Source organism: Polyangium sp. y55x31 (assembly GCF_029946505.1).
Lineage (GTDB): Bacteria > Myxococcota_A > Polyangia > Polyangiales > Polyangiaceae > Polyangium.
The window spans coordinates 1-54,819 of record NZ_JARZHG010000027.1 but is presented as its reverse complement, the minus strand read 5'-3'; the positions used below and the strand labels follow the sequence as shown (position 1 = coordinate 54,819).

54 protein-coding genes, 2 tRNA genes and 1 pseudogene (1 of these 57 only partly in view) are annotated in these 54,819 nt (G+C 69.3%); 24 read left to right on the top strand and 33 right to left on the bottom strand.

The features are described from left to right. On the bottom strand, positions 1-679 hold the 5' portion of the coding sequence (locus tag QHF84_RS34580) for a DUF1343 domain-containing protein (protein ID WP_281317781.1). Its footprint begins 524 nt before the window's first position; only the first 679 of its 1,203 coding nucleotides appear in the window; it begins with the start codon at positions 677-679; the stop codon falls past the left edge of the window. 167 nt (positions 680-846) lie between these two features. On the opposite strand from QHF84_RS34580, the gene QHF84_RS34575 reads away from it, so the two are divergent. Next, on the top strand, positions 847-2,322 hold the full coding sequence (locus tag QHF84_RS34575; RefSeq protein ID WP_281317780.1) for a serine/threonine-protein kinase: 1,476 nt from the start codon (positions 847-849) through the stop codon (positions 2,320-2,322). Positions 2,323-2,463: 141 nt separating this feature from the next. Continuing rightward, entirely contained in the window at positions 2,464-4,059 is a 1,596-nt protein-coding gene (locus QHF84_RS34570; protein WP_281317779.1) for a serine/threonine-protein kinase, read from the top strand. Positions 4,060-4,184: 125 nt separating this feature from the next. Here QHF84_RS34570 and QHF84_RS34565 read toward each other — a convergent pair whose 3' ends face one another. From QHF84_RS34565 to purN, 7 genes are all read right to left on the bottom strand, one after another. Then, the gene (locus tag QHF84_RS34565) at positions 4,185-5,567 is read right to left on the bottom strand and encodes a trypsin-like peptidase domain-containing protein (protein ID WP_281317778.1); all 1,383 of its coding nucleotides are present in this window, start codon (positions 5,565-5,567) and stop codon (positions 4,185-4,187) included. Between the two features lie 75 nt (positions 5,568-5,642). Beyond that, positions 5,643-6,476 (bottom strand): tRNA pseudouridine(38-40) synthase TruA, encoded by an 834-nt coding sequence (truA, locus tag QHF84_RS34560; protein ID WP_281317777.1) that lies wholly within the window; start codon positions 6,474-6,476, stop codon positions 5,643-5,645. 16 nt (positions 6,477-6,492) lie between these two features. Then, positions 6,493-6,849, bottom strand: a complete 357-nt coding sequence (locus QHF84_RS34555) for a hypothetical protein (RefSeq protein WP_281317776.1) — start codon at positions 6,847-6,849, stop codon at positions 6,493-6,495. A 22-nt stretch (positions 6,850-6,871) separates the two neighbouring features. Continuing rightward, positions 6,872-7,453, bottom strand: a complete 582-nt coding sequence (rsmD, locus tag QHF84_RS34550) for a 16S rRNA (guanine(966)-N(2))-methyltransferase RsmD (protein WP_281317775.1) — start codon at positions 7,451-7,453, stop codon at positions 6,872-6,874. A 37-nt stretch (positions 7,454-7,490) separates the two neighbouring features. Continuing rightward, positions 7,491-8,630 (bottom strand): PEGA domain-containing protein, encoded by a 1,140-nt coding sequence (locus QHF84_RS34545; protein WP_281317774.1) that lies wholly within the window; start codon positions 8,628-8,630, stop codon positions 7,491-7,493. Positions 8,631-8,730: 100 nt separating this feature from the next. Beyond that, the gene (locus tag QHF84_RS34540) at positions 8,731-10,326 is read right to left on the bottom strand and encodes a phytoene dehydrogenase (protein ID WP_281317773.1); all 1,596 of its coding nucleotides are present in this window, start codon (positions 10,324-10,326) and stop codon (positions 8,731-8,733) included. A 13-nt stretch (positions 10,327-10,339) separates the two neighbouring features. Next, complete coding sequence (gene purN / locus QHF84_RS34535; protein ID WP_281317772.1) at positions 10,340-11,005, bottom strand: phosphoribosylglycinamide formyltransferase; 666 nt, start codon at positions 11,003-11,005, stop codon at positions 10,340-10,342. A gap of 72 nt (positions 11,006-11,077) precedes the next feature. Between purN and QHF84_RS34530 the strand changes: the two genes are divergently transcribed. Further along, positions 11,078-12,007: an esterase-like activity of phytase family protein gene (locus tag QHF84_RS34530; RefSeq protein ID WP_281317771.1), complete on the top strand. Its 930-nt coding sequence runs from the start codon at positions 11,078-11,080 to the stop codon at positions 12,005-12,007. A gap of 46 nt (positions 12,008-12,053) precedes the next feature. Here QHF84_RS34530 and QHF84_RS34525 read toward each other — a convergent pair whose 3' ends face one another. Further along, a complete protein-coding gene (locus tag QHF84_RS34525; RefSeq protein ID WP_281317770.1) occupies positions 12,054-12,923 on the bottom strand; it encodes a serine/threonine-protein kinase in 870 nt (289 codons plus the stop codon). A 127-nt stretch (positions 12,924-13,050) separates the two neighbouring features. Here QHF84_RS34525 and QHF84_RS34520 point away from each other — a divergent pair, with 127 nt between their 5' ends. The 3 genes from QHF84_RS34520 (at position 13,051) to QHF84_RS34510 (ending at position 14,488) form a co-directional block, all read left to right on the top strand. Beyond that, positions 13,051-13,506, top strand: a complete 456-nt coding sequence (locus tag QHF84_RS34520; protein WP_281317769.1) for a hypothetical protein — start codon at positions 13,051-13,053, stop codon at positions 13,504-13,506. Beyond that, positions 13,503-14,024 (top strand): hypothetical protein, encoded by a 522-nt coding sequence (locus QHF84_RS34515; RefSeq protein ID WP_281317768.1) that lies wholly within the window; start codon positions 13,503-13,505, stop codon positions 14,022-14,024. Before QHF84_RS34520 ends, QHF84_RS34515 begins: the two co-directional genes overlap by 4 nt. A 227-nt stretch (positions 14,025-14,251) precedes the next feature. Then, a complete protein-coding gene (locus tag QHF84_RS34510) occupies positions 14,252-14,488 on the top strand; it encodes a hypothetical protein (protein ID WP_281317767.1) in 237 nt (78 codons plus the stop codon). Positions 14,489-14,551: 63 nt separating this feature from the next. Here the strand turns inward: QHF84_RS34510 and QHF84_RS34505 are convergent, their stop codons facing one another. After that, entirely contained in the window at positions 14,552-14,980 is a 429-nt protein-coding gene (locus tag QHF84_RS34505) for an STAS/SEC14 domain-containing protein (RefSeq protein ID WP_281317766.1), read from the bottom strand. A 209-nt stretch (positions 14,981-15,189) separates the two neighbouring features. Here QHF84_RS34505 and QHF84_RS34500 point away from each other — a divergent pair, with 209 nt between their 5' ends. Next, positions 15,190-15,894 (top strand): hypothetical protein, encoded by a 705-nt coding sequence (locus QHF84_RS34500; RefSeq protein WP_281317765.1) that lies wholly within the window; start codon positions 15,190-15,192, stop codon positions 15,892-15,894. A gap of 58 nt (positions 15,895-15,952) precedes the next feature. Further along, a complete protein-coding gene (locus tag QHF84_RS34495; RefSeq protein WP_281317764.1) occupies positions 15,953-17,398 on the top strand; it encodes a cytochrome P450 in 1,446 nt (481 codons plus the stop codon). Here QHF84_RS34495 and QHF84_RS34490 read toward each other — a convergent pair whose 3' ends face one another. Beyond that, on the bottom strand, positions 17,399-18,253 hold the full coding sequence (locus QHF84_RS34490; RefSeq protein WP_281317763.1) for a phosphatase PAP2 family protein: 855 nt from the start codon (positions 18,251-18,253) through the stop codon (positions 17,399-17,401). 78 nt (positions 18,254-18,331) lie between these two features. Here QHF84_RS34490 and miaA point away from each other — a divergent pair, with 78 nt between their 5' ends. After that, positions 18,332-19,285 carry a tRNA (adenosine(37)-N6)-dimethylallyltransferase MiaA gene (miaA, locus tag QHF84_RS34485; protein ID WP_281317762.1) on the top strand — a complete coding sequence of 318 codons (954 nt, stop codon included), beginning with the start codon at positions 18,332-18,334 and terminating at the stop codon, positions 19,283-19,285. Positions 19,286-19,289: 4 nt separating this feature from the next. On the opposite strand, the gene QHF84_RS34480 is transcribed toward miaA, so the two are convergent. Then, entirely contained in the window at positions 19,290-20,270 is a 981-nt protein-coding gene (locus QHF84_RS34480) for a hypothetical protein (protein ID WP_281317761.1), read from the bottom strand. A gap of 120 nt (positions 20,271-20,390) precedes the next feature. Here QHF84_RS34480 and QHF84_RS34475 point away from each other — a divergent pair, with 120 nt between their 5' ends. Both QHF84_RS34475 and QHF84_RS34470 read left to right on the top strand, forming a co-directional pair. Continuing rightward, positions 20,391-21,512 (top strand): M14-type cytosolic carboxypeptidase, encoded by a 1,122-nt coding sequence (locus QHF84_RS34475; protein WP_281317760.1) that lies wholly within the window; start codon positions 20,391-20,393, stop codon positions 21,510-21,512. A 14-nt stretch (positions 21,513-21,526) separates the two neighbouring features. Continuing rightward, positions 21,527-23,056 carry a glycosyltransferase family 39 protein gene (locus QHF84_RS34470; RefSeq protein WP_281317759.1) on the top strand — a complete coding sequence of 510 codons (1,530 nt, stop codon included), beginning with the start codon at positions 21,527-21,529 and terminating at the stop codon, positions 23,054-23,056. 6 nt (positions 23,057-23,062) lie between these two features. Here QHF84_RS34470 and QHF84_RS34465 read toward each other — a convergent pair whose 3' ends face one another. Genes QHF84_RS34465 through QHF84_RS34455 form a run of 3 tightly spaced genes read right to left on the bottom strand, consistent with a single transcriptional unit; the run spans position 23,063 to position 25,840 of the window. After that, on the bottom strand, positions 23,063-23,689 hold the full coding sequence (locus tag QHF84_RS34465; RefSeq protein WP_281317758.1) for a hypothetical protein: 627 nt from the start codon (positions 23,687-23,689) through the stop codon (positions 23,063-23,065). Beyond that, positions 23,686-24,894 (bottom strand): methanobactin export MATE transporter MbnM, encoded by a 1,209-nt coding sequence (locus QHF84_RS34460; RefSeq protein ID WP_281317757.1) that lies wholly within the window; start codon positions 24,892-24,894, stop codon positions 23,686-23,688. Before QHF84_RS34460 ends, QHF84_RS34465 begins: the two co-directional genes overlap by 4 nt. Positions 24,895-24,898: 4 nt before the next feature. After that, positions 24,899-25,840: an MbnP family copper-binding protein gene (locus QHF84_RS34455; RefSeq protein ID WP_281317756.1), complete on the bottom strand. Its 942-nt coding sequence runs from the start codon at positions 25,838-25,840 to the stop codon at positions 24,899-24,901. Positions 25,841-26,043: 203 nt separating this feature from the next. Here QHF84_RS34455 and QHF84_RS34450 point away from each other — a divergent pair, with 203 nt between their 5' ends. Then, a complete protein-coding gene (locus QHF84_RS34450; RefSeq protein ID WP_281317755.1) occupies positions 26,044-28,209 on the top strand; it encodes a thioredoxin domain-containing protein in 2,166 nt (721 codons plus the stop codon). A 91-nt stretch (positions 28,210-28,300) separates the two neighbouring features. After that, the gene (locus QHF84_RS34445; RefSeq protein WP_281317754.1) at positions 28,301-29,161 is read left to right on the top strand and encodes a hypothetical protein; all 861 of its coding nucleotides are present in this window, start codon (positions 28,301-28,303) and stop codon (positions 29,159-29,161) included. Between the two features lie 6 nt (positions 29,162-29,167). Here QHF84_RS34445 and QHF84_RS34440 read toward each other — a convergent pair whose 3' ends face one another. Then, positions 29,168-30,652 carry a glutamate-cysteine ligase family protein gene (locus QHF84_RS34440; RefSeq protein WP_281317753.1) on the bottom strand — a complete coding sequence of 495 codons (1,485 nt, stop codon included), beginning with the start codon at positions 30,650-30,652 and terminating at the stop codon, positions 29,168-29,170. 65 nt (positions 30,653-30,717) lie between these two features. Further along, a complete protein-coding gene (locus tag QHF84_RS34435; RefSeq protein WP_281317752.1) occupies positions 30,718-31,254 on the bottom strand; it encodes a DUF4920 domain-containing protein in 537 nt (178 codons plus the stop codon). Positions 31,255-31,364: 110 nt separating this feature from the next. On the opposite strand from QHF84_RS34435, the gene QHF84_RS34430 reads away from it, so the two are divergent. The 3 genes from QHF84_RS34430 (at position 31,365) to QHF84_RS34420 (ending at position 33,468) form a co-directional block, all read left to right on the top strand. Continuing rightward, a complete protein-coding gene (locus tag QHF84_RS34430; RefSeq protein ID WP_281317751.1) occupies positions 31,365-32,201 on the top strand; it encodes a hypothetical protein in 837 nt (278 codons plus the stop codon). Between the two features lie 16 nt (positions 32,202-32,217). After that, on the top strand, positions 32,218-32,868 hold the full coding sequence (locus QHF84_RS34425) for a deoxynucleoside kinase (protein WP_281317750.1): 651 nt from the start codon (positions 32,218-32,220) through the stop codon (positions 32,866-32,868). 174 nt (positions 32,869-33,042) lie between these two features. Further along, the gene (locus tag QHF84_RS34420; RefSeq protein ID WP_281317749.1) at positions 33,043-33,468 is read left to right on the top strand and encodes a response regulator; all 426 of its coding nucleotides are present in this window, start codon (positions 33,043-33,045) and stop codon (positions 33,466-33,468) included. 27 nt (positions 33,469-33,495) lie between these two features. On the opposite strand, the gene nadA is transcribed toward QHF84_RS34420, so the two are convergent. Genes nadA through QHF84_RS34400 form a run of 4 tightly spaced genes read right to left on the bottom strand, consistent with a single transcriptional unit; the run spans position 33,496 to position 36,672 of the window. Beyond that, on the bottom strand, positions 33,496-34,449 hold the full coding sequence (gene nadA, locus QHF84_RS34415) for a quinolinate synthase NadA (protein ID WP_281317748.1): 954 nt from the start codon (positions 34,447-34,449) through the stop codon (positions 33,496-33,498). Between the two features lie 8 nt (positions 34,450-34,457). Continuing rightward, the gene (locus QHF84_RS34410) at positions 34,458-35,390 is read right to left on the bottom strand and encodes a 1-acyl-sn-glycerol-3-phosphate acyltransferase (RefSeq protein WP_281317747.1); all 933 of its coding nucleotides are present in this window, start codon (positions 35,388-35,390) and stop codon (positions 34,458-34,460) included. Further along, on the bottom strand, positions 35,387-35,986 hold the full coding sequence (locus tag QHF84_RS34405) for a DsbA family protein (protein WP_281317746.1): 600 nt from the start codon (positions 35,984-35,986) through the stop codon (positions 35,387-35,389). The genes QHF84_RS34410 and QHF84_RS34405 overlap by 4 nt, the downstream gene beginning before the upstream one ends. Then, positions 35,986-36,672, bottom strand: a complete 687-nt coding sequence (locus QHF84_RS34400; RefSeq protein WP_281317745.1) for a hypothetical protein — start codon at positions 36,670-36,672, stop codon at positions 35,986-35,988. The genes QHF84_RS34405 and QHF84_RS34400 overlap by 1 nt, the downstream gene beginning before the upstream one ends. A gap of 59 nt (positions 36,673-36,731) precedes the next feature. Here QHF84_RS34400 and QHF84_RS34395 point away from each other — a divergent pair, with 59 nt between their 5' ends. Then, complete coding sequence (locus tag QHF84_RS34395; RefSeq protein ID WP_281317744.1) at positions 36,732-37,115, top strand: hypothetical protein; 384 nt, start codon at positions 36,732-36,734, stop codon at positions 37,113-37,115. Here QHF84_RS34395 and QHF84_RS34390 read toward each other — a convergent pair. The 4 genes from QHF84_RS34390 to QHF84_RS34375 are packed head-to-tail and all read right to left on the bottom strand — an operon-like array spanning position 37,084 to position 40,961. Then, complete coding sequence (locus QHF84_RS34390) at positions 37,084-37,548, bottom strand: N-acetyltransferase (protein ID WP_281317743.1); 465 nt, start codon at positions 37,546-37,548, stop codon at positions 37,084-37,086. The genes QHF84_RS34395 and QHF84_RS34390 overlap by 32 nt on opposite strands. Beyond that, positions 37,545-39,764: a prolyl oligopeptidase family serine peptidase gene (locus QHF84_RS34385; RefSeq protein ID WP_281317742.1), complete on the bottom strand. Its 2,220-nt coding sequence runs from the start codon at positions 39,762-39,764 to the stop codon at positions 37,545-37,547. The genes QHF84_RS34390 and QHF84_RS34385 overlap by 4 nt, the downstream gene beginning before the upstream one ends. Positions 39,765-39,821: 57 nt before the next feature. Beyond that, positions 39,822-40,319, bottom strand: coding sequence for an isochorismatase family cysteine hydrolase (locus tag QHF84_RS34380; RefSeq protein ID WP_281317741.1), 498 nt, complete (start codon positions 40,317-40,319; stop codon positions 39,822-39,824). 18 nt (positions 40,320-40,337) lie between these two features. Beyond that, a complete protein-coding gene (locus QHF84_RS34375) occupies positions 40,338-40,961 on the bottom strand; it encodes a hypothetical protein (protein WP_281317740.1) in 624 nt (207 codons plus the stop codon). Positions 40,962-41,128: 167 nt separating this feature from the next. Here QHF84_RS34375 and QHF84_RS34370 point away from each other — a divergent pair, with 167 nt between their 5' ends. Both QHF84_RS34370 and selD read left to right on the top strand, forming a co-directional pair. Next, positions 41,129-42,523, top strand: coding sequence for an AarF/ABC1/UbiB kinase family protein (locus QHF84_RS34370; RefSeq protein ID WP_281317739.1), 1,395 nt, complete (start codon positions 41,129-41,131; stop codon positions 42,521-42,523). A gap of 16 nt (positions 42,524-42,539) precedes the next feature. Further along, positions 42,540-43,592 carry a selenide, water dikinase SelD gene (selD, locus tag QHF84_RS34365; RefSeq protein WP_281317738.1) on the top strand — a complete coding sequence of 351 codons (1,053 nt, stop codon included), beginning with the start codon at positions 42,540-42,542 and terminating at the stop codon, positions 43,590-43,592. Here the strand turns inward: selD and QHF84_RS34360 are convergent. From QHF84_RS34360 to QHF84_RS34350, 3 genes are all read right to left on the bottom strand, one after another. After that, a complete protein-coding gene (locus tag QHF84_RS34360) occupies positions 43,570-45,057 on the bottom strand; it encodes an SBBP repeat-containing protein (protein WP_281317737.1) in 1,488 nt (495 codons plus the stop codon). The two genes, selD and QHF84_RS34360, sit on opposite strands and share 23 nt — an antisense overlap. Further along, positions 45,057-46,016: a hypothetical protein gene (locus QHF84_RS34355; RefSeq protein WP_281317736.1), complete on the bottom strand. Its 960-nt coding sequence runs from the start codon at positions 46,014-46,016 to the stop codon at positions 45,057-45,059. Before QHF84_RS34355 ends, QHF84_RS34360 begins: the two co-directional genes overlap by 1 nt. A 94-nt stretch (positions 46,017-46,110) precedes the next feature. After that, on the bottom strand, positions 46,111-47,622 hold the full coding sequence (locus QHF84_RS34350; RefSeq protein WP_281317735.1) for a serine/threonine-protein kinase: 1,512 nt from the start codon (positions 47,620-47,622) through the stop codon (positions 46,111-46,113). 232 nt (positions 47,623-47,854) lie between these two features. Here QHF84_RS34350 and guaB point away from each other — a divergent pair, with 232 nt between their 5' ends. Then, the gene (gene guaB, locus QHF84_RS34345; RefSeq protein ID WP_281317734.1) at positions 47,855-49,306 is read left to right on the top strand and encodes an IMP dehydrogenase; all 1,452 of its coding nucleotides are present in this window, start codon (positions 47,855-47,857) and stop codon (positions 49,304-49,306) included. Here guaB and QHF84_RS34340 read toward each other — a convergent pair. Beyond that, entirely contained in the window at positions 49,294-50,052 is a 759-nt protein-coding gene (locus QHF84_RS34340) for a hypothetical protein (RefSeq protein WP_281317733.1), read from the bottom strand. The two genes, guaB and QHF84_RS34340, sit on opposite strands and share 13 nt — an antisense overlap. Before the next feature lie 86 nt (positions 50,053-50,138). Here QHF84_RS34340 and QHF84_RS34335 point away from each other — a divergent pair. After that, positions 50,139-50,225 (top strand) — tRNA-Ser (locus tag QHF84_RS34335). A gap of 69 nt (positions 50,226-50,294) precedes the next feature. Next, a tRNA-Ser gene (locus QHF84_RS34330) sits at positions 50,295-50,379 on the top strand. Between the two features lie 73 nt (positions 50,380-50,452). On the opposite strand, the gene QHF84_RS34325 is transcribed toward QHF84_RS34330, so the two are convergent. Both QHF84_RS34325 and QHF84_RS34320 read right to left on the bottom strand, forming a co-directional pair. Then, positions 50,453-51,676, bottom strand: coding sequence for an acyl-CoA dehydrogenase family protein (locus tag QHF84_RS34325; RefSeq protein WP_281317732.1), 1,224 nt, complete (start codon positions 51,674-51,676; stop codon positions 50,453-50,455). Between the two features lie 22 nt (positions 51,677-51,698). Further along, on the bottom strand, positions 51,699-52,922 hold the full coding sequence (locus QHF84_RS34320) for an acyl-CoA dehydrogenase family protein (RefSeq protein WP_281317731.1): 1,224 nt from the start codon (positions 52,920-52,922) through the stop codon (positions 51,699-51,701). A gap of 204 nt (positions 52,923-53,126) precedes the next feature. Here QHF84_RS34320 and rplM point away from each other — a divergent pair, with 204 nt between their 5' ends. After that, positions 53,127-53,570 (top strand): 50S ribosomal protein L13, encoded by a 444-nt coding sequence (gene rplM / locus QHF84_RS34315; RefSeq protein WP_281317730.1) that lies wholly within the window; start codon positions 53,127-53,129, stop codon positions 53,568-53,570. A gap of 14 nt (positions 53,571-53,584) precedes the next feature. After that, a complete protein-coding gene (gene rpsI, locus QHF84_RS34310; RefSeq protein WP_136927400.1) occupies positions 53,585-53,980 on the top strand; it encodes a 30S ribosomal protein S9 in 396 nt (131 codons plus the stop codon). Positions 53,981-54,071: 91 nt separating this feature from the next. Here the strand turns inward: rpsI and QHF84_RS34305 are convergent, their stop codons facing one another. Both QHF84_RS34305 and QHF84_RS34300 read right to left on the bottom strand, forming a co-directional pair. Beyond that, positions 54,072-54,479, bottom strand: coding sequence for a hypothetical protein (locus tag QHF84_RS34305; RefSeq protein WP_281317729.1), 408 nt, complete (start codon positions 54,477-54,479; stop codon positions 54,072-54,074). A 43-nt stretch (positions 54,480-54,522) separates the two neighbouring features. Next, positions 54,523-54,819 (bottom strand): annotated as a pseudogene (locus QHF84_RS34300) (response regulator); the annotation flags it as partial.

Sequence of the window (54,819 nt, the reverse complement as noted above, 5' to 3'; positions counted from 1 at the left end):
TGTTCGGCGAGGGCATCACGAACGGCCGGTCCCACGTGTCCGCGTACTTCTCGCGATCCCAGCCCTCCACGGTCACGATCGAGAGCGCGTCGCCGAGCGGGATGCCCTCGCGGCGCGCGAAGAGCGCCACGGCCTCGCCGATCGTGAGCGAGTGACGTACCGGAATGGGCTCGAGGCCCACGAACGAGAGGAAACCCGGCGCCTGCGAGCGGCCTTCGACCGTGCGGCGCGAACCCGTGATCGGGTTCGGACGATCGAGCAGGATCACCGGCACGCCGGCCTTGGCCGCGGCGCGCACGGCGAGCAGCGCGGTCCAGACGAACGTGTAGTACCGGGCGCCGACGTCGGCGAGATCGATGAGCAGGAGGTCGATCGACGCGAGGTGCTCGGGCCGTGGCGAGAGGTCCTCGAAACGATCGCCGTAGAGGCTGATGATCGGCGCGCCGGTGCGCTTGTCGCGCGCGTGCGGCACGTCGACCATGTCCTGGGCCTCGCCGCCGTAGCCGTGCTCGGGTCCGAAGAAGAGCGCGGGCTTGGCGCCGATGCGGGCGAGCACGTCGCCGATATGCTCGATGCCCCGATCCACGCTGGCCGGATGCGCGAGCACGCCGAATCGCGAGCGGTTCAGGCGGGAGGTGACCGAAGGGAGGCGAGGGAGCCGATCAAGTCCTACGAGCACTTTCCGGCCGTACTCCGGCCCTAGCCGCTCGTCTAGGGGTGAGCACGACACTTACCAGTCGACCGACAAAATCCAAGGAAATCAAAGGAGTTGGTGCATGTGCAGGCGCACAATTTCGACGCCGTGGTAGGGTGGCTCTGGTCGCTCACGGGGTGTGGGGCTGGTCGATGACTCTCCAGATTGGCCAGATCTACGGCGGCAAGTTCCGCGTCCTTCGCGTGCTCGGCGAAGGCAAACACGGCCCCGTGTACGAAGGGGAAAACGTCGAGATCCATCGGCGCGTCACCGTCGAAGAACTGACGCCGTCGCTCGTCGCGCGCCCCGGTGGCCTCGCAGCGTTCGCACGCGACGCACGAACCGCGAACGGCGCTTCATCACCACACGTCGACAAGATTCTCGACGAGCTCGAACTCTCGGGCGGCGCGCGTGTCCTCGTGAAGGAGCCTCGCGAAGGGGTGACGTTGCGTCAGCGCATGCGCGAGCGTGGCCGCCTCGACGCCGACGAGACGAGCCGCATCGGCATCGAGGTCGCTCGCGGCCTCGCAGCGGTACACGCGCTCTCCGTCGTGCACCGCGCCCTCGAACCCGAGAGCATCCTGCTCGCGCGCGGGCACGAGCCCCGCATCGAGCTCGTCAAGATCCTCGATTTCGGCGTGGCCCATATCACGGCGAAGCAGCCGCCCGATCACGCCACGCCCTACACGGCCCCCGAACAGATCCGCACCACGAACGAGATCGACGCGCGCGCCGACATCTACGCGCTCGGCGTGATCCTCTACGAGTGCCTCGCCGGGCAGGCCCCCTTCGCCACGAGCGCCGAAGATGAACTTCTTTTCAGCATTGTGATGCAGGACCCTGCACCTCTGGAAAGACTCGCGCCGGACGTCGACCCCGAGCTCGCGACGATCGTGCACAAGGCCATGGCGCGCGACCCGAGGGTCCGGTATCAACGCGACCAAGACCTCGCGCAGGCGCTCGCCACGTTCCGGGCTCGACGTGGCCTCGGCGCCGTCCCCGAGGTGGCTCTTGCACCGCACCTTCCGCGCCCGCCATCGCCCTCCATGAGCGCCCCCGGGGACGACGACGACGACCTGATGATCGCGGACCACGGCACGGTCATCATGGACCGCAAGCCGCAGTTCCCCGCGCGCCCGGCGCCTCCGAACCCGCCGCCTCCGCCGGGCCAGGCGCAGCCGCCCTCGTCCGTGCGTCAGCCCCCGATGTCGGGACCGGCGCCCGCGGGGCTGCCCGTGCTGCCTTCGTCGATCACCGGCATGCCTGGACGACCGCAGCCGCAGGCGGGTCGTGCTCCGCAAGCGCTCGCCCCGATCGTCGGCGGCGCGGCGTTCGTGATCGTGTTCGTCCTGGGCGCGCTCATCATGCTGGCCGTGCGTTTCATGCAGGGCCCGGCCGAAGAAGCCGCTTCGCCCGCGGCCTCGGCGTCCGCGGCGCCCGCGCCTTCCGCCGTGCTCCCCGCGGTCACGCCGGTGGAGCCCGCGCCGACCTCCGAGGCGGTCGAAGGGACCACGCGCATCGTCACGCCGCCGCAGACGCCCGCGGCGAGCACGCGCGGCTCGGGGCCCGCGCGCACCTCGCCCAGCACGAAAGGCACCGGCAAGCGCCGCATTTCGGACGACTTGTGAGCGCGGCTCTGGGATCGCGCGAGGCCCTCCGACCGGCCGTCAGGAACTCGACTCCATGCGCCTTCGGCGCGTTATGATGAAACGCCTCCGCGCGCTCCGGACCCGTCTCCTGATCTTTCTCCCGACCCGATAAGGCAGTCGATGACGCTTCAGCCCGGCAACATCATCGAAGGCAAGTACCGCATCCTCCGGCTCCTCGGGCAGGGCGGCATGGGCGCGGTCTACGAGGGCGAGAACGAGCGCATCCATCGCCGCGTGGCCATCAAGGTCCTGCACGCGTCCGTCTCGGGCAAGGAGGACGTCGTCCAGCGCTTCGAGCGCGAGGCGCAGGCCGCGGGTCGCATCGGCTCCGAGCACATCGTCGAGGTGCTCGACCTCGGCAACTTGCCGACCGGCGAGCGCTTCATGGTCATGGAGTTCCTCGACGGCCAGAGCCTCGGCGATCGCATCAAGAAGCGAAAGCGCCTCACGCCGGTCGAGCTCGCGCCGCTCATCCACGGCCTGCTCGAAGGGCTCGCGGCCGCGCACGACGCGGGGATCGTCCATCGCGATCTCAAGCCCGACAACGTCTACCTGATCAACAACAAGAACCAGCGCGACTTCGTCAAGATCCTCGACTTCGGCGTGTCGAAGTTCTCCGCGCTCGACACCGACATGAGCATGACCAAGACCGGCGCGGTCATGGGCACGCCCTACTACATGTCGCCGGAGCAGGCGCGGGGCGGCAAGATCGACGCGCGCAGCGACCTCTACTCGGTCGGCGTGGTCATGTACCAGGCGATCACGGGTCGCCTTCCCTTCCAGGCGCAGACGTTCAACGAGCTCGTCTTCAAGATCGCGCTCGAGTCGCCCGACCCGGCTGAGCTCGTCGTGCCGAACCTCGACCCGGGCTTCGCCGCGATCATCGCGAAGGCCATGATCCGCGACGCGAACATCCGCTTCCAGACGGCGCGCGAGTTCCAGGCGGCCGTCGCGCAGTGGATGATGGCGAATCCGGCCGGACCCGAACTCAGCGCGGGCCGCATCCCCACGATCCAGCCGGGCATGCAAGGCATGGGCTTCGACCCGCGCATGAGCCAGCAGAACCCGCTCGTCGGCACGGGGCCGCTCGGTTTGCCCGCGGGGTTCGACCCGCGCATGAGCCAGCAGGGTCCGCTCGTCGGCGGGGGCATCCCTGGCACGTTCGATCCGCGCATGAGCCAGCAGAACCCGATGGTCATGGGTCAGCAGCCGATGCAGCCCATCCCGGGGACGAACCTCGGCATGTCGCACCCGAACCTCGGCATGTCGCACGCGGGGCTCACGGTCGCAGGCGTGCCGCAGAAGAGCGGCAACGGCGCGATGATCGCGATCGGCCTGCTCGGCACGTTGCTCGTCGCGGCGAGCGGGCTCATCGTCTGGAAGTTCGTACTCGACAAACCCGCCGTCACGACGCCGCCGGCCGTGACCACACAAGCCGCGGCGACGACGCCCCCGCCGATGCCGACGCCCACGCCGACGCTCGCGCCGACGCCCACGCCGACAGCTACGGAGGAAGCACCGACGCCGGCCGAGACGAACACGGCGGCGGTCGGCACGGCGACGCCGCCGGTCGGGGTCGGTGGGCCACTCCCGACGGGCGCGCGTACGAGCAGCACGGCGCCGCTCGGCACGGGCACGGGCACCACGAAGAAGCCGACGCCCACGCCGACGACCACGTCGACCGGCGGCGGCCGCAAGATGGGCAGCGACCTCTGATCTAACAGGCTGTTGAGAAACGCCGCGAGCGCCCTGGAGCTAGGGAGGAGGACGCAGGAATACAGGCGTATTCCGAGGACGACGACCGACGATCCAGGGCGCGCAGCAAGTTTATCAACAGCCTGCTAACGGACGGCCGTGTAGAACGTCGCCTTGTCGCGACGAACCCGCAGGAGGAGCCGCCCGTCCTGCGCCGCCTTCTGCACGTCCGCCGACGTCGGCAGCCGCGCGAAGTCCGCCTCGAGCACCACGTCACCACGCTTGAGCCCCGCCCGATCCGCCGGCGAATCCGGCGACACGGCCACGATCTGCGCGAGCGTGCTCCCGGCGTCGCCCTCCATGTCCCGCAGCGTGATCCCGAGGCCCTGCGGGCTCGACGCTTTCCGCTCGACCGGGAGCGCCGGCGGCGACGATTCGCTCTTCGCTTCGAGCGTCACCTTCGTCTGGTAGCGCTTGCCGCTGCGGATCACTTCCATCGCGAGGACCTCGCCGTCGTCGTGCAGGAAGAGCTCGCGGATCACGTCCTGCGCGTCGGCGATCGTGCGCGCGCCGATCTTCGTGACGATGTCGCCGGGTTCGAGGTGCGCCTTCTGCGCGGGCCCGCCGGCGACCACGGTGTTCACGAGCGCGCCCGCGGTCGGCGCGTTCGGGATCTCGGCCGCGAGCTGCGGCGTGAGGTCCTGGATCCCGATGCCGATCCAGGCGCGCATCACCTTCCCTGTCTTCAAGATCTGCGTGGCCACGCGACGCGCGATGTTCGACGGCACGGCCAAACCGATGCCCTGGCCCTTGCTCACGATCATCGTGTTGATGCCGAGCACCTGGCCGTCGAGGTTCACGAGTGGACCGCCGGAGTTGCCCGGGTTGATGCTCGCGTCCGTCTGCAGATAGTCCTCGATCGCGTTCATCCCCACGCCGCCGCGGCCCTTCGCGCTGAGCACGCCGGTCGTCACCGTGTGCCCGAGGCCGAACGGTGATCCGATCGCCACGACCCACTCGCCGACACGCGCGGCGTCGCTGTCGGCGAACGACGCGACGGGCAGGTTCGTCGCGTCGACGCGGAGCACGGCGAGGTCGGTCGCGGGATCACGGCCGGCCACGCGCGCGGGCAAGGTGCGTCCGTCCTTGAGGCGCACGTTGATGGCGCGCGCGTCCTCGATGACGTGGTTGTTCGTGAGGATCGCGCCGTCGGCCGAGAAGATCACGCCCGAGCCCATGCCACGCGTCGTCGCGTCGGCGCGAAACCAGCGGCCCGCGGAGCTGTCGCCGCTCGAGACCGTCACGTCGATCTGCACGACGGCCGGGCTCGTCTTCTCGGCGACCGCGACGAACGTATCGCCGAGCGCGCGCACCTCGGCCGCCGAGGGCAAACCTCGCGCGGGCGTGGGGAGCGCGGGCGGCGGTGGGGCCTTCGGGCGCGGCGGCGCGGCTTGCGCGGAAGCGACCGAAGAGAGCGAGCCGAGCCCGGCCATGACCAGCATCGAGGCGAGCATGCAGCGAGGGCGCATCGTTCCTCCGAGGAAGGCAGGGGTTCGATTATGGCTCTCGAGGGGCCACGATGGCACGCGGAAGACGCGTGCGATTTACGCCCCCACCTCGCTCGGCCACGCCTCCCGCCCCTCGTTGGCGAGCGTCACCGAGACCAGGTACAGCCCATCCGGCGGCGCGGTGATGCCCGCGTCCTGCCGGCGCTTCGAGGCGAGCGCGCGCGACACGGCGCCGGGCGCGAGCCGCTCGCGCGCGACGTCCACGAACGTCCCCACGAGGATGCGCACCATGTTGTGCATGAACGCGTCGCCCTCGACCTCGATTCGCACGAGGCGTGGATCGTCCCGGTCGACCTCCACCGACACGCGCCGGAGCGTGCGCACCGTGTTCTCCCGCGGATCCGCGGCGGATCGGAACGCGGCAAAATCGTGCGTGCCGACCGCGAGGCTCGCCTCGGCCGCCGCGCGCGTGATGGCTGCATCGTCCTTCATCTGCTCGACGCGCCAAACGCGACCTTCGAGGAACGGATCCCGCACGAGGTCGCGCAAGAGCAGATACCGGTAGCGCTTGCCCTTGCTCGCGAACCGCGGCGTGAATCCACGCGGCACGAGCGACGCGCGGCGCACCGCGATCTCCTTCGGCAAATGCCTCGCCGTGCCGAGCACCCATCCGCGCGGCGGCACCACGCGTGATGGATCGAATGCGACGCGCTGGCCGAAGGCGTGCACGCCCGCGTCGGTGCGGCTCGCGCCGCGGATCTCGCGGATCGTGGGGTCGAGGGCGCGCAGCGCGGCGAGCAGCTCGCCGGCGATCGTGCGTTGATCGGGCTGGTGCGCGAAGCCCGAGAAGGTGCGGCCGTCGTAGGCGACGGTGAGGAGAATGCCGTCGGGCAGAGGGCTCGGGCCGCCCTCGTCAGCGGGCTCGTTCATGGAAAGGGTTGCGTGGCTAGTTGCCGCCGCCGCCGCTGCCGCCGCCGCCGCCCGCGCCTCCGCTCGGCTCGGGCCCGGCGCCGTAGCCGTAGAGGCAGGCCTGGAGATCGTAGCCCTGCAGGTCCTTGCAGCACTCGGCCGGGGGCGAGACCTTGCCGTTGACGATGCAGGTGGCGAACGGGTTGCAGCCGTTGTCGACGTTGTCGATGTGCCCGTTCCCGTCGACGTCCAGGTTGCACGTGGGCGTCGTGCCCTCCTCGGAGGCGCACGCCGAGGCGCCGCAGAGCAGCGCCACGAAGATCGCCGCGAGGAGCGGAGAGGCCGGGCCTTTGCCTTTCGGGGAAGCGAAGGGTTTCATCGAGGTCGTGCTCATGGCTTTGGGGTGAGGCGATACCTTACCCATCCGCGGCCCCGGAGGGAACGTCCTCCGCGCGCGTGTACAAGGAGATCGCGGTATCTCCGTAGATTCGCGTCTCGTCGAGGACGAGGCGACCGGGCTTCGGCGCGGCGTCGCGGCTCGCGTGTTCGAGCACGACGCGCGCCCCGGGCGCCGCGAGGTTCGACGTCTCGGCCGCGATCGCATCGAGCACGCGCGCGGCCTCCGCGAGCGCGGCATAGGGCGGATCGAGCAGGATGAGCTCGAAGGGGCCGAAGGGCGAGAGCGACGCGAGCGCGCGCGTGACCGGCTGCGTGATCACCCGGCAAGCGGCTTCGATTCCGAGCGACGCGAGGTTTTGCCGGAGCGCCGCGAGCGCGGGGCGGCCGTTCTCGACGAAGACCACGCGCGACGCGCCACGCGAGATCGCTTCGATCCCGAGCGCGCCCGTGCCTGCGTAGAGGTCGAGCACGGCCGCGCCCGAGACGTCGCCGAGCACGTTGAAGAGCGCCTCACGCACGCGATCGCTCGTCGGCCGTGTGGCGTGCCCCGACGGGGCGACGAGCCTACGTCCGCCGAGCGAGCCGCCGATCACGCGCATGGGAGGAGGGAGGGAGAGAACGCGCCGCGCTTCGTCTTCAGAAGCGGAAGCCGACGTCGAGCTTGCCGCCGGTCCGATCGACGCGGGGCAGGACCATGAGGCCCGTCGTGGGTTTTTCCTTCGACGCCGTACCACTCGTCGCGATGAGGAAGACGCCTGCGCCGGCCGCGACGGCCGCGAGCGGGTAGAACACGAGCTGCAGGAGCTGGCCCGTCTCGCCCTTCGAGCAGAGGTCGTCGACCTTGGCCTTGTCGAAGCCGGCGACGACCTGCTGATTGCCACGCGCGAGCTCGCAGATGTTCGTCTGCTGGTCGTAGAACGCCTGGTTCCGATCGTACTCCGGATCCTTGTTGACCCCGTTCACGGTCACGGTGCCGTAGATCCCGACCGCGCCGAACGCGACGCCCGCGCCGATCGCGGCGAAGCCGCCGATGCGCTTCCAGTTCGTCGGCGACGTGTCGCCGGCGGGCACGGGCGCGACGACCACGTCCGTCGGCGAGTTCGGCTTGACCGTGATCTCCGTCGACATGTCGGCGTAGCCGGGCGCCTTGACCACGAGGTTGTGCTTGCCCGAGGGGACGAAGAACGTGCCCTCGCCGTTCGCGAGCGCGCCGAGCGGCTGACCATCGACGAAGACCTGACCGGCCACCGAGCCGGCCTTGACCTTCACCTCGCCCTTGGGCGGCCCGTCCGTCAGCTTGTTCAGCGCGTCGGAGGCGATCTTGCGCAGCGCCTCGTCCTGCGACTCGGTCAGGTTCGCGCTGTACTCGATCTTGTGGTCCGTCGTGCCCTTGCCGCGCACCCAGAAGTGCAGCTCGCCGGTGACGTTGCCGCCTTTGCCCTTGTCGAGCTTGCCCCACACGTACCGGTCGGCGCGGATCTGATCGGCGATACGCGACTGACACCCGGCGTCCGGCGGATCCGGGCACTTCAGCGAGAGCGTGAGCACCTCGAGCGAATAGTCCCCTTCGCCCTGCGACCAGCCCGGCGTCGCCCGGACCGCGTTCCGGAGCGCCTTCGTGAGCGCCTCCGCCTGGTCGTCGGCGTCCATCGTTTGGATCGAAATGATGTGGATCGGAAGCGTGTCGGGCCCTGGCTCGGAGGCCTGGGCCGCGCCGACGGACATCCACGTCGCAAACGCGAGCGTCGTCGCCAGACCGTATCGGGGTGCGCGCATGGTCATCTTGCCGCTCTCTCTCCTCCGCGCGACCACGTTATCCTCCCTTGGGCACGTTCCGCAATTATGCGGTGACGGGGCGAAGAGGATCCGGCTCGGCTCAGCCGATCTCGACCTTGCTCCACATGTCGCGGCGCATCTTCTCCTTGCGGCGGTCGGTCCGCGTGACGAGCCGTGCCGCGCCCCACGCCGCGAGGAGCTGCCCCTCCTGCCCGAGGCCGGGAAGGACGCTGCGGCCGACGAGCAACGTGCGCTCGATCGGCCCCCGGATCGGCTCGCCGCCGAGCCCGAGATACCCCGGCGGATCGACGTCGAGCTGCCGGACCATCGGCTCCGGCGCGGCCGACGCCCCCGCGAGCGAGCCCCGATCCACCGGGCGAAATCGGCCGTCCTCGTACACCCAGACCGGCAGGCCGTCGTGCACCGAGTCGACGACGCGCAGGTGACGTTCGAGGAACGGAAGCTCCGCCGCGAGCGTCGACAGCACCACTTCGCGCATGCCGAGCAGCGGGATCGGGCTTCGATCGGGCAGGAGCACCTCCGCGACGAGCAGCGACTCGCCACGCACGCCGGGCATCGCGTGGCGCTCCAGATGAATCACCGGGCGCAACGCGGCCGGCGGCGCGCTCGAACGAGGACCCGCGGCCGGGGCCGTGCGCGCCGGGTTTCGGAGCGCAGGACGATCGCCGGGCAAAACGAAACTCTCGACGCCGAGCGGCGCGGGCAAACCTTCGTCACGCACCACGAGCGACACGACGAACCTGCCGACCGACGACGTGATCCGCGGCCACTCGCGCTGGGCGCGCTTGTGGATGCCCTCGCCGCCGGAGAGCGCTGCGAGGCCCTCGCCGTCGAGGTCGGTGATCACGAAGCTTGCGCCCGTCGGACCCTCGTCGCCGTCGACGACCACGCCTGCGGCCGATCCACGTCGCAGGTGCAGCGCCCGCGCGCGGGCAGAGAGCATGCAACGACCGCCATGCGCCACGATGCGATCGACGAGGAATTGTTCGAGCTCGTCCTCGCCGCCCGGGAGCGTGTAGAGGCCCCGCGTCCACGCGCCGTGCAGGCGCGCGACCGCGAACGGCGGCGGCAACGTGGCGAGGTCGGTCGCGAACGAGACCGACGACGTCACCACCTGCCGGAAGAAATGCCCGCGCGGCAACTCGACCAGGAGATCCGCATCCGGCTCGGCGCGCACGTACGGCAGCATCGCCGCATATCGCCCCGTCTCGCGCCGCTCCCAGAACGTGCCCGGCGGCCAGACCGCGTCCCTCTCGAAAGCCTCGTCCGCGGCGCCGTTCACGCGGGCGAGCTCCGCGTAGAGATCGTCGACCACGCGGCGCACCTCGGGCATCTCGCGATCGATCTCGCGGCCGAAGAGCACGAGGTCGGGCGGGATGTCTAGCCTCCGCCGCGGCGCGAGCACCTGCATCATCGGCGAGGCGAGGGCCACGCGACGCTTCCACGTCTGCGACTGCGCGAGCTCCACGAGCACGCGCGTCCACGCGGGCGAGCTCGCCGCGAGCATCGTGAATGCGCGCCTGCGCAGCGTGCGCTCGCCGAGCTTGTAGCTCGCGGGCCTGCCGCCCTGACCGAGCACGAGCACCGTGAAGTCGCGCCGCGCGAGGAGCGCGGCCGTCACCAGCGCGCCGAGCGATCGGCCGAGGACGACGACGTCGAAATGCTTCGAGGTCACGACGCGCTCTCCCTCAATCGTCCGTCTCGAGGACGCCGAGCGCGCCCGGGACGCCGAGAAGCTCCACGCGCGGCCGCGCCGCGGCCGTGGCCGGCGGATGCACCGTGAGATGTCCCGCGGCGATCGCGGCGAGCACGTGCACGAGCAGCTCGTGCTCGCGGGCGAGGATGCGCGCGGACAAACGCTCCTCCGTGTCGTCCGGCAGCACGGGCACCGCGGCCTGCGCGAGGATCGGCCCCGTGTCCGTTCCGACGTCGACGAGGTGCACCGTGCAGCCCGAGATCCGCACGCCGTGCGCGAGCGCCTGCGCCTGCGCCGAGACGCCCGGGAACGCGGGCAGCAGCGACGGGTGGATGTTGATCACGCGGCCCGGAAACGCGTCGAGCAAGACGCTCGTCACGATCCGCATGAAGCCCGCGAGCACCACCCACGACGCGCCGGCCTTCTGGAGCGCGTCCACGAGCGCGGCGTCGAAGGACGCTCGGTCCGGGTGATCTTTGTGGCTGATCACGGCCGTCGGCACGCCGGCTTCGCGGGCGCGGTCGAGTCCCAGTGCGCCGGGGCGGTTCGAGATCACCAGGCGGACGCGCGCGTCGAGCTTCCCTGCGGCGATCGCGTCGAGGATCGCCTGGAGGTTACTGCCGCGGCCGGAGACGAGCACACCGAGGTCGAGGGTCATCGGGGCGTGGCATGGTAGCCAAGAACGGGGGACGCGCATCGCCCGCGCGCTCGATCCGGATATCATCGCGGCGTGCGACCTCGTTTTTCGTGCCCACTTCTCGTGGCTCTGTTCGTCCCGCTCGCGTGCCAGTCGTCACGCTCCTCGCCCGTCCCGGCTGGAGACGGCGGGACACCACGGCAGATCCTGGTGACGGGGACCGACGTCGTGGGCCTCTCGTCGCTCGCGGTTGGTCCTTCCGGGGCGCTTTTCACGATGACGGAGCGAGAGCCCGTCCTCATCGAGCTCTCGCCGAGCGGCGCCTTGGTCCGCAAGACCCCGGTGAGCGGCGCGCCCGAGGGCGTCGATTTCGAGTCGCTCGCGTGGCTCTCGGGGGAATCGTTCGCGATCGGCACCGAGGGCGGCTGCTCGAAGACGGGCGCGGATCGGATCCTGCTCGCCACGCGCGAAGGTGATTCGGCCCGCGTGACGCGCACGCTCGACGTCCCGCTCTCGGCGTGGGGCGCGTCGTGCGACACGGGGCATGGCATCGAGGGCCTCTGCGCGGCGTCGGGGCAGCTCGTCGCGGCGATCGAAGAGGCGATCGACGGCGAAGGCAAAACGCGCCTTGCGCCGATCGAGCGTATCGACCCGGCGACGGGCGACCGGGCGGCGTTTCGTTTGTCGCTCACGAGCACGAAGGACGAAAAGGGAAAAATCTCCGGCCTCGATTGCCGTGCGCGTGGGCAGGATCAAATCGAGGTCCTCGCCATCGAGCGCCATTTCGCGGTCTCGCGCATCCTCTCGTTCACGCTCCCGGCGAAGGGCCCGGGAACGACGACCCCGATCGCGCCCCGCGTCCTCGTCGACCTCGCGCCGCATTCGAACGACGGCAAACGCAATTTCGAGGGCATCGTCTGGAAAGACGAGACCCACGCGCTGCTCATCGTCGACAATCAGTATGGCGAGAAGGTCTCCGGACCGAACGAGCTCCTCGAAGTGACGTTGCCCTCCGCACCGTGAATCTCGTTTTTCAGGGCGCGGCGCCTGCCATCACATTTCGCCGCAATCAACCGACTCCCCCGCGCCCGAGCATCCCCACGAGCGACAGCCAGAGCTCCTTCACCGTCGGATAACGTTGCTCCGGCTCGATGGCGAGCGCGCGCTCCACCCACGCGTCGGCCATCACCGGCAGATCCGGCCGCAGCGCGTGCAGGCTCGGCCGCTTGCCGCGCGTGCTCATTTTCACGACGTCGATCAGCGTATCCGAGGGGAATGGCACTTGCCCCGCGAGCGCGCGAAAAATCACGGCGCCGAGCGCGTACACGTCGGCCGCGGGCGTGACCCGATCCGGCCGGCCCTGCCAGCCCTCGGGCGCGATGTACGACGGCGATCCCACGACGAGCCCTTCCTGCGTGAGCGGCGTCGACACCGAGAGCACCTTGACGAGACCAAAATCGAGCAGCCGCACCGGCCCTCGCGCCTTCGATTCCAGCACGAAGATGTTCGCCGGCTTGATGTCGCGATGCACGATCCCCCGCTGGTGCGCGACGTCGAGCGTGTCCACGATCGGCGAGATCAGCTCGAAGAGCGCGGACCGCGACAGCCTCCCCACGTCGCGCTCGTGGTCGACGAGATAACGCTCGAAATCCTTGCCGCGGAGCAGCTCCATCACGATGTACATCTGCCCGGCCTTCGTGCGGTTCAGCGCGAAGATCTGCACCGCGCTCGTCCCCGACAGGGCGCCCATCGCGCGCGCCTCCCTGCGCATGCGCGTCGCGAACTCGGGCGCCTCCGCCACCTCGGGACGCAAAAACTTGACGGCAACGGGCGCTCCGATGTCGAGATCCTCGGCCTCGTAGACGGTTCCATGCCCGCCTTCGCCGATCCGACGCAGGATGCGGTACTGCCCGTCGATCACCTCGTTCAACTGAACCATCCGCCGATCCTCCGCAGGCCGCACGGCCAAGGCGAGGCCCCGACAGGCATCGTACACGGAGCGCTGGACTTGTCAGGGCCGTGGCTACAGTAACCCTCTATCCGCGACGCACAGCTTGGAGACCCTCATGCGCGAACGACGTTTCCACTTCCTTTCCGCCCATCCCCTCGCCCGCGCCGCCATGCTCGCGGCCCTCACCCTGTTCGGCGCGGCTTGCGGCGCCAAGGTCGTCGTCGACGCCGAAGGCGAGACCGGCGGCGGCGGCACGGGCGGCGCGGGCGCCTCGGGCCCCGGCAGTGGCGGCGCGGGCGGCGGCGGCGGCCTGCAGTGCGGCGAGGAGCCCAATGTCGGCAAGATCATCGCCGCGTGCGTCTCGATGAACGGCGGCGACTTCTGCCCCCCTGCGGCGTCGACCCCCAGCCTGCTCACGACCCTCGCGGACGCGCTCGGCTACTGCGCCGAGACGAGCCCCACGGCCTGCTGCAACAAGCCTACGTTCCGCCAGGTCGTCTGCGATTTGCCGCCGCAGGACGACGAGTGTTGTTACCACGTCCATTACATCCCGAACGTGGTTTGTCCGTGAAGATCACGCGGCGACTTCTCCTCGCCGCGCTCCTGCTCGCGGGCGGCTGTGCCCCCGCGCCGACGCCTCCGCGCGCCCCAGAGGGCCCGCTGCCCGCGCGCGACGCCTCTCCGGAAGACCACCTCGTGCTCGCGGAGCTTCGCGTGCTCCGCGGGGACGAGCCGTACCTCGTGCTCTACCGCAACGGCTTGCTCGTGGAGCGTGGCGAGGCGCTCGGCACCCTTCATCCCAATGGCACCTTCGTCGACTTCGGCGGCACGCTCCAAATTCGTTTGAGCTCCGACGGTAGCGTCTCGGTGCCCGCGGGCGCGCTGATCATCGACGCCGACGGGACGGCGACGTATCGCCTCCCCGACGCCGAGCCCGAGGTGCTACGCTTCGACGCCGAGGGCCGCGTCGTCGGCTCCGGGACGCCCCTGCGCGCCGTGGGGCTCACCCCGCGCACCCGCCGGACCGCGATGTTCGCGCTCCTCCTGCCGGATCTCCTCCGCAGCCAGCGCCCCCACCGCATCGAGTAAACCACATCCCCGCACTCGGACATTACCTGTCCGATCCAGGGCCTCATTTCTCTGGAAATGGCGCGCGCATGCGGTAATCTGTGCGCCGTTCCAACGAAGAACAACACGCGGCTCGGCGACGGGCGGCGTGACCCATCGGCGGTTCATCGAGGGGGAGTCGGGTGCAGGCGCGGAGAGCGCCCCCGGCGCTTCTTTTTTTCGATCCGCCCTCACATCAGGAGGTCCTCGTGACGCTCGCGATGCATCATTTCGACGGCGTTCGTATTCGCATGCCCATGATCGTGGCAGCCGTCGCTGCTTTCGTTCTCCTCAGCGCCGTGCTGCTCGGCGTTGCCTCGTGGATCGTGGATTCGAACCGGCATTCCGCTTCGGAGAGCCTGCAGACGTCGAGCGCGTCCCCCTCGGACGCGCCCGATCCGGCCCGCCTCCTCGAGGATCGAGGCCGCCCCGGACGTCGATACTGATCGACGGCCCTTCACATCCCGGGGGGGATTTTTCACGCAACGAACGGGGCAAATCGCGCCCCGTCATGTTCCTTGCACATTGCGCCGAATCGCCTCGACGTACGCCCGCGCCTCGGCCTCGGTGGCGAGGAACTTGAACGGGGTCGCGACGCTCTTGGGGTTCAGCACACGGGCGGCCTTGATCGCGAGGTTCGAGATCGCGCGCTGCTGGAAGTTGCCCCCGTAAATCGCCGTGCCCAAAAGGTTTTTGGTGATGTCGGATTCGATCGCGAGCTTGCGCGCCTCGGCGCGCACGTGCCCCATCCGCGTGATGTCCGCGAGCCAGAAGACCCGACCCCCCGCTTGCGCCACCCCCCCGAGGATCGCCTCGAACATACGCTGCATGTCCTCCAGCGCGATGTCGCCGACGTTCCGGATGTGCACGATGTCCGGCGCCTCGAAGCGAACCACGTGCTCCCCGAACGTCTCCCAGTCCGTATTCGATAATGCCATGCGATCCCGAAGGAAAAACAAGCCGATTGCGGGCGTATTGCCCACGGGTACAGGATGAGCCCCGCGTCGCGACCGTGTCAAGCCCCGCGCCAACCGCGTTGACGTACGGGCGCGCCCATTGTAATCGGGCCGCCGACGTCGTCCGCGGCGCGCAACCCGAGGCCCTTGCGCCGAGACCCGTTGCGCCAAACGGACACGGAGCAAGCCCCATGCGTACGCCCTTCCTGCTCCTGCTCGCCAGCACGATGCTCTTCGCCTGCCGGGACGCCGCGCCCGACGCCACGAAAACGCCCGCCGAAGGCGCAGCCGCGAAGGCCGCGCCGAGCGCGCCGAGCGCACCCGAGGCGCCCGCGCAGCCGCCCCCGAAGGCCGCGGAGCTAGCGGCGCCGGCGGCGCCGGCGGCGACGCCCGCGAAGCCCGCCGCCCCGACGGAGGGGACGAAGGAGCCCGGCGATACCGCGCCGGAAGCGTTCGAGGGCACGGCCGCGGCCATCGAAAAAAAGATCCCCGAGGTCCACACCGTCGAGCTGCGTTCCGTCCGGGCCGGCCGCCACGCGGCATTCGATCGGGTCGTCTTCGAGTTTTCGGGCGCATTGCCCGGCTACCGCGTGGAGTACATCGACAAACCCGTCCGCCGCTGCGGCACGGGCGACGTCGTGACGCTCGCCGGCGACGGCTGGCTCCGCGTCCGGATGACGCCGGCGCGGGCGCACGACGAGGCGGGCCGTCCGACGCTGAGCCCGGTCGAAGAGCGCCCGAAGCTGCCCGTCTTGCTCCAGCTCGCGCCCACGTGCGATTTCGAGGGTGAGCTCACCTGGGTGCTCGGCGTCGGCTCGCCGAATCGGTATCGCGTGCTCGAGCTCCGGGATCCTCCGCGGATCGTCGTCGACGTCAAACACGGCCGCGCCCCTTGACGCGCCTCGGGGCCGCTCCTACCGCGGTGCGGGCTGCGGCGCACGCGGGAGGTGGGCCTTGAAGACGGTCGAAGACATTCCTGTCCTATCCGGACAAACATTTTCCGGCCACGCCACGGAGTTCCGGACCACGCAGGCCGCGATCTTCCTCCGCCTCGCGCGCGAGCTCGGCGACCTCGGCCAGATTCGATTCTTCAACTTCCCGCTCGTCGTCCTCTGCTCGCCCGAGCTCGCGCACGAAGCGCTCGTGGAGAAGCAGAAGTCCTTCGAGAAGAGCCTCGCCACGAAGATGATGTTTTACCCCTTCGCCGGCCGTGGCCTCTTCACGAGCGAGGGCGAGCCGTGGCGCAAGAACCGCAAGCTCATGGCGCCCCTCTTCCACCCGCGCACGATCGACGGCTATGCGCCGATGATGAACGACGTCATCACGCGTTGCCTCGACGACTGGAGGGACGGCGAGATCATCGACGCCGGGCGCGAGATGACGCGCATCACCATGGGCGTCGCGGCCAAGGTCCTCTTCGACGCCGACACGCTCGACGAGTCCGACGAGATCAGCGCCGCGGTCCGGACGATGTTCGATTACCTCGGCGAGCAGACGGCGAGCGTCTCGATCTTCGTGCGCGCGACGATCGCCCAGCTCCTCTTGCAGCTCGAACATCTCCCCGCGCCGCTCGCCCGCGCCCGCGAGGCCACCATCGAGGCCCTGCACCAGCCCGTCCCGCTGCCCACGGCCAAACGACGCAAGCTCTTCGCAGCGATCCGGACCGTCGATGATCGCATCCAGCGCATGATCACCGATCGCCGGCAGAAAGGCGGCGAGCGGCCCGACCTGCTCTCGCGGCTGCTCGCGGCGCGCGACGAGGTCGACGGCTCGTTCATGACCGATCGCCAGGTGCGCGACGAGGCCATGACGCTCTTCATCGCCGGCCACGAGACGACGGCGACCTCGACGACCTGGTGCCTCTATTTCCTGGCGCGCAATCCGGAGGTCTACCGCCGCTGGAAGCAAGAGGTCGACGGCCTGTCCGGAAAAACTCCTACAGCCGCGGACGCTCTCCGGCTCGAATACACGCGCGGCGTCTTCCGGGAGGCGCTGCGGCTCTATCCGCCGGCGTTCGCGATCGATCGTGTCGCCGTCGAGGCCGTGGAGGTCGGCGGATACCACCTGCCCAAGCTGACATCGATCATCGTCCCGATTCACGCGCTCCACCGGCGCGAGGCGATCTTCCCCGACCCCGAGCGATTCGATCCGGCGCGCTTCTCCCCGGAGAACGAGGCGAAGCGGCCGCGCGGCGCCTACATGCCGTTCGGCGCCGGCCCGCGGATCTGCATCGGCGCGAACTTCGCCACGCTCGAAGCCGAGCTCTTGCTCGCGCAGATCGCCCAGCGCTTCGATTTCGAGCCCGTGAGCGACGCGCCGATCGGCCCTGATTACGGGACGGCCCTCCGGCCCGAAAGACCCGTCCTCCTCCGCGTCCGCAAGAGGCGCGCCGCGGCCTGATCACCAGATCCCGCTGAAGCCCACGAGCGGCCCGCCACCGGGCAGCGGGCTCGCCATCATCCCCGAGAGCCGCGCTCCTGCGTCTTTGCTCGTCGTCGGCCGGTGCAGCCACGGCACCACGAACCCGACGGCCGATCCCACGATCGCGCCGACCATCACGTCCGAAAAATAATGTTTGTCCGCGGCCATTCGCAGATATCCGGTCGCCGCCGCGATCGTGAGCCCCGTGGCCCAGATGAAGGGCGCCGCGCGATATCCCTTCAGCGTGGCCACCGTCCCGCTCGCGACCGCCGCGGAGAACGTGAACGAGGTGTGTCCGGAAAAAAAGGATAGGTTATTGTCCCGGTTGTCCCGTTCGTCCGGGGCCACGGTGCCGTATTCGAGCAGCGGGCGCGCCCGCCCCACGGAAAACTTCACGATCTGGGTGAGGTCGGCGGCCACGACCATCGACTGCAGAATGACGAGCGCGTCCGTCCCCCACTCCGCGAGCGTGCCGCCCGTCGCGTACACGACCGCCGCGTCGAACCCGAACGCAGCGAGCGGCGCGAGCCCATAAAGCCCGACGTCGCTGAGCCGGGCCGCCGTCTTGATGTCGCTCCAGTGCACCGCCCGCGCGATCGAATCATCGAACCCCGGCGGGCTGCACCACCGGCACGACGCCGGCGCGATCTTCGATTTCAGAGCCTCGGTCGTGATCCACGCCGCGCCGCCCACGCCGATCACGGTGAGATCGATCGGCAGGTTCACCTGCATCATCGGTCGGACGGGCGGAGGCTCCTCGGCCAAAGCCACCCCCGGCGCGGCGAGGGACGCGACGAACACGAACGAAAGCAGCAAGCGCGGCATGGAGGACATCCGGAGATGCTACAGGAAGTCCCCTCGCCCGCGTCCCCTCGCGAGCCCCGAACGATGCGCCCGAACGATCACGATACCATGAACGCCCCGCCCCCGGGCGAAGCCGACGAGCCGAGCGAACCCGCCCGCGCGGCTCCGTCGTGGCAAACGATCGAGCCGCCGCGCGAGGGTGAGCTCCTCGTCGTCGTCGGCCCGACCGCGAGCGGAAAGACCGAGCTCGCCATCCGCCTCGCCGAGCGCTTCGGCGGCGAGATCATCAGCGCCGACAGCGTCCAGATCTACCGCGGCTACGACGTCGGCTCGGGCAAACCCACGGCCGAGGAGCGCGCGCGCGCCCCGCACCACCTCGTCGACCTCGCCGACCCGCTCGTGCCCCTCGACGCGCAGACCTTCGCCGAGCTCGGCGAGCGCGCGATCGAGGACATCAAGCGCCGCGGCCGACTGCCCATCCTCTGCGGCGGGACGTTCCTCTGGGTCAAATCCCTCGTCCACGGCCTCGCCCCCGCGCCGCCCGCCGACCCCACGATCCGCGCGCGCCATTCGGCGATCGCCGAGGCCGAGGGACGCGCGGCCCTGCACGCCATGCTCGCCCGGGTCGACCCCGAGAGCGCCGCGCGGCTCGCCCCGAACGACCTCGTCCGTGTGAGCCGCGCGCTCGAGATCCACGAGCTGTCGGGCAAGCCGCAGAGCCAGTGGTTCGCCGAGCACGGCTTCCGCGAGAAACGCCACGACGCGCGCTTCGTCGGCGTCGCCTGGCCGCGCGAGACGCTCGACGAGCGCATCCGCGCGCGCGTCGCGAAGTGGCTCGAAGCCGGCTGGATCGACGAGGTGCGCGCGCTGCTCGACGCGGGCCATGCGTCGGCGCGGCCCATGGGATCGGTCGGATACAAGCAGGTCCGCGCGCACCTCGAAGATGAGCTCCGGCGCGAGGAGCTCGAAGACACGATCGTCCGCGCGACGCGTGTCTTCGCGCGCCGGCAGCGCACGTGGCTGCGCGACGAGCCCGTCCTCTACGTCACGCTCGACGCCTGATCGATCACGCGCCCTTGTCGCTGATGTCGAGCGTGATCACGAGCGACAGGAGCGCCGGCCCCCGCGAGGCTTCGAGCTTCAGCTCCGCCTCGCGCACCGCCTCGGCAACGATCGCGCGCGCGCTCTTCCGATCGGGCGTCGATCCCCGCCGCTCCACGCTCACCCGCGTGAACGGCACGACGCCCTCCGACGCGAGCGTCTGCGTGAGCGACTTGCGCTTCGATGTCTCCGTGCGCGCCCGCGTCGCGCTCGGCGGCGGCGTCCCGCGCGACCCCTCGATGCGCACCTCTGCGGGCGCCACGACGCTCGCGAGCACCGTGCTCTTCGGCAGCCCACCTTCGTCGACGGGCACGTGCACGGGCGCTCCATCGGCGCTCGGCGTCCCGCTCAGGAGATACGCCTGCGCCGCGCCCGCCACCATGCGCAGCTCCACCGAGAGCGACCGCCGCATCTCGTCTTGCCGCAGGATCGAGCGTGCCTCGCGCAGATACTTGGACGCCGAAAGATCACTCTTCTCGCGCCCTGCGAGCTGCTTGAGCACGCCGAGCACGAGCGGATCGTCGAGCGTCTCGAGCGAGTCGTCCGCGGCGCCGAGGCTCGCCTGCACGGCCGACGAGCTCGTCTCGAGCCGCGCGGCGGCGAGGGCCTCGACGATCTCGCGCGCCTCGCGCAGCGACTTGCCGGCGATCGCCTCGCAGAGCGCGCGCGCGCTCCGGGCCGTGCGTAGCCTGTCGCAGTCGTGATCGAGCCCGAGCTCGGTCGCGCGCGCATCGAGCACCTCGACGAGCTTGCGCGCCGAGGGCAGGATCGCGCGGACGACCTCCAGCACCCTGCGCCCGAGCTCTTCCACGTTCTTCGCGGAGAGCGTGCGCTCGGTCAGGCTCACGCCGAGGATCCCCGTCCCGAGGACGACGGCCCGCGCCCATGTCGTCGGCTCCGGCATGGAGCCTGCGCTGCTGTCGATCCCGGTCCTGCTCTTCCCCATTCGACCTCTCCGCGGCGAAGTATAGGCGAAAGGCCCCCGCGCGCTGGGGTTCTTCGCCGCCCGCCGGGATGAACCGGCATCCCGCCCACGATCATTCCCCGCGCCGTCGCCGTTCGTGGCATGATGCATTTCATGCACGTCGACGCGGACCTCTGCGGCGGGAGCATTGTCGTGACCGGCCACCGCCACGGGGCCGAGGCCGAGCTCTCCTTGCGCGCCGACAGCGCCGCCGGCATCCGGCAATGGTTCCATTTCCGCGTTCGCGGCGCGCGCGGCCGCGACGTCGAGCTCACGATCACCGACGCGGGCCAGGCCATGCACCCCGACGCCTTCCACGGCTACCGCGCGCTTGGTTCGTACGATCTCGAACGATGGTTCCGCGTCCATACCGATTTCGACGGCCGACGCCTCGTCCTCCGGCACCGCCCCGAGCACGACACGGTTCATTATTCGTATTTTGCAGCCTATCCGCTGGAGCGCCTCGGCGCGCTCCTCTCGGTCGTCGATCGCAGCCCGCGGGCGCGCGTCCTCCCGATCGGCGCGAGCGTCGAGGGCCGCCCGATCCACCTCGTCGTCTTCGGCGAGGAAGGCCCGGGCAAGCGACGCCTCTGGATTGCTGGGCGCCAGCATCCCGGCGAGACGATGGGCTCGTGGTTCGTCGAGGGCGCGCTCGTCCGGCTCCTCGCCGAGGATGACCCGGTCACGGACATGCTGCTCCAGGAGGCCGTGGTGTACGTCGTGCCGATCGTGAATCCGGACGGCAGCACACGCGGCAATTTTCGCACGAACGCGGCGGGGCGTGATCTCAATCGGGAATGGCACGCGCCGAGCCGCGAGACGAGCCCCGAGATCGCCTGTGTGCGCAGCGTCATGGAGCAGGCCGGCGTCGACCTCTTCCTCGACGTGCACGGCGACGAGCACGCCGACCTCGCCTTCGCCATCGGCTGCGCGGGAAACCCTGGCTACTCCGAGCGCCTCTACGAGCTCGAACGACGCTTCGCGCGGAGCCTCGCCCGGCGCGACGGCGGTTTTTCCTCCGAATTCGATTATGGCGCGGACGACCCGGGCAAGGGGGATCTGCGCATCGGCAACAACTGGGTCGGCGAGCGCTTCGATTGCTTGTCGCTGACGATCGAGATGCCGTTCAAGGAAGGCCGGAGCGGCTTCGGGCCCGATCGTGCCGAAGAGCTCGGGCGCTCCTCGCTCGAGGCCGTGCTCGAATCTTTGGGCGTGCTGCGCTAGGGTAGCGCCCCTCGATGCTCGCTCGGCTCCTTCCCCTTTGGCGGCGCCTCCCCGCCTTCCTCGGCCGCGGCCTGCCCTGGCTCGTCGCCGTCGGCGCCATCGCGTACCTCGGCATCTATCTCGTGCTCGCGGTCCTGCACCTGCGGTATCCATTCGAGCTCGAATGGATGGAGGGCGGCGCGGTCGATCACGTGCGCCACATCCTGTCGGGCAAACGCCTCTACGACCGCCCCACGATCGATTTCGTCCCCTTCATCTACACGCCGCTCTACTTCTACGTCTCTGCGGCTGCGAGCAAGGTCTTCGGCCTCGGTTTTTTCTCGCTGCGCCTCGTCTCGTTCCTCTCCTCGCTCGGCTGCTTCGCGCTCATCGGCCTCTTCGTGCATCGCGAGACGAAGAGCCGCCTCTCCGCCGTGCTCGCGGCGGGCCTCTTCGCGGGCACGTACCGCGAGAGCGTCGCCTTCATGGATATCGCGCGGGTCGACTCGCTCGCGCTGCTCTTTTTGCTCCTCGGCCTTTACGTCCTGCGCTTCCGCGAGGGTTTGGGCTTTCGGCTCCTCTCGGTGGCCTTCTTCCTGCTCTCGTTCCTCACGAAACAATCGATGCTCGTGGCCGCGGCGCCGCTCGCTGTGTATGCGCTCTTTTCGGACGGCTGGAAGCGCGGGCTCGGGTTCGGCGTGGCGCTCTTCGGCACGATCGGCCTTTCGATCTTCGCGCTCGATCGCCTGCACGGCGGCTGGTTCCGCTATTACGTCTTCTTTTTGCCCTCGCAGCACCCGAACGTGCCGGCGATGTGGGTAGATTACTGGATCGAGGACCTCTTCGCGCCGCTCGCGGTCTCGTTCGCGGCGGCGCTCTACTGGTTCGCGGCCTCGGGCGAGGGCGCGCGCAAGGCGCGGCTCTTCTGGTTCTTCGCCGCGGCCGGCGTGCTCGGTACCTCGTGGGGCGGGCGCCTGCACGCGGGCGGCTGGCCGAACGTCCTCATGCCGGCGTTCGCCGTGCTCGCCATTCTCTTCGGCCTCGGCATTGCCACGGCCCTCGAGAGCATCGGCCAGGCGCCGGAGGCCCTCCGCGCGCGCCTGCGCGCCGCGGCGTTCGGCATTGCGGCCCTCCAGCTCGCGTGCGTCATCTACGATCCTCGCCGCCTCGTGCCCTCGCGCAGCGACGAGCAAGCGGGCCACGCCTTCGTGAAAAGGCTCGGCGAATTGCCCGGCGACGTGTGGGTCCCGGCGCATGGCCACCTGCCGGCGCTCGCGGGCAAGCGCACGTTCGCGCATGAAATGGCGATGCAGGACATCCTCGGCATCGGCGGCGGCCCGGCGGGCATCGCGCTCCGGGACGAGCTGCGCGAGGCGCTGAAGACGCAGCGCTTCGGCGCGGTCATCCCGGACACGGATTTCTACAAAAAAGAAATCAACCTGTTTTACCAGCGAAACGACAAGGACCCGCCGCTCTTCGGGGGGAACGATTTCTTCCCGGTGACGGGGATGCGGACGCGGCCGCGGAGCGTGTTTTACCCGCGACCGGGGGCGCAGAGGCGGTGACGGGGCTCAGGGCCCGATCGAGAACGTCACGGCCTCCCCCGTGAACGGCCCACCATCTTGCGCGACGCGATTGTCCTCGAAGATCGCATTCGTCACGACGAGCGTGACCGGCTCCCCGGTAAGCGCGAGCTTCGTCCACGTGCCCGCGTCGAACGTGTACGAGAGCTCCGTCGTGAAAACACGCACGAGCTCGGGGCTCTTCGGCGTCGAGAACACGAGCAGATACGCCCGGCCGTTCACCGGCGCCCCGTGCGCCCACGCCTCGCGCGGGCCGAAAAACGAGCCGATCGCCTTCGCGGCCCGGGTGATCCTTTCCCCGGCCGAAAGCTCACGCGCCGCGGACGAGCCGCCCACGTGCCATTCGATCGTCGGCGGCACGTCCTTCGGCAGCGTCGCGCCCGCGGCCGGCGTGTCGACCACCGCGGCTTGCGCCGGATCCGTCTTCGGGGCGGCCAGGAGCAGCGCTTCGAGCGCCTCGTCCGTCGCTGCGCCCGCGTAGATCACGCCTGTCAAATCGGGCTCGTTCGTCGCGGGTGGGTTCTCCGTCCCGCCTCCGCATGCGCCCACGCTCGTCCCGACGAACACCGCGCCCGCGAGCGCCACGATTCCTGCGATTCGTCCGATTCTCTTCACGGCATTCCTCCCGCGCTGTCCTGCTTCCACGGGTCCGCGAAACGCGGATCGGTGAGCAGCGCCTCGTCCGTCAGCGACGCGAGGAAAGCGAGCACGTCGGCCTTCTCCTCCTCGGTCAACACGAAGCCATTGATGAGCTCGCTCTTGTAGGGGTTCGTGCTCCCTACGCCCGCGTACGGCCCCTCCGCGATCGTACGCCCGCCGGCCGCGTAATGGTCGAGCACCTCGCCGAGCGTCGCGATGCTCCCGTCGTGCATGTAGGGCGCCGTGAGCGTGATGTTGCGCAGCGTCGGCGCGCGGAACCGGCCCATGTCCGTGGAGACGTTCGTCACCTCGTAGATGCCTCGATTGCCCTCCGGATATGCGCCCGTGCCGCCGATGTTGTAAAGGCCGGTGTTGTGGAACATCGTCTCGGTGAACGTGCTCCCGTCGTGCACCACGGAGTCGGAGAAATTGAATCCGCCGTGGCAATGGAAGCATTCGAGCTTCTCCGAGAAGAACAGGTCCTTGCCGCGCTTCTGGGCCTCCGACAGCGCCTTCGAATCGCCGCCGTAGTTGTACCGATCCCAGGCCGACCGGTAGGAGACCACGCTGCGCTCGAACGCGCCGATCGCCCGGACCACGTTTTCGAGCCGCACGGGATCGGCCTCGTCCGGAAATGCCTTCGGGAAGAGCGCTTTGTAGATCGGCTCGGCCCGCAATCGTTCGAGGAGCACGTCTTCTTTGCCCGCGAGCCCGAGCTCGACGGGCGTCTCGCCGAAGAGCGGCAGGAGCGCCTGCTCTTCGAGCTTCGTGATGAGCGGGTTTGCCCAGGTGAGCGTGGACAGGTAGCCCACGTTCACGATCGACATCGAGCTCCGCGGATGGACCTCGCCCGTCGATCCGAGCCCGCCCGCGCGCCCGTCCGTGAACGCGAGCTTCTGGTCGTGGCACGACGCGCAGCTCTGCGTCTCGTTCCCGGACAAACGTTTGTCGTAGAACAGGCGCCGGCCGAGCTCGACCTTGTCCGCCGACATCGGGTTGTCCGCGGGGATCTTGGGCTTCGGATACCCCGCGGGCAGGCCGAAATCCCAGGCCGCGGGGATCTCCGGCGCGGGCGTCGGCGGCCCCCCATCCTCCCCGCCGCAGCCGGCGAAGGAGCCGAGGAGCAAGAGGGCAACGAGAGGCCCGCGCGCGGCCGCGATGAGGAGGGAGGGGTATTTCATGGATTCACTCCATCACGAAGAGCTTCTGTTCGTCCGGATGCACGGAGCCGTCATCCACGTGGATGCCGAGGCGGCCCAGAATGGCCTGGCATTCGGGGTCGTCCTTGCCCGCCATGCAGCCCGGCGCGCCGCCCGCGTTCTGCGAGAGGTCACTCTCGGCGACGAGCGCCGCGTAATCGACCACCAACTTGCCGCTGAGCGGATCGTAGTTGGTCAGGTGCACCTCGGGGCGGTTCGCCCGGTCGCAGGCCGTGACGACCCCCGAGGCGTCCTCCGTGCACCCCGTGCTGCCGATATGCACGTTGAAGGCCCCGCCGCCCGCCGTGGGCGCCGCGTCCACGCGGATGAACTTGTACCCGCCGTTCCAGTTCCAGAAGAGCGCGCTCAGGTTGAGCGGCGAAGGCGCCGTCGCCGCGTCGGCGTGGTTCAGCTTGAAAGGCACCCCGACCTTGAACGTGATGCCTTGGTAGCTCCCGGCCTGCACCCGACCCTTGATCGTGGTGTTCGTCTCGCTGGTGCCGTTCGCGCAGGCGCCAGCCTTGTTCTCGAAATCGAGGAGCGCCAGATCCTCGTGCTGCCAGAGCCCGTCCTGCGTGAGCTCGACCGGGAACTCGCTGCCGTCCTTGCGCACGAGGCGTACGTCATGCACGTAAAACCGAAAATCGGTGATCTGCACCTCGGTGTTCGTGCTGCCCAAGGTGTAGGTATCTGTGCAATCGAAGACCTGGTTCCCGACGCGCCCCTCGAACGCGATCGCCACGTCCATGAGCGCCGGCCCGCCGCCCGCGCCGCCGCTTCCGCCGCTTCCGCCGCTTCCGCCCGCGCCGCCGCTGCCACCCGCGCCGCCGCTTCCATCCGCGCTGCCGTCACCGCACCCGACGGCGAGCGCCGCGACGAGTGCCATGCCGAGCCACGTTCCACGCAAAGTCACAAATCGAGAAGCCATGTCGTACCTCCGTGCGAGAGCCATGTACCCGTTCCCGCGTCCAGGCAATGCGACAAATTGATGCATCCCCCATGCCAGCAGGATCTGGGCTCTCCTCGGTGCGCGGCAGCGACATTGACGTAACCGTTCGGGGATGTTGAAGCCACGGGGATCCGCTTGCAACCCGCGTGCGTCGTGACCGCGTTTCTTGTAGGGTGCCGGCCATGCTCGTGAAGCTCTTCCGTATCGGGTTCGTGACGGCCCTCTCGGCCGCATTTGCCTGCGGCCAGGCGCCTCCGCCCCCGGCCGCGACACCCGGCGCCGGTTCCGAGGGGACCGCCGATCCGGGCGCAAACACCGCCTCCGCTGGAAAAGACGTGGAAAAGGGCGCCGAGGGCGCCGACAAGGGCGCAGGCGCGCCCCGCGCGATGGCTCGCGGCGCGGGCGAAGGCGACGGCGAGCGGATCGCCGTGGGCGGCTCCGGCCGCGGGCCGAACGACGACAGCATCGGCGGCGGCTTCCCCGTGCGCACCATCGCCCCGGCCGAGGCAGGCACCTGGACCGGCGGAAACGAGGTCGACACCGGGGAAGGCGCGAAGAGCCCGGTGCCCGTCACGGCCGCGGATCCGAGCTGGGGCAGCCCCAAGGCGCCCGTCACGATCGTCGCGTTCTCCGACCTCGAGTGTCCCTTCTGCTCGCGCGCCGCGGGCACGCTCGCCGAGCTCGCGAAGATCTACGGCAAGGACCAGCTCCGGATCGTCTGGAAAAACTTCCCGCTCGAGTTCCACAAGAACGCGCGCCCCGCGGCCGAGGCGGCGATGGCCGTGTTCAAGCTGAAGGGCGCGCCCTGGTTCTGGGCCTATCACGACGCGCTCTTCGCGGGCCGGATCGACCCTCAGGTCATCGACGGCTCGCTGCCGCGCGGCCTCACGCGCAAGTCCGTCGACGCGACGCTCGCGAGCGGCGAGATCGGCAAGAAAATCGACGAGGACATCGAGCTCGGCAAGAAGATCGGCGTGACGGGCACGCCCGCGTTCTTCATCAACGGCGTGCACCTCTCCGGCGCGCAGCCGATCGACAAGTTCCGCGCGATCATCGACGAGCAAATCGCGACCGCGCGCAAAACGACGGCGAGCGGGACCGCGCCCGAGAAGGTGTATGCGGTGCTCTCGGCGAAGAACTACCAGAAGCCCGCGGATCGGCCCGGCGCGGCGCCGAGCCAGGCCGAGGATCCGACGACGGTCTGGCGCGTGCCCGTCGACGGTTCGCCGGTGCGGGGCAAGAACACGGCGCTCGTGACGCTCGTGATGTTCACGGATTTCCAGTGCCCGTTCTGCGTCCGGGTGACGCCCACGATCGAGCAGCTCACTCGCGATTACGGCGACAAACTCCGGATCGTGTACAAGAACAATCCCCTGCCCTTCCACAAGGACGCCGAGCCCGCAGCCGAGCTCGCGCTCGAGGCGCGCGCGCAGAAGGGTGACGCGGGGTTCTGGAAGGCGCACGACCTCATCTTCGCCGCGAACGGCAAGCTCGGGCCCGAGGACCTCGAGGGCATCGCGAAGAACCTCGGGCTCGACCTGAAAAAGGCGAGCGACGCGATCGAGAAGAAGAAGTACAAGGACCGCATCGACCAGGACCTCAATCTCGCCGACGACGTGCAGGCGAACGGCACGCCGCATTTCTTCATCAATGGTCGCCGCCTCGTCGGCGCGCAGCCGATCGACAAGTTCAAGGCGCTCATCGACGAGGAGATCACGAAGGCGGAGGCGCTCGTCAAGAAGGGCACGCCCGCGGCGAAGCTCTACGACACGATCATCAAGGACGGCAAGACGCCGCCGCCGCCCGAGAAGGTGAAGGCGATCCCCGCGTTCACGAAGGACAATCCCACGAAGGGCCCGGCGAACGCGAAGGTCACGGTGCAGATCTTCTCCGATTTCGAGTGTCCGTTCTGCAAGCGGGTCGAGCCCACGCTCGCCGAGCTCGACGCGGCCTACCCGGGCAAGCTCCGGTTTGTCTGGCGAAACAAGCCGCTGCCGTTCCACAAGAACGCGATGCCCGCGGCGCTCGCGGCCATGGAGGCGTACAAGCAGAAGGGCAACGACGCGTTCTGGAAGATGCACGACGCGTTCTTCCAGGACCAGACGCAGCTCGACCGCGCCAGCATCGAGCGGACGGCGACCGCGCTCGGGCTCGACGTGCAGAAGGTCCTCGCCGCGATCGACGGCCAGACGTACAAGGCGCTCATCGACGCGGACATCAAGGCCGGCGAGGACGTCGGGATCACGGGCACGCCCGCATTCGTGATCAATGGTTATCTGGTCTCGGGCGCGCAGCCGCTCGGGAAGTTCAAGAAGGTCGTCGACCTCGCGCTCAAGGAAGCGAAGTAAACCCGGCGAGGCGGGCGCGCGTCGCGTTTTCGACGTGGCCCGCCCCGCGACGTGCCCCCGTCAGGCACGGATCTTGATATTCTCGGCGCTGATGCGCACCCGCCTGCTGCTCGGCCCCGCCCTCGCCCTCGCCACGTTCACCCTCGCGCCGCGCACGAATGCGCAACAACCGGGCGCGGCGCCCCCACCACCTCCGCCGCCTGCGGCGACGAACCCGGCTCCGCCCGCGCCGGCGAACGCGCTTCCGCCCGCGCCGCCCGCGCCGACGAACGTGGCTCCGCCCCCGCCAACGGGGATGCAGGCACCGCCACCCGCGGGATCGGCTGCGAATGGAGCTTCGCTTCCGCCGCCGCCGGCCCCGCCCCCGGGCGCTGGGCCTTACGCGCCTTATCCGCCGGGACCGTACGCGCCTTATCCGCCCGGGCCTTACATGCCGCCGCCGAATGGGGCCTGGGGACCACCTCCCGCGGGTCCCATGCCCGGCTGGAGCACGGAGCCGCCCACGCAGAAGGTCAAACGCTGGTATGGGTGGCAGACCTTGATTGGCGTGCTCGCGGGGGACGTCCTGGCGGTCGTTGGCCAGGGGAGCGCGGTCACCTACGTCGGCATTGCGGCTCACGTGCTCACGGGGCCGATCGTCCACTGGGCGCACGGGCACGTCGGCAATGGGTTCGCGAGCCTCGGCTTGAACGTCGGCATGCCTCTCGGAGGAGGCCTCATCGGGCTCGCGGCCGGCGCGGGGGACGGCTGGGATGCGCTCGCGTTTGCCGGGATCGGGGCCGCCATCGGGTACGTGGCCGCGCCCGCGCTCGACATGGCCATCTTCTCGACGGAGACCGTGGACGCGCCGGCTGAGAAGAAAGGCGCGCGCGTCCTTTTGCCGAGCTCGGTCGCGTTCATGCCGATGATGGGGCAGGATCGGGTGGGGCTGTCGGTCGTGGGTCTGTTCTGACAAACGTCAGACCGGCGCCCACGCATGCACGGGCTCGCCGGTCGCGACGCGCTCCTCGTAATGAGCGAGCAGCCGCCGAAGCGCCTCCTCGAGCGAATGACGAGCCCGCAAGGCTTCGAGCGCCGCGCGTTGCCAGCGCGCGCCGGTTTGCCCCGATCGTACCCGCGCCGCGAAGACGTCGAGCCAACGGTCGGCCTCGCTTTCGAGCACCCCCGCGTCCACGAGGCCCCTTCGGGCGAGGGGCACGAGGCGCTCGCACAATGCGGCAATCGGGGCCCCGCGCGGGGAGGGGGCCTCGTCGCACGGAAAAGGCACGACGGCATCGAGGCCATGTTGCGCGGCGCGATGAAACGCGTGGCGCGCGAGCTCGAACGGATACGCGGGCAAGAGGCGGTCGACCTCGGGGGCGAGGCCGAGCGTCGTGCCGAGGAGAAACGCAGCGCTCGCGAGCATGTCGACCACCGTCGGCCCCGCGGGCAAAGCGCGATATTCGATGCGGAAATGGCCGCCGCATCCGGGATCGTAGACGGCGCGGTTCCAGCGCCAGACGGTGCCATGATGCAAGCGAAGCTCGGCGAGCGTGGGGATGCCGCCGGCGGCGAGGGTTCGTCGCGGGTCCTCGTGTCCGAGCACGGGAAGGAGCGGGGCGTGGAGCCGGACGCTCTCGGCAAATAGCTCGGCGGCTCCCTCGCGGACCCAGCCATACCCGAAGGAGACGCGTGACGGCGGGTGAAAAGCTGCCGGCGCGTCGAGGCGATCATCGACGGCCTGGCGAAAGAGCGCGATCCGCGTCTCGTCCCAGAGGCGATGGCCAATCAGAAGGGGCGAGTTGCAGGACGCGGCGAGGGCCGGGATCGTGGCGATCTGCGCCGCATTGTAGTATTTGGAAAAACTCGCGGGCGGGACGCGGAGGTGGACCTGGAACGAGGTGTTCGCGCCCTCCATGGCGACGTCGTCCGTGTCGAGGGCGAGCGGATCTTCGCCGTGAATGCGCACGTGAAAAGGGCCGCCGCGCAGGCGCCGGATGCGCTTGCCGAGGGCGCGATACCGAGGGACGTCGGTCAGCTCCGCGGCCGTGAGGTCCTCGCGGCGCAGCGTGGGCAAAATGCCGATCGGCACGATACGCCCGCCCTGCTCCCCGGCAGCGCGCGAGATCTCCACGAGCGCGCCGGTGAGCTCGTCCGCGAGCGTGGTGAACGGACGGCCGGCGAGCGGGCAAGGGCTCGCATTGAATTCGAGGTTGAAGCGGTCCATCTCGACGGTGAAGCGTCGATCGACCGTGCGCGCGAGGACCTCGCGGTTCGCGGGCAGCGGCAGGCCCGCAGGGTCGACGAGGAAAAGCTCGACCTCGGCGCCGACCGTGGCCGGCCCCTCGCCAAAGCCGGGACGTTTGGTGAGCGTGTCGAGGACGTCGAGCTGCTCGGAGAGCCGCTCGGAGAAACGGACGTACTCGTCCTCGGTGAAATCGTCGCGCGTGATGAGGAGGCCCATGCCCCCCGAGCTTTGCGTTCACGCGCGGCGGGCGGGAGCGGGGGAAGGCGCGATTCGAGCGTCGACTAGTCGATGAACTCGATGCCCGTCGCCTCGATGTTCACCTGGGCCATCTTGGCGCTGCCGCCCTGGCCGCAGCCGTCGTCGGCGCCGCAGACGCCCTTGTCGCCGCCCTCGGGCGCGAGGACCTTGCCCTGAATGACGGCGCGGTGGCCCGAGCTGTCGCGCGGGACGAAGAAGCTGTGGCCCGCCATCTTGATGTGCGCCTTGCCCGTGGTGTCGGCGATCTCCATCCAGCAGCCCATCGACTTGCAGACCGCCGAGACCACGCCCTCGGTGCGCACCGTCTGCTCGGCGAACTTCGCGGGCTCCTTCGTGAGATCCGTGAGCGCCGTCGTCTTCGTCTCCGTCACCGGCTGGCCGAACTTCTTCTGCGTGAGCGGCTTGATGCTCTCCGCCATCGCGCCCTGAGGCTGCGCGGGCGCCTGCGTCGGCGAAACCGCCGGCTGATCGGCCTGCGCCGCAGGCGCTTCGGACTTGCTGCAAGCCGCGAGAAGGAGGGTGAGACCGGCGAGCGAAACGAAAAGCCGAGACGTGTGCATGGCGGGCGGAGTGTGCCGCAGATTTCGACCGCGTGCCAGAAGGGATCGAACGCGCTCAAAGCCGCGGTCGGTCGACCGAGGTGCCCGAACTTTGCTACAAGGTGCACGCGATGCGAGCACGGGTGAAGCGCCTCGAACAACGACGGCGAAAAGGTCGACGTACGCTCGCGTCCGCAGCGGCGTTCACGCTCGCGCTCGGCGGAGCGGCGGGGACGGCGCGCGGCGCGGGCGCGACCGAAGTGCCCGAAGCGGCGGACGCTGCGCCCCAGGCGCCCGAGCCGCCGCCACGACCGAAAGAGCTGCCTCCGCTCGAGATCGGGTCGCCGCCGTTCACGCGGCACATCGACATCGGCGGAGGCGTGGCGCTCGTGCATCGCATCCCGAGCGGCGACACGGGCGTGCGGTATCCGGCGTCCGTGGGCATGGGTCTCTGGGCGCGCGTCGACATCACGCGGTACCTGCGCGCGAGCCTGTACGCGGTGCGCACGGCGCGCGACTTCAACCTGCCTTCCGGCGCGCTCGGGCTCGTCGGTGATCCGGGCGAGGTCGAGTTCTACACGTACTCGTTCGGCCTGCGCCTCATGCCGACGTGGCACATCACGCCGCGTGCGCGCGCGTGGGTCGCGGCGGGCGCGGGATGGGGGCGGCTCGAGCTCGGTCGGTTCTCGGTCATGGCGCCGGGCGGAGGCGTGTTTCCCGTGCGCGAGCGGGCCGCGTCGTTCGTGGAGATCCCGCTCGGCCTCGGGGCGTCGTTCGACGTGGTGCCGCGGTGGCTCGCGGTGGAGATCGAGACGACGGGGGCGTTTTACCCGGACATCGCGCAACGAGGGCGGGCCTTCGAGGAAGGGCAAGCGATCGACGCTGCGGGGCGCCGCGTGACGGTGGGACCTTACCCCAGGTTTGCCGGGGGTTTCGTGACGACGCTCGGGCTTTCGCTCGTGCTTTGAGGGGGCAGAGGACGGCATGAGCGAGAGCCTTCGGGACGGCGCGCGCCCCCGGATCATCGCGGTGGCGGGCAACATGGGAGCTGGGAAATCGAGCCTCGTGAAATGGCTCGAGCAGCAGTTCCGAATGGTGCCGTTCTTCGAGCCGAACGAGGAGAACCCGTACCTCTCCGACTTCTACGGGGACATGTCGCGCTGGGCGATGAGCTCGCAGCTCTTCTTCCTCGTCCGACGCTTCCACATCCACCGCGACGTCGTGCGCCGCGCGGCCGTGGATCACCGGCCGATCGTGCAGGATCGGACGCTCTACGAGGACGCCGAGATCTTCGCGGCGCACCTGCATCGCGCCGGCTACATCGACGACCGCGACTGGCAGATGTACGACGACCTCTATCGCACGCTGCGCGAGGAGATCCGGCCGCCTGACCTGATGATCTACCTGCGGTGTCCGCTGCCCACGCTCGTAAGGCGGATCCGACAGCGGGGGCGCGACTTCGAGCGAAAGGTGCCGAAGAGCTACCTCGCCGCGCTGGACAAGCTCTACGAGGAATGGCACGCACGCTACGATCTCTCGCCGACGCTCGTCATCGAGACCGATCGGCTCGACTACGTGGAGCGGCTCTTCGACAGGCTCGAGGTCATCCGCGCGATCGAGAGACACCTCGGTTGAAGATTTCGCCCGCTCGCTGCCTCATTGCTGTCATTGCGGTACGGAACGTTGGGCGTCAACCCATTGGCACACTCTGGCAAAGTGCCGCGCGCGCGCTTTGGCGCTTGCGCAATGCTCTGCGATGGGCGACGTAATGGAATTCCTGGAGCTGGCGTGGGGTTCATTGGCACGACGATGGGAACGACGGCGGGAAATGGGGGATCCGCGCGGCGGCCGCGCGTGCTGCTCGTCGACGACGAGCCGTTCATCGTGACGTCGATCCGGCGGCTGCTCGGGACCGAGCACGAGGTGATCGCGGTGTCGAACGGGCTCGAGGCGCTCGCGGCCGTCGAGGCGGGCGCGCGCTTCGACGTGGTGCTGTGCGACGTGCGGATGCCGGGGATGAACGGGTTCGAGCTCTACGAACGGCTGCTCGTGACGGCGCCCGAGGTCGCAAAGCAGATCGTGTTCTTCACGGGCGCCGCGTTCACGAGCGAGGTGCGCGCGTTCTTCGCGCGCGTGGAGAACTTGCTCCTCGAAAAACCCTACGATCCCTCGGAGCTGCGCGCGCTCGTGCGCAAGCTGGCGAGCGGCGGACGGGACGTACCCTCGAAACGTTGAGCGCGAAGGTGCGGCCGGTACGGTTGCTCAGGAAAGCGCCAGCATGCGGTCGATCGGCACGCGCGCGCGCTCGCGTAGCGAGGCGGGCATCTCGATGCGCGGCTCGAGGTCGCGCAGCGCGAGGTAGACCTTCTCCATCGTGTTGAGGCGCATGAACGGGCACTCGTTGCAGGCGCAGTTCTTCTCGGGCGGCCCCTCGATGAACGTCTTGTGCGGCGAGGCCTTGCGCATCTGGTGCACGATGCCGCTCTCGGTCGCGACGATGTAAGCCTGTGCGTCATCGGTCTGCGTGTACTTGAGCAGCGCGGTGGTCGAGCCGATGAACGCGGCCATGCCGAGGAGCGCCTCCTCGCACTCGGGGTGCGCGATGAGCTTGGCCGTGGGGTGCTGCTCGCGGAGGGCGATGATCTTGCGCAGGCTGAAGGTCTCGTGCACGACGCAGCTCCCCTGCCAGAGCCGCATCTTCCGGCCGGTCTTCTGCTCGAGCCAGCGGCCGAGGTTCTTGTCGGGCGCGAAGAGGATCTCCTTGTCCTCGGGGATCGCGCGGACGATCTTCTCGGCGTTCGACGAGGTGCAGATGTAGTCGCTCTCGGCTTTCACCTCGGCCGTGCAGTTGATGTACGTGATCGAGACGGCGTCGGGGTACTTCGCGCGCCAGGCGCGGAACCTGTCGACCGGGCAGCCGTCGGCGAGCGAGCAGCCGGCCTCGAGGTCGGGCACGACGACGATGCGATCGGGGTTCAGGATCTTCGCGGTCTCGGCCATGAAGTGCACGCCCGCGAAGAGGATGACGTCGGCCGTGGTCTTCTTCGCCTGCTGGGCGAGCTGGAGCGAGTCGCCGAGGAAGTCCGCGAGGTCCTGGATGTCGCCCTCCTGGTAGTAGTGGGCGAGCAGCACGGCGTTGCGCTCCTTCTTGAGCCGCACGATCTCGGCCTCGAGATCGAGGCCCGGGTCGATCTTGCCTCGGACGGTTTCGCTCATCGTGGGCCTCAACGTAGAGGCTCCGCGCGCGCCGCGCCAGGGGGGTCGGACGCGGCCTGGGCGAGGCGTTCGAGGGCGGCGCGCAGGAGCGCGGAGGGATCGGCGCCGAGGGAAGCGACGTCGAGCTCGGGGCCGATCGTGACACGCACGTCGACGTCGCCGAAGCCCGGGAGCGTGAGCTGAAGGAGCGGCACGAAGGCGTCGGTCAAACCCGCTCGTCCCGCGAGCGCAGAGGCAAAGGCGCGCGCGCGGAGCGAGACGACACCCGAGACGATCACGGGCACGACGACGAGGTCGGGCCGCGCGCGAGTCGCCAGCGCGAGGAGCACGTCGAGTCCGGGCTGAAAGGCGTGGAGCGCGCTTTCGGTGGGAGGAACGAGGCGCGGGTCGGGCTCGATGCGACCCGCGGGGAAATGCAGGAGCGCGCCGCCGCGGGTGAGGTGACGTGCGGCGGCGCGGAGCGCGAGGCCGGCGCGCGCGTCGGGCGGCGCGGAGAGGAGGTGCTTGCGGACGTGGGGCAAGGCGAAGAGGAGATCACGCTCGGCGGCGATGACGGCGAGGTCGTCGCGACCAACCGCTGCGAAGAGCGCGAGGGCGTCGTAGAGGCCGGGATGGTTCGAGACGACGAGCAGCGGGCCTCGCTCGGGCAAAGCGGCGCGACGCGCGGCGAGGTCGTGCAGGCCGCCCGAGGCATCGAGGAGGCGCGCGCGCACGCCGTAACGACCGAGCATCGCGAGCGAGGCGCGTCGGAGCGAGCCGAGGCGCGCGAGGTCGTGATCGAGCGCGACGAGGTTTTTCGCGAGCGAGAGCGCCGCGGGGTGGAGGACGATCTCGGCGGCGCGATGCGCGAGCGGGCCACGATCTTTCGCGAGGTGCCCGGCCATCTCGGCGCGCGCGATGTGGAGGATCTCGGCGAGGTGGGCAGCGCGCGTCGTGGTCACGGCGCGTCCTTCCTTTCGAGGCCCGCTGCGCAGAGGTCGTATTCGAGATCCTCGATGCGGTCCTGACCCCAGTAGAGTTCGCCGCGGAACACGAACGTCGGCACGCCCCAGTGGCCGAGGGCAAAGAGCCGCGCGGTCGATGCTTCCACACGCTCTCGGTACGAAGCATTCGCCATCGCCAGGGCACACGCGTCCCAGCCGAGGCCTGCTTCCTCGCACAACGGGCGCAGCACGTCGTCGTCGATGACGCGCGCGCCCTCCGACCAGATCGCGCGCGTCGCGCGCAGCACGAAGGGACCGACGCGACCGACCTCGGCCGCGTGCTCGGCGATCGTGAGGCAACGCCACACGCCTTCGCCGAGCGGATCGAAGATGTTCCCGAAGGGCAAACCCAGGCGGCGCGCCTCGCGCGTCGCGTCGCGCATGATGTAGAGCTGCTTCGCGAGCGGGAGAGGTTGCCCGCGCATGGCCATCGGCCTGACGCCGCGCCACACGAGCGTGATGTCGTACCGCTCGGGCAGCGCGAACGCGCGCGGGCCCGCGAGGTACGAGTACGGCGAGCGGAACGAGAAGAAGAGCTCGACCTCGCGATCCATCAGAAGCCATCCTTCGCGAGGTGCTCGTCGATCTGCGAGATGCGCTCGTGCGCGAGGTACCACGCGCCCTCGACCCAGCACGCGGGCGACTCCCAGTGCCCTCGCTCGATGAGGCGCGCGTGGTTGTTCACGAGCGCCCGATCGAGCGCCGCGTCCTTGCGAAACGTGCTCGGCGGCGAGACGCCGGCGATGCGCTGGTAGAGCGCGCGCATGTCGCTCGGCGAAGGCAGGCGCTCGCCGAACCAGACGGCATCGAGCGCAGCTTCGGCGAAGTCGGCTTGATGCGGGTCGCCGCGGAGCGACTCGGTGAAGCGCGCGAGGTAGGCCATCGATGCGGCGGAGATCGGCTCGGACCGCAGAAGGACGCGGCCGGTTCGACGCGCGAGCCGGCGCGCATCGACGAGGGCGTACGGCGCGCGATGGTCCGCCGCGGGATCGTTCTCGATGCCACGCGAGACCAGCGGGAAAAGCGTGAAATCGACGAAACGACGCCGGAGCACCTCGCGCAGCGGACGGAGGGCCACGGCGGCGTACGGGTCATCGAAGGCGAAATAAAGCTCCACGCGCGCCGGGCGACCGAGCGCGCGGCGCAGGCGCACCCGGAGCGCGTGTCCGAGCGCGGCGTCCTCGGCCGCGACGACGGCCCGCATCACGAGCCCTCGCTTGATCCGTTCGAGCGGCTTCATCCTGCGACGTCAGGATACTCCGCTTGCGGCGAACGAGCGCGCTCGACATGATGTGTTTCATGCGTGCCGTTTCACGCCGTTTCACGTTGTGCTTCGTCGCTTTCGGGATCGCGCCCACGCCCGGCTGTCGTGAGGCGACGAATCCGCCCCCGGTGGCCGAGGAGCCGAAGGTCGCGTCGAATCCGAAGCGGGCGGAAGAGGGCGTCGAGACGCGCGAAGGAGAGCTCCAGACGAGCAAGGGATTCGGCGCGGTCGCCGACGTGCTGCTCCCGCACGACGTGCTGGAAGAGAAGCTCGGCAGCGACTGGCGGAAGACGATGGTGGGGAAACGCGTGCGGGTGCGAGGCAAGCTCCGGATTCACAAGTGCGGGCCGATGGAACAATGCCTCATCCAGGGCGAGCTGCCCATTCTCACGCCAGATTCGATCGAGGTGCTCCCGTGAAGCGGAGCTCCATGACGAGCCGGGGATCGTTTTCGCCGAAATAATTCGGCTCCTTCGTGACGACCTCGAAGCCGAGGTTTTGATAAAGCATCACGGCCCGGTTGTCCGGATGCACCGTGAGCTTGACCGAGGCGGTGCCCCGGGCCTTCATGGCCGCGAGGAGCTCCTGCATCAGCGCTTTGCCGATCCCGCGCCCCCGTGACGCGCCGCGAACGGCGAGCGAAAGGACCCACATCACGCCGGGCTCGTGGCAGGAGGCGCCGATGACGTAGCCGTCGAGCGAGCCGTTTTCGCCGTCGGCCACGAAAAACGTGTCGCCCCAGAGGTCGAGCGCCTGCCGGAAGAAAAAGTCCGGATAGACGTGCGCGCCGAAGACGTCACGCTCGACGGCGAAGACGGCCGAAAGGTCCGAGGTCCGAGGTTGACGAATCATTTCCGCCCGATTCTCCAGGTCAGGAACGAAAACACGTCCGCGAGCTCCTCCTCGCGTTGCGTCTTCGTCGAGCCGATCCCGTGTCCCGATCCGTAATCGACCCGCAAAAGGATCGGGTTTTCCCCGCGCACGGCTTGCAGCTTCGCCGCCATCTTCGCCATTTGCCAGGGGGAGACGCGTGGATCGGTGATGCCCGTCGTGAGGAGCACCGCGGGGTATTTTTTTCCGCTCTCCACCGCGTGATACGCGTCGATCGCGAGCAGCATGTCGAAGCCCTCTTTCGTGGTGACCGTGCCGAACTCGCCCGTGTTGAACGGGCCGATCGGGATCTGCTCGAAGCGCAAGGCGTTCACCATGCCCACGCGGATCACGGCGGCGCCGAAGAGGTCGGGGCGGCGGACGATCGCGCCGCCGATCATGATGCCACCGGCGCTCGTGCCCTGCCCGGCGAGGTGCGCGGGCGAGGTCCACTTCTCGGCCACGAGGTGCTCGGCGCACGCCACGAAATCGGCGATCGTGTTCGGCTTCGTCGCGAGTTTGCCCGCGCGGTGCCAGTCCTCGCCATATTCGCCGCCGCCGCGCACGTGGCAGACGGCCACGATGCCGCCGCGCTCGAGCCAGGCCAGGTTCATCGGCTCGAACGAGGGCTCGTAGACCGAGCCGTACGAGCCGTAGCCATTGAGGTACGTGGGGTTTTTCCCGTCGCGCGGCAGGTCCTTTCCGTGAATGATGGAGAGCGGCACGAGCGTGCCATCCGCGCTCTTCGCTTTCGTCTCCGTGGCGACGATGTCCTTGAAGACGACGGACGAGGGCGGAATGATGGGCGTGACCTCGGCCGATTTTTTTACCGGGTCGAAGGCGAGCATGCGCGGCGCCGCGGTCCACGCGTCGAGGCGGACGAGGGCGCCGGGGATCGATTCCTCCACGACGAACCCGCGCACCGAGCCCTCGGCGCCGACATCGACCGGCTCGGGTTTGCCTTTGTCGAACGGCACGCGGAAGAGGCGGCCGATGCCGCCGTCGAGCTTGCGCACGTAGAGCGCGTCCTTCGCGGCGCCGATCCAGGAGACCACGGCTTCGCTCGCCGGGACGACCTCGGCCGCTTTCGCGACGTCGGGCTTTTTGAGGCTCGTCCGGAGGACCTTCGAGCGGGAGGCGCCGTGGTGCGAGACGAGGAAGAGGTCGTCGCCGTGCACCTCGAACCCGGTGATCTCGTCCTTCGGATCGACGAGCTTTTTCCAGGGCGTCTTCACGCCTTGGAGCGATTTTTTCGGCGCGTAATAAAGCGACATCTCCGGCTGCACGCCGTGTTCGAGGCTGACGAACGCATACGGGCTCGACGCGGGCGCGTAGGGGAGCGGGAAAGCGTCGTCGGGCACGGTGATCTCGGGCGAAAGACCCGAGCCGAAGAGCGGCTCGTCCTTTTCGGGATCCTGACCGAGGACGTGCAAATGGACCCGGGCCTTCGTGAATCGTTCGGTGGCCGGAGCATCGGGCGGGAGCTTACGGTCTCGCTTGTAGAGGAACGATTTGCCGTCGAGCCACGAGACATTCGCATAACGAGCCCGGTCGATGACGTCCGGCAGCTCCTTGCCCGTCGCCGTCTCCAGCACGTGGATGGAACTCATCTCGGAGCCGCCCTGCGAGAGGCCGTACGCGACGTATTTCGCGTCGTTCGACGGGGTGTAATAATCGATCGAGACGTGGGCGCCGTTCTTCGAGAGCGCCTCGGGGTCGACGAGGAGGCGTTTGTCCGCGGAGAGGCCCTCGCGGACGTAGAGCTTGTAATTGTCGCGGCCGGGCTCGGCCTCCAGGGCAAACGTCTTGCCGCCCCGGCGCTGGACGTTGGCGACGCGCGCCCCCGCATTGTCGAGCTCTCGCACGCGCGCGCGGAGCCAGGCCTGGACTTCGATCGCGTCGAGGACCTTGCGCGTGTGATCCGATTGCCCCTTCATCCAGGCGGAGAACTCGGGCGAATCGGTCTCCATCCACCGATAAGGATCGAGGATCTCCTTGCCGAAATATTCGTCTCGCGTCTCCTTCACGGCCGCGACGGGCGGCCCCTCGGGCGCGGGCGTCGATGCGGACGTCGCCGCGGACGCGGGGAGAGGCGCGGAAGACGCGGCCGGCGCAGGCGGCGGAGGCGAGGGCGGAGGCGCCGAGGAGCAGGCCGAGGCTACGAGCGCGGTGAGGAGGGCCGGAGGAAGGACGCGCATGCCGACCGTTTTACCCGAGATCGCGCGGGCCCGTCCACGCCGTCGAGCGGCGCCCGCTCAGCCGAGGACGCGCTTCAGCGCGCCATACGAGATGACGTCGCTGATACGCTCCACGAAGGAAATGTTCTCCGCGACGCCGCTCGCGAGCGAGCCACGAAGCACGATCGGCGTGAAGTCGTGATCCTGCGCGCCGCGATAGGTGGAGAGCACGCAATACTCGGCGCAAAAACCGGTGACGATGACGGTGTCGACGCCGAGCTCGCGCAAGGCGCCCGCGAGGGGCGTCTTGTTGAAAGAGTTTCCGTACTTCTTGTGAATGTGCAGGTCCGACGGGAGGATCTTCAAGCTCTCGGGCACGTCGAAGCTCGGGGCGCCCGGGACCCGTTTGTCCTCCTCGTCGATGTCCTGCACGCAGATGACGGGAAGGTTTTTCGCGCGGAACAGCGCGATCGCCGCATTGATGTACTCGATCGCTTCGTTCAGCGAGCGAGCCGTCTCGGGGTTTTCGCCGAAAAATTGGTTCTGTACGTCGATGACGAGGAGGGCAGGTTTCATCGGAACACCTCGTGTCCGCTACAACTTGAGGTCGGAGTCGTCCGACGGGTAGCAGTGGAAGAGCACGTATTTCTGTCCCCCGGCCATCAGACAGAATCCCTCGTAATGGATGCCGTTCACCGGCACGGCCTGGCCGTGGTACGTCTGCGTGCCCTCGGCCATGGCCCCGAGGCCGACGGCCCAGTCGGCCATGTGCTTCAGCGTATTGTCCTTGTGCCATTCGGCGTCGCACGTGTCCTTGAACCGATTGCCGCCGGCTTTCTGGCGCGTGCCAATGGGCTTGGTCGGGTGCTGGTGCTTGAGCTGGTCGTTGTCGAGCCGGACGTCGATGTTTTTGATCGTCTTCTTCACGGCCGACGAGTCCGCGTCGAGCTGGAGCTTCTTGCGCGCCGCGCCGTTGTCCGCCGGAGGCTTCTGGACCTCGAGCTCGCGTCCGAGTTGCGCCTTGAGGATGGTCACCGCGTCGGCCACGTCCGCGTCCGTGATATTGCACCCCTGGAGGCGGAGCAAATCCTTCACGTCGTTGAAATTCGCCTCCTTGGCCTCGACGCCGCGGCCGGCTCCCGTCCTCAGGCTCCCGAGGAGCGCGACCTTGTGCGCTTTGGCGTATTCCGTGAGGGTTCGTTTTTGTTGCTGGTTCATGCGCGGCCCCTCCTCGATCCGGGCTCCGCCGAAGGCTTTCACTGCTCCCGTCCGTTTGCAAGCCCACGCGTTCGAGGGGGCCAAGACCACGTATCGCTTGACGATCCTGGTCAGCCGAGCCCAAGTACCTCCTGCGGCATCCCTCCCCCCGCCGCGCCCGCCCCCGCATGGCCGACGACAAGCCCAAGGACAAGCCCCCGACCTCCCGGCTCGGCCGGATCGCGAGGCTCGCGAGCCTCGCGCCGCGCTCGCTGCCCTTCGCCCTCGAAGGCGCAAAACGCGCGCTTTCGAAAACCCCTCGCACCGAGGACGAGGAGGCCGCCGCGAAAGAACGCATGGCCGTGGAGGTCAAGAAGACCGCCGAGGCCATGCTGAAGACGCTCGGCGAGATGAAAGGCCTGCCCCTGAAGCTCGGCCAGATGGCGAGCTACATCGACGGCCTCGCCCCGCCCGGTCACGAGGACAAATTCCAGGCCGCGCTGAAGAAGCTCCAGGACAAGGCGCCGCCGCTCTCCGCCGAATCCGCGGCGCAGATGATAAAGACCGAGCTCGGCGCGCCGCCCGAGGAGGTCTTCGAGAAGTGGGAGCGCGAGCCGTTCGCCGCCGCGAGCATCGGTCAGGTGCACCGCGCCGTCACGAAGTCGGGCGCGCGCGTGGCCGTGAAGGTGCAATACCCCGGGATCGACAAGGCGATCGAGAACGACCTGAAGAGCATCGCGCTGCTCGAGACGATGATCGCGCCGCTCTCGCGCAAGTTCCACGCGAAGCAGGCGCTCGACGAGATCCGGAACGTCTTCCTGTCCGAGCTCGACTACGGGCGCGAGGCCGAGATGGCCGACCTCTTCCGCCGCCTCAACGCGGACGTGCCGGACATCCTGATCCCCGAGGTCCACCACTCGCTCACGACGAGGCGCGTGATCACGACGAGCTTCGCCGACGGCGCGCCGTACGCCGACTTCTGCAAAGAAGGCAGCCAGGAGGCGCGCAACCGCGCGGGCGAGGCGATCTGGCGCTTCACGTTCCGGTCGATGCTGCGCTACGGCGTGCTCTACGCCGATCCGCACCCGGGCAACTACCGCTTCCTGCCCGACGGGCGCGTCTGGTTCCTCGATTTCGGCTGCGTGAAGATGCTGCCGCCCGATCTCGTGAGCGACATGAAGCGGTACATGCGCGCCGCGCTCGACAACGACTGGGTCGAGTTCGATCGCGCGTGCATCGAGGTGCTCGGCTACGACCCGAACGACGAGAGCTGGGATCTCTATCGGAGCTACACGATGGAGCTCATGATGCCGCTCACGACGAAGGGCACCTGGGTCTGCTCGCGCGACAAATCACGCGAGACCGTCCAGTACCTCGCGCGCGGCATCAAGAGCCTGGCCTTCAAGGAGGGCGAGGCGATCCCGAACATCCCGCACGTGCCGAAGATGCCGCAGGACTTCACGTTCGTGAACCGCCTGCAATGGGGCCTCGCCTCCGTGATGGCCGGGCTCGGCACGGAGGCGTCGTTCCGCAACATCAGCGAGGGCTGGATCCGCGACGGGGTGCACCCCATTCCCGCCTAGCCGCAGAGGACGAACCATGACCGTACGGCTCACCCAGGTCGCCAAGCGCGCGGGCTGCGCAGCAAAACATCCGCCCGGCTACCTCTTCCCGCTCCTGCGGGGGCTGCCGCCGATCAGCGATCCGAACGTGATGATCGGGACGAGCACCGCGGACGACGCAGCCGTCTACCGGCTCTCGGCGGACACGGCGCTCGTGCTGACGACGGACTTCTTCACGCCCGTCGTGGACGATCCGTACGACTTCGGCGCGGTCGCCGCGACGAACGCGCTCAGCGACGTGTACGCGATGGGCGGCAGGCCCCTGACGGCGCTGAACCTCGTGGGCTTCCCGGACGACACGCTCGACGCCTCGATCCTCGCGGAGATCTTGCGCGGCGGAGCCGAGAAGGCCCGCGAGGCGGGGATCGATCTCGTTGGTGGTCATACGATCAAGACGGACGAGCCGATCTACGGCCTCGCGGTGACGGGCGTGGTGCATCCAGACCGCGTGGTGTCGAACGCGGGAGGTCGTCCGGGGGATTTGCTCGTGCTGACGAAGCCGCTCGGGATCGGGATCCTGACGACGGCGGCGAAGCAGAACAAGGATGCGCTCGGCGCGATCGGGAAGGCGATCCGGCTCATGTCGACGCTGAACCGCGCGGCCTGCGAGGCGATGACGGCCGTAGGCGTGCACGCGGCGACGGACGTGACGGGCTTCGGATTGCTCGGGCATCTGCGGAACGTGGTGGCCGCGAGCGGCTGCGGCGCGACGGTGTGGCTCGACGCGGTGCCCGTCGTGGAGGAGGCGTGGACCTACGTGCGAGAAGGCATCGCGCCCGGCGGGACGCACGCGAACTGGCGCTTCCTCAAGGACCACGTGACGTACGAGGACGGCATCGACAAACCCGCCGAGCTCGTGCTCTCCGACGCGCAGACCTCGGGCGGGTTGCTCATCGCGGTGGAGCCGTCGCGCGTCGATCAGCTCGTCGCCGAGCTCGAAGCACGCGGCACGCCGGCGCGGGCGATCGTGGGCAGGCTCGACGAGGGGCCGGCCGGGAAGATCCGCGTCACGGCGCGAGCGACAGGATGAACCCGTCCGCGTCGCCCGTGCCCGGCAGCGCCTGAGAGCCGCTCGGCAAGAGCTCGGTCTCGTACCAGCCCGACACGACGGCGCTGCCATCCGAGAGGGCCGCGATCGACGCAGGGACCTGCTGCTGCGGTCCGCTCAAGCTCACGGCCCAGACGACCTGCCCCTTGGGATCGAACTTCGTGGCGAACCCGTCCCAGGCCGAGTCCGCGACGTCGACGTTCACGAACGCGTTTTCCCCGAAGAACTCGAGCGCACCCGCGTAGAGGCCCGTCACGAGGACGTTGCCGTCGTCGTCGATCGCGACGCCGCGCCCGCTCTGCGTGGCAGCGCCTCCGAAGCGGCGGCTCCAGCGATGTTTGCCCGCGGGGTCGTAGAGGGCGACGAACATGTCGGCGCCGCCGCGGCTCTCGAGATCGGCGCCGCCGAAGCTCACCGTGCCCGCCATGTCCCCGGTCATCACGATCTCGCCGGTCTTGCTCGCCGCGACGCTGTAGCCCCGCTGGCGGGTGCCCATCGCGCCGTACGACTCGCCCCACACCGCCTCGCCGTCGGCGTCGATGAGGACGAGGAACGCGTCGCCTTGCCCCTTCGCCGTGAGCGCGAGCGGAGGAAACGCGAGCAGTCCCTCGGAGGCGCCGGTCACCGCGACCTTGCCATCACCCACGTGCGTGACGGCGATCGTCGGGTTGCGGTAGTCGAGATCCGCGGCGCGGCCCGGGCGGAGCGCCCAGATGTTGGTGCCCCCAGGATCGAACTTCGCGACGAAGAGATCCTGGTCGGAGACGGGCGTGACGACGCCCTTGCCGAAGTCGATCCCGCCCTTGGCGTACCCGACGACGATGATGTTGCCCTCGTCGTCGACGGCGACGTCCGTCGCGATCTGGATGTCCCCGTCGCCGAACTGCTTGACCCAGAGCGCGTTGCCGTCGGGATCGAACTTCGCGACGAACACGTCCGCGACGCCGTTCGCGTTGAGCGACGTGCCCGCGAGATCGAGGGCGCCCTGGAAGGCGCCGGCGATGACGACGTTGCCCGCGACGTCGATCGCGGCCGACACAGTCGAAAGCTCGCCGCTGCCGCCCACACGCGCGCCCCAGAGTGGGACGCCGCCGTCCGCGGGGTAGCGAAGGACGAGCACGTCAGTCCCGCCCGAGGTCGTGAACGGCGACATGGGGAGGCCCACGACGTCGAGCGTCACGTTGAACTCGACGGTCACCACGAGCGACTTGCTCTTCGGGTCGAACGACACGTCGCGAGCACGTTGCGCGGTCGACGCCGCGTCGCCGAACGTCCGGGCCCACGAGACGTCGGTCCCGACGACGGTCGAAGGGCCGCCCGGCCCCGTCGTGGGCCCCGTGTTGCCGCCGGCGCCGTCGCCGGGAACGGCATCGGGCGCCGCGCAGCCGAACGAGGCGATCGTCGTCGCGAGCGCGATTCCGAGCCGAACGAGGTTCGCGCGCTTCATCAGAAACGACCTCCGATCCCCGCGCCCGCGCCGTCCGGGCCGACCCACGGCCACGTCGTGAGCTTCGCCGTGCGCGGCACGCCCGTCTTCGGCGCCGTGACGAACCCGACGACGGCCGCCGAGAGCGCGGCCACGCCGCCCACGCCGAGCCCGATGAAGAGGGCGTTGTCGCGGTTCTTGCGCGTGTTGTCGTCCGCGGGGTCGTAGGCGGCCTGGGAGGGACAGTGCTTCGTGACGTCGCCGCCGCAGATGCCCGACTGCTTGCCCTCGACGTACGCCTGATCGATCCGGAACGCGGCGGCGCCCGCGAGCAGCGCGACGCCCGCGCCTCCGGCCGCCCACGCCCAGATCGGGATGCGACGGCCGCCCGCGGCCTCCTCGTCGGTGCGCAGCGCGATCGCGACGTCGATGACCTTGCCCTCGGCGACCTCCACGGTCTGCGTGAACGGCTCGTAGCCGGGCGCGTCGGCGCTGATCGACTGCGGGCCGGGATCCACGGGGATGACCGTGCCGAGCATGGCGACGGGCACGTCCTTGCCGTTGTGCGTGACGCGTAGTCCCGGGGGCGCGCCGCCGCTCAGGGCGATCTTGATGCGCGGCAGGCGCGGCTCGATCTTCGCGAGCCCCTTGCGCGCCACGTCGTCGAGCGCGCGCTTACGCTCCTCCCCTTGCGTCTCGCGGTTGAGCACGAGCGCGCGCTGGTAGGCCGACCACGCGAGCGCGAGTTTTCCTTCGTGCTCGTAACATCGCGCCATGTTGAGCAGCGTGCTCGCGGCCGGGTAGAGGATCATGCTCGCCTCGAACTTGGCGCAGCCCTCCTTCCAGTTGCCGCGATCGAGCAGATCCCGGCCCGCCTGAAAAAGCGCGGCCGCCGCGGGATCGGGGACCGACGCGCTCTGCGCCTCTGCGGCCCTCACCGGCGCGAGGACGAGCGGCACCACGAGACACGTGGCGAGCACGGATCCGACGCGCGCACGCAGCACGCCCGCCGAGCGGGTGTTCCGCGGGGAGCGAGCGACGTCTGGGCACGAAAGCGCGAGGGGTCCGCGTGGCTCAGAGCTCACGGAGCGGATCATACCCGGTTTGCTTCTTCGTCGTGCCTGCCTTGGACGTGGAGTTCGTCTTCGTGGTCGGCGTCGGGCTCACCGATTTGCCGGTGGTCGCGGCTGCCGGCGTGATGACGCTCGCCGACGAGGGCGCAGGCGACGTGGTCGTCGCCGCGGGAGGCGCCTCCGCCGTCGCGGCGCTCGAAGGTGCGCGGGCCTCGGGCATCACCGCGGCGACGGTGGGCGCGACGGTCGGGGCGACGCCACCCGCGGCCGTCGCGTTCCCCGGTGGCGAGAGGCGCAGGACGATCGCCGCGACGCCGATGCCCACGACGAACGCGACGAGCAGCACGGCCCCGATCGCCTTGCGGTTCGACTTCTTCGCGGGCGGCGCGGCCGGGCTCGCGATCGCCGCCTTGGAGTACGGTCCGTAGGGCGCAGCGCCCGGCGGGCGGAGCGCGGGCGCAGGCGGGAGCGGAGGCACCGGCGCGGGCATGCCGGGGCTCGACGAAGGCGTGCCCGGCACGGGCGGACGATAGAGCCCACCCGCGAGCTTGCGGGTCCCCGTCGCCGTGAGATCCCAGTCGCCGGTCGACGTCATCGGCCGCGCGTCGAGCGGCACGCCGAGCACCTGCGCGAGGGCGAGCACGAGGTCCGAGGCCTTCGTGTAGCGCCCTTCCGGCTTCGGCCACGTCGCGCGGACGAACCACGCATCGAAGGCCTGCGGCAGCTCGACGCCGTAGCGGCGCGCGCGCACCGAGGCCGGCTCCTTCGCGCCCTCCACGATGTGCAGAAGCAGCGTGTAGAGCGACTCGAGCTTGCGGCTCTCCTCGAGCCAGTACGGCTCGCCGACGAGCAGCGCGTAGGCGATGTGGGCGAGCGCGTAGAGGTCGGCGCGATGATCGATCGTGCCCTCGCCGAGGATCTGCTCGGGCGACATGTACGGCGGCGTGCCGAGGTTGATCGTCTGCTGCTTCATGCCGCCGTGCTGCCCGGAGGCGAGCACCTTGGCGATGCCGAAATCGAGCAGCTTGATGCGGGGCGTGCCGTCGTCGCGGTACGTGATGAAGATGTTCTCGGGCTTGAGATCGCGGTGCACGATGCCCGCGGCGTGCGTCTTGTCGAGGGCGCGCGCGGCCTGCGAGAGCACGAGGACGATCTCGGGCGGCGAGAGTTTTCCCCGGTCGCCGAGCACGTTCGCGAGGTCGTCTCCGCGCAAAAGCTCCATCACGAGGAAGGGCGCGCCGGTCTCGGCATCGACGTCGGCGTCGAACGTCTCGACGATGTGCTCGCTGACGATGTCGGCGGTGACCGTGGCTTCGAGCTTGAAGCGCTCGCGCATCTCGGGGCTGCCGACGAGGCCGGGCAGCATCACCTTGAGGGCGCGACGGCGGAGCGTCTTCTGGTCGATGACCTCGTAGACCGCGCCCATGGCGCCCGTGCTGACGCAACGCACGACCTCGTAATGGCCGTGGAAGATCTTGCCGGGGGCGAGCAGCCCCGCATCCGGTTCCGCCAAGGGATCTTCCTTCTAAGCGTGCGGTGTTCCGCTTTCAATAGCCGCGCCGCGCCGCCCGGCTCGTCTCGCGCGAGGCCGCCCGGCAGGCCGGAAACGGGCACACTCGGCCGAGCCTTTTCCGCAGCCCTTACAAATATTTACGACTATGCCGTGGGCACCGACACAAGGATGCGGCCGGATCCGTGGCGCTCGCAGCGGGGCCGCGCTAGACCCGCCGCCTGCCGAGGAAGTGATGCTCGACGACAAACTCCGCGAATGCCTGACCTTCGACGACGTACTTCTGGTCCCGGCCTATAGCGAAGTGCTGCCGAACCAGGTGGATGTACGGGCGCGCTTCAGCCGCCGCATCCCGCTCAACATCCCGCTCGTCAGCGCGGCGATGGACTCGGTCACCGAAGGACGCACCGCCATCGCCATGGCGCGCGCCGGCGGCCTCGGCATCATCCACAAGAACCTCACGGTCGCGCAGCAGGCGCGCGAGGTCGAGCGCGTCAAGCGCGCCGAGAGCGGCATGATCACCTCGCCCGTGACCGTGCGCCCCGACGAGTCGCTGCGCGACGCGCTCGGCGTGATGAACGAGCACGACATCAGCGGCGTGCCCGTCGTCGAGGGCGGCAAGCCCGTCGGCATCCTGACGGCGCGCGACATCCGCTTCGAAAAGAACCTCGATCAACCCGTCAGCGCGCTCATGACCCGCGAGCTCGTGACGGTGCCGCCCGGCGTCTCGAACGACCGCGCGAAGGAGCTGCTCCACGCGCATCGCATCGAAAAACTGCTCGTCGTGGAGAACGGCAAGCTGATCGGTCTCATCACGATCAAGGACCTCCTGCAGGCCGATCGAAACCCCGACGCGTTGAAGGACGAAGCCGGCCGCCTGCGCGTCGGCGCCGCGCTCGGCCCGGGGCCGGACTCGGACGAACGCGCGGAGGCGCTCGCGGCGGCGAACGTCGACGTGCTCGTCGTGGACACGGCGCACGGGCACTCGCGCGGCGTGCTCGAGACCGTGAAGCGCGTGAAGAACCGCTTCCCGCACATCGACGTGGTCGGCGGAAACGTGGCCACGCCCGAGGCGGTCGAGGCGCTCGTCGACGCGGGCGCGGACGCGGTGAAGGTCGGCATCGGGCCGGGCAGCATCTGCACGACGCGTATCGTCGCGGGCGTCGGCGTCCCGCAGATCACGGCGGTTTCCGACTGCGCGCGCGTGGCCGATCGGCACGGCATCCCGATCATCGCCGACGGCGGCATCAAGTACTCGGGCGACGTGACGAAGGCGCTCGCCGCGGGCGCGTGGAGCGTGATGGTCGGCTCGCTCTTCGCGGGCACGGACGAGGCGCCCGGCGACCTCGTGCTCTACCAGGGCCGCAGCTACAAGGTGTATCGCGGCATGGGCTCGCTCGGCGCGATGCGGAAGGGCTCGAAGGATCGCTACGGGCAGGGCGGCGCGGCCGACGAAAAACTCGTGCCCGAGGGCATCGAGGGCCGCGTGCCGTACCGCGGCTCGCTTCACTCGATCCTGTACCAGCTCGTCGGCGGCCTGCGCTCGGGCATGGGCTACACGGGCTGCGCGACGGTGGCCGAGCTCCGGCAGAAGGCGCGCTTCGTGCGGATCACGTCGCAAGGGCTTCGCGAGAGCCACGTGCACGACGTGATCATCACGGAAGAGGCGCCGAACTACCGCACGTGACGAGCGCTCGTCGGGGGCAGCGGCTTGTCGCGGCCCTCGGTGAGATCGAAGCGGTAGAGAAGGCCCACGCGAAAGAGGAGCGCGTTCGTCGTACCGGCGCCGGGCGCGCAGCCTTCGATGATCTCGCTCGAGAGGCGGTAGGCGTCGATCGATCCTTCGCCGGTGAACGAGACGGTTTTTCCGACCGGCACCTCGACGCCCGCGGAGGCGCGCAGGGCGAGGTTCAGGCTGTCCGTCGCCGAGCAGGAGAACGGCAGTCCGCCGCGAAGGCCGCCATCGAGGAGGAAGACGCCATCGGCATGCGCGCCTTGCCACACGGCGCCGATGCCCACGCCGAAGAACGGCAGGATGGGCTCGAGCCCCGAGAACCGCATGCGGACCGAGGCCCACAAGGTGTCGGTCGAGCGCGTGATGCGCACGGCGCCGAAGGGAACGACGCCGCTGTCCTCGCGGCCGAGGCCCACGTGCTCGTACGTGAGCCCGATCGACAGGGGGTGCATGAGGTAGGCGAGCCCGAAGCCGAACGTCCCCGCGCCGCGCTGCGTGACCGGGAAGAGGGGCGCGTCGCCGAAGCGAACGCCGCCGCCGATGGAGGCCGAGAGGTCGACCCCGGTCTGTCGCGGCTTCTTCGGCTGGGCCGGCTGGGCGGTCTGGGCGGCCGCCTCCTCGGCTCCGAGGAGGGACACGAGGAGGGCGGCGAGGCCAAACGCACGGGCCTTTGGGGCCTTCAGGGCAAGCGGGAACATGCCCCGAGCCTTACGCTGGATATTTCTTCGTTGGCAAGGACGGACGATGCTTGACCAGCCGGCCGCCTTTTGCCATCTTCGCCCGCGGAGAGGTGACCGAGAGGCCGAAGGTGCCTGATTCGAAATCAGGTGTACCCTCACGGGTACCGCGGGTTCGAATCCCGCTCTCTCCGCACAGACCAGCGTAAACGTGACGCGCGCCGATGGCCCCAAGCTGCCGGCGCGTTGTCACGAGTGCGCTTGGAGAGGTGACCGAGTGGTCGAAGGTGCACGACTGGAAATCGTGTGTACGGCAACGTACCGCGGGTTCGAATCCCGCCCTCTCCGCCGAAGATGCTGAAGCAAAAAGGGTCTGCCATCGGGCAGACCCTTTTTCGTTTTGTCTACCAACCGTTGGACGTCAAAACGACTTCAGGTTCGACACGATCCGCTTCGAGATGACCACGCGCTGGATGTTCCCGGTGCCCTCGAAGATGTCGTAGACCTTGATGTCGCGGAACCACTTCTCGAGCAGCGCGTGCTCGTTCGAGAGCGTCCCGTGCGCGCCGCAGATCTCGATCGCGTCGATGCACGCGAGCGTCGCCGCCTGCCCCGCCGCGGCCTTCGACATGCTCGCTTCCTTCGCGTTCGGGATGTTCATGTCCGCGAGGTACGTCGCGCGATGCACGAGCAAGCGCGCCGCCTCGAGCCGCCGCCCGATGCGCGCGAGCATCGAAGCGATCGCCGCGTACCTCGGGATCGGCCGCGAGAGCACGTAGTTCTGCTTCACGAAGTCGCGCGCGTACTCGTACGCCGCGCGCCCGATGCCCACGGCCATCGCCGCCACGAGCGGCCGCGTGTTGTCGAAGGTCTTCATCGCCGTCATGAAGCCTTCCTTCGATCGATACGCCTCCTCGCCGCCGAGCAGGTTCTCCTCCGGCACGCGACAGTCCTCGAGCACGAGCTCCGCCGTCTCGTTCGCGCGAAGCCCCATCTTGTCCTCGATCTTGCCGACCTCGAACCCGGGCGTCCCCTTCTCCACGACGAACGCGCGATGCCCCGCGCGCCCGAGCGACGGATCCACGGTCGCGAAGATGACGGTCCACACCGCGCGACCGCCGTTCGTGATGTAGCACTTGCGCCCGTTCAGCACCCAGTGCGCGCCGTCCTTGCGACAGCTCGTGCGGATGCCCGCCACGTCGCTGCCCGCGCCCGGCTCCGTCAGACCGTACGCGCCCCACTTGAGCGGGCCCGTGTCCATGTCGCGGAACATCCCGAGGAAGCGCTTCTTCTGCTCCGGCGTCCCCGTCGCGCGCACCGGCGGCGCGCCGAGCCCCGGACCCGGCATGCTGAGCGGGATCGCCGCGTCCGCCCACGCGAGCTCCTCCGCTGCGATCACCGCCGTCCGGTTCGACTCCGAGGGCTTGCTCGGATCACGCTCCTTGCGCGGCACGCCCTCCTGGAACTCCGCGATGTCGTCCGAGCGGAAGCCCCTCGACATCATCATGAAGTTGCGCAGGAACGACTCCGGCACCTCCTTGTTGCGATCCATGTCGAGGCTCATCGGCCGGATCACGTGACGTCCGAGCGAGTGGAGCGCCTCTTTCAGCTCCTGTTGCTTCTTGCTCAAAGCAAATTCGATCATCGTCGGCTCCTCGTTCGGTCCGTCAGGTGAAGATCGCCTGCGTGTCGGGGGTGGGCAGCACGAGCGCGGGGTCGAGCTTCTGCCCGAGCTCGATCGCGCTCGCGAGCTGATCGAGCTCGGCGGCCGTCGGCGCGGCGAGCATGAGCTGCTTCGCGTCGCGCATCAGCTTCTCGGCCACGAGGTCGCGGATGAAGCCCGAGCCGCCGAAGAGCTGCACGCAGTCGTCGGCCGTGCGCATCGTCGCCTCGAACGCGTGCGCCGCCGCGCGCGCCGACGCGAGCAGCGCCTCCCGCTCGGGCAGAGCCGCGTCCCACGCCGCCGCCGCTTTCCACACGAGCCAGCGCGACGTCTCCACGTCCATCGCCCGATCCGCGAGCGTGAACGCGACGGCCTGGAAGTGACCGATCGGCTTTCCGAACGCGACGCGCGTGTCGCAGTGCTCGCGCGCGAGCTCGAACGCGAAGCGCGCGAGCCCCACCGCCCGCGCGGCCACGACGAGCGCGTGCTTCACGAAGAAGCGCAGCGCCGCGCGGGTAAAACCATCCTCGCTTCCATCGCCGTGCAGCCGATCCGCCTCACGCACGACCGCACCCTCCAGCACGACCTCGCCGAAGCTCGCCGCGTCGAGCCCGAGCGTCTTGTGCCGCTCCCCCACGCGGAGCCCCGGATTGTCCCGCCGCACCACGAACGCGCCGATCCCGCCCCACCCGCGCTCCGGCTCCACCTGCGCGAACACGAGGAACCGATCCGCGAGCGCCGCGTTCCCGACGAACGCCTTCTTCCCCGTGATCCGATACCCCTCGTCGATCCGCTCGGCCTTCGTCGTGAACCCTTCGTGCGTGCGACACGGCGCGGGCTCGCTCCAGGCGACCGCGCCGAACCGGTCCCAGCCGCCCTCGTCGGCGAAGCCGGCGAGCAGCTCCGCGGCGCGCTCCGGCCCGCCGAGCTCGATCACCGCGCGCCCGAACGCGCCGGGCCCTGCGAGGCCGAACGCTGCGGCTGCGTCGGCGGCGCCGAGCTCCTCCTCGATCAGCACGGAGGTCACGAGCCCTTGGCCCTGCCCTCCGGCGGCCTCGGGAGCCGTGACGAGCCCGAGGCCCATCTCGTGAGCCGTGCGCCGGATGTCCTCGGGCACGCCGCGCGCGTGCTCGAGCTCTCGCGTCCGGGACAGAAGCGTGGTTTTCGCGAATTCCGCCACGGCTTGCTGCATGAGCCGCTGGTCTTCGGTCGGTTCGAAGGCAATCATGGGTCCGAGCAAGGTCGGCCAAGGGTGACCCTGCCGTCAACGCGGCGGGTTTTACGCACTCGGCGGTGGGGTAGACGGGTAGTCGACGGGTGGATCACGAACGATCCGATGCGGTTTTGCCCTCGTCGATCCTTGACAGACCGTCACCCCGCCTGTAGAAGTTGCGCCCCTTTCAGCTAGCCGGTGTCCCTCGGAGTCCGAGCGATGAATCCAGTCCCCAAGTCGTACAGCGCGAAGCCTGCAGAGGCGCACGCAGATCGTAAGTGGTGGGTGATCGATGCGGAGGGCAAGCCCCTCGGCCGCCTCGCCTCGCAAGTCGCGACCATCCTGCGCGGCAAGAACAAGCCCACGTTCACGCCCCACGTCGACACGGGGGATTTCGTGATCATCGTGAACGCCCAGAAGGTGGCGCTCACGGGACGCAAGCTGGAGCAGAAGCAGTACGTCCGGCACAGCGGTGAGCCGGGTGGTTTCCGCACCGAGGCGTACGGCCACCTGCTCGAGCGCAAGCCTGAGCTGCCGATCGTGAAGGCGGTCAAGGGCATGCTCCCGAAGAACGTCCTCGGCCGTGAGCTCATCACGAAGCTCAAGGTGTACGCCGGACCGGATCATCCCCATGCTGCGCAGAAGCCGCAGCCCCTTGCGTGAACTGAGGCCGATCCATGCCCGAGAACAATCGCATCTACGCTACCGGTAAGCGCAAGACGGCCGTCGCGCGCGTGTGGATCTCGCCGGGCTCCGGCAAGATCTCGGTGAATGCTCGCGGCGCGAACGACTACTTCGTGCGCGAGACCAACCAGATGATCATGCGCCAGTCGCTCGAGCTCCTCGAGCTCGTCGATCAGTACGACGTGCAGGCCACCGTGTCCGGCGGCGGACACAGCGCCCAGGCCGAGGCGATGCGCCACGGCATCGCGCGCGCCCTCTGCCTCGCCGATCCGGAGCGCCGCGCCTCGCTGAAGCGCGCCGGCTTCCTGACGCGCGACGCGCGGAAGAAGGAGCGCAAGAAGTACGGTCAGCCGGGCGCCCGCAAGCGCTTCCAGTACTCGAAGCGCTGATCGCTCTTCGCTCGGTCCCCAGAACCCCCTCTCCGCAAGGACAGGGGGTTTTGGCGTTTTGTCCGCTCGACGTACGCCGGTTCGGGCGCGCTCAGTCCAGCTTCACGAGCTCGGCGCGCTGCACGGAGAGCCAGTCCCGCGCGATCACCTCGTCCGCGAAGAAACGCACGTTGAGCTCGCTGCGCGTGAGCAAGCGTGCCGCGCGCATGGTCAGGTCCACGAGCATCTGCGTGTAGCGGCTGCCGCCCGCGATCGCGATCGCGCGGTTCTTCGTGCCGGTCCCAGGCTCGGTGCTCGCCTTGCGCGCGTCCATGGTCGAGCTCACCAGGCCCGAGATGTCGACGAGCGCGAGCAAGTACGTCTTGCCCACGCTCCACTCGGCCTCCGCGCGGCGCAGCGCCCGGAGATGGTGCCCGTCGACGACCCCGCCGAGGCGATAGATCACGAGGTCGGGCTCCTCCACCTCGAGCACGCAGTCGCCCGCCCGTGCGATCTGCACGGACTTCCGGAACTCGTTGCGGCTCAAAGGATCTCCCGGCCGCTCAATGCGCCTCGGACTCCTCTCCCGGATCGTCGGGAGGCGCGTCGGGCGCAGGCGCTGCCGGAGGCTTCTTGCCGGGACCCGCGATCGGCGTCGCCGACGACGGCCCCATGGGCAGGCCGTTCAAGAGCGGCGCGGGGATCGGAATCCCGCCGCCTTCATCATCGTCGTCGCCCGTCTCCTCGACGAAGCCCGGCGCCGTGGCTGCGGCCGGCTCCCCCGCCGGCTGCGACGGCGGCGCGCCCGGCGTGGCAGGCGCGGCGGCGCTCCCCGCGGGCGACGGCGGCGCGCCCGGCGC

What these genes read in the sequence shown, in the direction of transcription:
- QHF84_RS34575 (WP_281317780.1), top strand. Translation starts at nt 847, where the DNA reads ATGACTCTCCAGATTGGCCAGATCTACGGCGGCAAGTTCCGCGTCCTT.
- QHF84_RS34570 (WP_281317779.1), top strand. Translation starts at nt 2,464, where the DNA reads ATGACGCTTCAGCCCGGCAACATCATCGAAGGCAAGTACCGCATCCTC.
- QHF84_RS34565 (WP_281317778.1), bottom strand. Translation starts at nt 5,567, where the DNA reads ATGCGCCCTCGCTGCATGCTCGCCTCGATGCTGGTCATGGCCGGGCTC.
- truA (WP_281317777.1), bottom strand. Translation starts at nt 6,476, where the DNA reads ATGAACGAGCCCGCTGACGAGGGCGGCCCGAGCCCTCTGCCCGACGGC.
- QHF84_RS34555 (WP_281317776.1), bottom strand. Translation starts at nt 6,849, where the DNA reads ATGAGCACGACCTCGATGAAACCCTTCGCTTCCCCGAAAGGCAAAGGC.
- rsmD (WP_281317775.1), bottom strand. Translation starts at nt 7,453, where the DNA reads ATGCGCGTGATCGGCGGCTCGCTCGGCGGACGTAGGCTCGTCGCCCCG.
- QHF84_RS34545 (WP_281317774.1), bottom strand. Translation starts at nt 8,630, where the DNA reads ATGCGCGCACCCCGATACGGTCTGGCGACGACGCTCGCGTTTGCGACG.
- purN (WP_281317772.1), bottom strand. Translation starts at nt 11,005, where the DNA reads ATGACCCTCGACCTCGGTGTGCTCGTCTCCGGCCGCGGCAGTAACCTC.
- QHF84_RS34525 (WP_281317770.1), bottom strand. Translation starts at nt 12,923, where the DNA reads ATGGTTCAGTTGAACGAGGTGATCGACGGGCAGTACCGCATCCTGCGT.
- QHF84_RS34520 (WP_281317769.1), top strand. Translation starts at nt 13,051, where the DNA reads ATGCGCGAACGACGTTTCCACTTCCTTTCCGCCCATCCCCTCGCCCGC.
- QHF84_RS34505 (WP_281317766.1), bottom strand. Translation starts at nt 14,980, where the DNA reads ATGGCATTATCGAATACGGACTGGGAGACGTTCGGGGAGCACGTGGTT.
- QHF84_RS34500 (WP_281317765.1), top strand. Translation starts at nt 15,190, where the DNA reads ATGCGTACGCCCTTCCTGCTCCTGCTCGCCAGCACGATGCTCTTCGCC.
- QHF84_RS34490 (WP_281317763.1), bottom strand. Translation starts at nt 18,253, where the DNA reads ATGTCCTCCATGCCGCGCTTGCTGCTTTCGTTCGTGTTCGTCGCGTCC.
- miaA (WP_281317762.1), top strand. Translation starts at nt 18,332, where the DNA reads ATGAACGCCCCGCCCCCGGGCGAAGCCGACGAGCCGAGCGAACCCGCC.
- QHF84_RS34480 (WP_281317761.1), bottom strand. Translation starts at nt 20,270, where the DNA reads ATGGGGAAGAGCAGGACCGGGATCGACAGCAGCGCAGGCTCCATGCCG.
- QHF84_RS34475 (WP_281317760.1), top strand. Translation starts at nt 20,391, where the DNA reads ATGATGCATTTCATGCACGTCGACGCGGACCTCTGCGGCGGGAGCATT.
- QHF84_RS34470 (WP_281317759.1), top strand. Translation starts at nt 21,527, where the DNA reads ATGCTCGCTCGGCTCCTTCCCCTTTGGCGGCGCCTCCCCGCCTTCCTC.
- QHF84_RS34460 (WP_281317757.1), bottom strand. Translation starts at nt 24,894, where the DNA reads ATGAAATACCCCTCCCTCCTCATCGCGGCCGCGCGCGGGCCTCTCGTT.
- QHF84_RS34455 (WP_281317756.1), bottom strand. Translation starts at nt 25,840, where the DNA reads ATGGCTTCTCGATTTGTGACTTTGCGTGGAACGTGGCTCGGCATGGCA.
- QHF84_RS34450 (WP_281317755.1), top strand. Translation starts at nt 26,044, where the DNA reads ATGCTCGTGAAGCTCTTCCGTATCGGGTTCGTGACGGCCCTCTCGGCC.
- QHF84_RS34445 (WP_281317754.1), top strand. Translation starts at nt 28,301, where the DNA reads ATGCGCACCCGCCTGCTGCTCGGCCCCGCCCTCGCCCTCGCCACGTTC.
- QHF84_RS34440 (WP_281317753.1), bottom strand. Translation starts at nt 30,652, where the DNA reads ATGGGCCTCCTCATCACGCGCGACGATTTCACCGAGGACGAGTACGTC.
- QHF84_RS34435 (WP_281317752.1), bottom strand. Translation starts at nt 31,254, where the DNA reads ATGCACACGTCTCGGCTTTTCGTTTCGCTCGCCGGTCTCACCCTCCTT.
- QHF84_RS34430 (WP_281317751.1), top strand. Translation starts at nt 31,365, where the DNA reads ATGCGAGCACGGGTGAAGCGCCTCGAACAACGACGGCGAAAAGGTCGA.
- QHF84_RS34425 (WP_281317750.1), top strand. Translation starts at nt 32,218, where the DNA reads ATGAGCGAGAGCCTTCGGGACGGCGCGCGCCCCCGGATCATCGCGGTG.
- QHF84_RS34420 (WP_281317749.1), top strand. Translation starts at nt 33,043, where the DNA reads ATGGGAACGACGGCGGGAAATGGGGGATCCGCGCGGCGGCCGCGCGTG.
- nadA (WP_281317748.1), bottom strand. Translation starts at nt 34,449, where the DNA reads ATGAGCGAAACCGTCCGAGGCAAGATCGACCCGGGCCTCGATCTCGAG.
- QHF84_RS34405 (WP_281317746.1), bottom strand. Translation starts at nt 35,986, where the DNA reads ATGGATCGCGAGGTCGAGCTCTTCTTCTCGTTCCGCTCGCCGTACTCG.
- QHF84_RS34400 (WP_281317745.1), bottom strand. Translation starts at nt 36,672, where the DNA reads ATGAAGCCGCTCGAACGGATCAAGCGAGGGCTCGTGATGCGGGCCGTC.
- QHF84_RS34395 (WP_281317744.1), top strand. Translation starts at nt 36,732, where the DNA reads ATGCGTGCCGTTTCACGCCGTTTCACGTTGTGCTTCGTCGCTTTCGGG.
- QHF84_RS34390 (WP_281317743.1), bottom strand. Translation starts at nt 37,548, where the DNA reads ATGATTCGTCAACCTCGGACCTCGGACCTTTCGGCCGTCTTCGCCGTC.
- QHF84_RS34385 (WP_281317742.1), bottom strand. Translation starts at nt 39,764, where the DNA reads ATGCGCGTCCTTCCTCCGGCCCTCCTCACCGCGCTCGTAGCCTCGGCC.
- QHF84_RS34380 (WP_281317741.1), bottom strand. Translation starts at nt 40,319, where the DNA reads ATGAAACCTGCCCTCCTCGTCATCGACGTACAGAACCAATTTTTCGGC.
- QHF84_RS34375 (WP_281317740.1), bottom strand. Translation starts at nt 40,961, where the DNA reads ATGAACCAGCAACAAAAACGAACCCTCACGGAATACGCCAAAGCGCAC.
- QHF84_RS34370 (WP_281317739.1), top strand. Translation starts at nt 41,129, where the DNA reads ATGGCCGACGACAAGCCCAAGGACAAGCCCCCGACCTCCCGGCTCGGC.
- selD (WP_281317738.1), top strand. Translation starts at nt 42,540, where the DNA reads ATGACCGTACGGCTCACCCAGGTCGCCAAGCGCGCGGGCTGCGCAGCA.
- QHF84_RS34360 (WP_281317737.1), bottom strand. Translation starts at nt 45,057, where the DNA reads ATGAAGCGCGCGAACCTCGTTCGGCTCGGAATCGCGCTCGCGACGACG.
- guaB (WP_281317734.1), top strand. Translation starts at nt 47,855, where the DNA reads ATGCTCGACGACAAACTCCGCGAATGCCTGACCTTCGACGACGTACTT.
- QHF84_RS34340 (WP_281317733.1), bottom strand. Translation starts at nt 50,052, where the DNA reads ATGTTCCCGCTTGCCCTGAAGGCCCCAAAGGCCCGTGCGTTTGGCCTC.
- QHF84_RS34325 (WP_281317732.1), bottom strand. Translation starts at nt 51,676, where the DNA reads ATGATCGAATTTGCTTTGAGCAAGAAGCAACAGGAGCTGAAAGAGGCG.
- QHF84_RS34320 (WP_281317731.1), bottom strand. Translation starts at nt 52,922, where the DNA reads ATGATTGCCTTCGAACCGACCGAAGACCAGCGGCTCATGCAGCAAGCC.
- rplM (WP_281317730.1), top strand. Translation starts at nt 53,127, where the DNA reads ATGAATCCAGTCCCCAAGTCGTACAGCGCGAAGCCTGCAGAGGCGCAC.
- rpsI (WP_136927400.1), top strand. Translation starts at nt 53,585, where the DNA reads ATGCCCGAGAACAATCGCATCTACGCTACCGGTAAGCGCAAGACGGCC.